At 47.2% G+C, this 57671-nt stretch carries 50 protein-coding genes (1 of these 50 only partly in view); 26 read left to right on the forward strand and 24 right to left on the reverse strand.

Features of this window, described 5'->3' with window-relative positions:
- Positions 1-47: 47 nt before the first annotated feature.
- The 5 genes from GZ78_RS24410 to leuC form a co-directional block, all read right to left on the reverse strand.
- Positions 48-401 carry a DUF305 domain-containing protein gene (locus tag GZ78_RS24410; RefSeq protein WP_051786513.1) on the reverse strand — a complete coding sequence of 118 codons (354 nt, stop codon included), beginning with the start codon at positions 399-401 and terminating at the stop codon, positions 48-50.
- A gap of 295 nt (positions 402-696) precedes the next feature.
- Positions 697-1818, reverse strand: a complete 1122-nt coding sequence (asd, locus tag GZ78_RS24415) for an aspartate-semialdehyde dehydrogenase (protein WP_034842511.1) — start codon at positions 1816-1818, stop codon at positions 697-699.
- Between the two features lie 14 nt (positions 1819-1832).
- Positions 1833-2924 carry a 3-isopropylmalate dehydrogenase gene (gene leuB, locus GZ78_RS24420; RefSeq protein WP_034842513.1) on the reverse strand — a complete coding sequence of 364 codons (1092 nt, stop codon included), beginning with the start codon at positions 2922-2924 and terminating at the stop codon, positions 1833-1835.
- Between the two features lie 81 nt (positions 2925-3005).
- Positions 3006-3653 carry a 3-isopropylmalate dehydratase small subunit gene (gene leuD / locus GZ78_RS24425; protein WP_034842265.1) on the reverse strand — a complete coding sequence of 216 codons (648 nt, stop codon included), beginning with the start codon at positions 3651-3653 and terminating at the stop codon, positions 3006-3008.
- A gap of 6 nt (positions 3654-3659) precedes the next feature.
- Entirely contained in the window at positions 3660-5108 is a 1449-nt protein-coding gene (gene leuC / locus GZ78_RS24430) for a 3-isopropylmalate dehydratase large subunit (RefSeq protein WP_034842515.1), read from the reverse strand.
- Positions 5109-5300: 192 nt separating this feature from the next.
- Between leuC and GZ78_RS24435 the strand changes: the two genes are divergently transcribed.
- The 7 genes from GZ78_RS24435 to GZ78_RS24465 all read left to right on the forward strand — a co-directional run bounded on the left by GZ78_RS24435 (position 5301) and on the right by GZ78_RS24465 (position 14016).
- Entirely contained in the window at positions 5301-6173 is an 873-nt protein-coding gene (locus GZ78_RS24435; protein ID WP_034842268.1) for a LysR family transcriptional regulator, read from the forward strand.
- Positions 6174-6385: 212 nt separating this feature from the next.
- Positions 6386-7294: a hypothetical protein gene (locus tag GZ78_RS24440; RefSeq protein ID WP_152558927.1), complete on the forward strand. Its 909-nt coding sequence runs from the start codon at positions 6386-6388 to the stop codon at positions 7292-7294.
- Between the two features lie 230 nt (positions 7295-7524).
- A complete protein-coding gene (gene acuI / locus GZ78_RS24445; protein ID WP_034842274.1) occupies positions 7525-8502 on the forward strand; it encodes an acrylyl-CoA reductase (NADPH) in 978 nt (325 codons plus the stop codon).
- A 267-nt stretch (positions 8503-8769) separates the two neighbouring features.
- Positions 8770-9738 (forward strand): hypothetical protein, encoded by a 969-nt coding sequence (locus GZ78_RS24450; RefSeq protein WP_236631681.1) that lies wholly within the window; start codon positions 8770-8772, stop codon positions 9736-9738.
- A gap of 59 nt (positions 9739-9797) precedes the next feature.
- On the forward strand, positions 9798-11240 hold the full coding sequence (locus GZ78_RS24455; protein WP_034842277.1) for a TrkH family potassium uptake protein: 1443 nt from the start codon (positions 9798-9800) through the stop codon (positions 11238-11240).
- A gap of 318 nt (positions 11241-11558) precedes the next feature.
- A complete protein-coding gene (locus tag GZ78_RS24460) occupies positions 11559-13364 on the forward strand; it encodes an AMP-dependent synthetase/ligase (RefSeq protein WP_034842278.1) in 1806 nt (601 codons plus the stop codon).
- A gap of 142 nt (positions 13365-13506) precedes the next feature.
- Positions 13507-14016 carry a phosphoribosyltransferase gene (locus GZ78_RS24465; protein WP_034842280.1) on the forward strand — a complete coding sequence of 170 codons (510 nt, stop codon included), beginning with the start codon at positions 13507-13509 and terminating at the stop codon, positions 14014-14016.
- Between the two features lie 44 nt (positions 14017-14060).
- Here GZ78_RS24465 and GZ78_RS27870 read toward each other — a convergent pair whose 3' ends face one another.
- Positions 14061-14696, reverse strand: a complete 636-nt coding sequence (locus GZ78_RS27870) for a TetR/AcrR family transcriptional regulator (protein WP_051786514.1) — start codon at positions 14694-14696, stop codon at positions 14061-14063.
- A gap of 246 nt (positions 14697-14942) precedes the next feature.
- Here GZ78_RS27870 and GZ78_RS24475 point away from each other — a divergent pair, with 246 nt between their 5' ends.
- Together GZ78_RS24475 and GZ78_RS24480 are read left to right on the forward strand one after the other, a co-directional pair.
- Positions 14943-16235, forward strand: a complete 1293-nt coding sequence (locus GZ78_RS24475) for an aromatic ring-hydroxylating oxygenase subunit alpha (protein WP_236631682.1) — start codon at positions 14943-14945, stop codon at positions 16233-16235.
- Entirely contained in the window at positions 16228-16773 is a 546-nt protein-coding gene (locus GZ78_RS24480) for an aromatic-ring-hydroxylating dioxygenase subunit beta (RefSeq protein ID WP_034842282.1), read from the forward strand. The genes GZ78_RS24475 and GZ78_RS24480 overlap by 8 nt, the downstream gene beginning before the upstream one ends.
- A gap of 145 nt (positions 16774-16918) precedes the next feature.
- Here GZ78_RS24480 and GZ78_RS24485 read toward each other — a convergent pair whose 3' ends face one another.
- Positions 16919-17521: a TetR/AcrR family transcriptional regulator gene (locus GZ78_RS24485; RefSeq protein ID WP_236631683.1), complete on the reverse strand. Its 603-nt coding sequence runs from the start codon at positions 17519-17521 to the stop codon at positions 16919-16921.
- Positions 17522-18018: 497 nt separating this feature from the next.
- Entirely contained in the window at positions 18019-18897 is an 879-nt protein-coding gene (locus GZ78_RS24490; protein ID WP_034842285.1) for an SDR family NAD(P)-dependent oxidoreductase, read from the reverse strand.
- A gap of 453 nt (positions 18898-19350) precedes the next feature.
- Between GZ78_RS24490 and GZ78_RS24495 the strand changes: the two genes are divergently transcribed.
- The 4 genes from GZ78_RS24495 (at position 19351) to GZ78_RS24510 (ending at position 23768) form a co-directional block, all read left to right on the forward strand.
- Complete coding sequence (locus GZ78_RS24495; protein WP_081870025.1) at positions 19351-20658, forward strand: cytochrome P450; 1308 nt, start codon at positions 19351-19353, stop codon at positions 20656-20658.
- Between the two features lie 145 nt (positions 20659-20803).
- Complete coding sequence (locus tag GZ78_RS24500) at positions 20804-21841, forward strand: Rieske 2Fe-2S domain-containing protein (RefSeq protein WP_051786515.1); 1038 nt, start codon at positions 20804-20806, stop codon at positions 21839-21841.
- A gap of 112 nt (positions 21842-21953) precedes the next feature.
- On the forward strand, positions 21954-22739 hold the full coding sequence (locus GZ78_RS24505) for an acetoacetate decarboxylase family protein (RefSeq protein ID WP_034842287.1): 786 nt from the start codon (positions 21954-21956) through the stop codon (positions 22737-22739).
- A 123-nt stretch (positions 22740-22862) separates the two neighbouring features.
- A complete protein-coding gene (locus GZ78_RS24510; protein ID WP_152558929.1) occupies positions 22863-23768 on the forward strand; it encodes a hypothetical protein in 906 nt (301 codons plus the stop codon).
- A gap of 20 nt (positions 23769-23788) precedes the next feature.
- On the opposite strand, the gene aroC is transcribed toward GZ78_RS24510, so the two are convergent.
- Positions 23789-24883, reverse strand: a complete 1095-nt coding sequence (gene aroC / locus GZ78_RS24515; RefSeq protein ID WP_034842292.1) for a chorismate synthase — start codon at positions 24881-24883, stop codon at positions 23789-23791.
- Positions 24884-24991: 108 nt separating this feature from the next.
- Positions 24992-25990, reverse strand: coding sequence for a 50S ribosomal protein L3 N(5)-glutamine methyltransferase (gene prmB / locus GZ78_RS24520; RefSeq protein ID WP_330217633.1), 999 nt, complete (start codon positions 25988-25990; stop codon positions 24992-24994).
- Positions 25991-26244: 254 nt separating this feature from the next.
- On the opposite strand from prmB, the gene GZ78_RS24530 reads away from it, so the two are divergent.
- Positions 26245-26829: a Smr/MutS family protein gene (locus tag GZ78_RS24530; protein WP_051786516.1), complete on the forward strand. Its 585-nt coding sequence runs from the start codon at positions 26245-26247 to the stop codon at positions 26827-26829.
- 49 nt (positions 26830-26878) lie between these two features.
- Here the strand turns inward: GZ78_RS24530 and GZ78_RS24535 are convergent, their stop codons facing one another.
- Positions 26879-27271 carry a hypothetical protein gene (locus tag GZ78_RS24535; protein WP_034842298.1) on the reverse strand — a complete coding sequence of 131 codons (393 nt, stop codon included), beginning with the start codon at positions 27269-27271 and terminating at the stop codon, positions 26879-26881.
- A 198-nt stretch (positions 27272-27469) separates the two neighbouring features.
- Positions 27470-28393: a patatin-like phospholipase family protein gene (locus GZ78_RS24540; RefSeq protein WP_034842300.1), complete on the reverse strand. Its 924-nt coding sequence runs from the start codon at positions 28391-28393 to the stop codon at positions 27470-27472.
- Between the two features lie 101 nt (positions 28394-28494).
- On the opposite strand from GZ78_RS24540, the gene GZ78_RS24545 reads away from it, so the two are divergent.
- Together GZ78_RS24545 and GZ78_RS24550 are read left to right on the forward strand one after the other, a co-directional pair.
- Positions 28495-29277 carry a hypothetical protein gene (locus tag GZ78_RS24545; RefSeq protein ID WP_034842302.1) on the forward strand — a complete coding sequence of 261 codons (783 nt, stop codon included), beginning with the start codon at positions 28495-28497 and terminating at the stop codon, positions 29275-29277.
- Positions 29278-29571 (forward strand): hypothetical protein, encoded by a 294-nt coding sequence (locus GZ78_RS24550; protein ID WP_034842303.1) that lies wholly within the window; start codon positions 29278-29280, stop codon positions 29569-29571. It begins immediately after the preceding gene.
- A gap of 224 nt (positions 29572-29795) precedes the next feature.
- On the opposite strand, the gene GZ78_RS24555 is transcribed toward GZ78_RS24550, so the two are convergent.
- Positions 29796-30974, reverse strand: a complete 1179-nt coding sequence (locus tag GZ78_RS24555) for an ADP-ribosylglycohydrolase family protein (protein ID WP_201772794.1) — start codon at positions 30972-30974, stop codon at positions 29796-29798.
- Positions 30975-30984: 10 nt separating this feature from the next.
- The gene (locus tag GZ78_RS24560) at positions 30985-31716 is read right to left on the reverse strand and encodes an ADP-ribosyltransferase domain-containing protein (RefSeq protein WP_034842305.1); all 732 of its coding nucleotides are present in this window, start codon (positions 31714-31716) and stop codon (positions 30985-30987) included.
- A 391-nt stretch (positions 31717-32107) separates the two neighbouring features.
- Between GZ78_RS24560 and codB the strand changes: the two genes are divergently transcribed.
- Positions 32108-33361: a cytosine permease gene (gene codB, locus GZ78_RS24565; RefSeq protein ID WP_034842307.1), complete on the forward strand. Its 1254-nt coding sequence runs from the start codon at positions 32108-32110 to the stop codon at positions 33359-33361.
- Positions 33351-34634: a cytosine deaminase gene (codA, locus tag GZ78_RS24570; protein ID WP_034842309.1), complete on the forward strand. Its 1284-nt coding sequence runs from the start codon at positions 33351-33353 to the stop codon at positions 34632-34634. Before codB ends, codA begins: the two co-directional genes overlap by 11 nt.
- Positions 34635-34759: 125 nt before the next feature.
- Here codA and GZ78_RS24575 read toward each other — a convergent pair whose 3' ends face one another.
- The 3 genes from GZ78_RS24575 to GZ78_RS30515 form a co-directional block, all read right to left on the reverse strand.
- A complete protein-coding gene (locus tag GZ78_RS24575) occupies positions 34760-36274 on the reverse strand; it encodes an IS1182 family transposase (protein ID WP_034832952.1) in 1515 nt (504 codons plus the stop codon).
- 280 nt (positions 36275-36554) lie between these two features.
- The gene (locus tag GZ78_RS24580) at positions 36555-37958 is read right to left on the reverse strand and encodes an alkaline phosphatase (RefSeq protein ID WP_034842311.1); all 1404 of its coding nucleotides are present in this window, start codon (positions 37956-37958) and stop codon (positions 36555-36557) included.
- A 168-nt stretch (positions 37959-38126) separates the two neighbouring features.
- Positions 38127-38303 (reverse strand): hypothetical protein, encoded by a 177-nt coding sequence (locus GZ78_RS30515; protein ID WP_236631684.1) that lies wholly within the window; start codon positions 38301-38303, stop codon positions 38127-38129.
- Between the two features lie 128 nt (positions 38304-38431).
- On the opposite strand from GZ78_RS30515, the gene GZ78_RS24585 reads away from it, so the two are divergent.
- Positions 38432-39244: an ion transporter gene (locus tag GZ78_RS24585; RefSeq protein ID WP_034842313.1), complete on the forward strand. Its 813-nt coding sequence runs from the start codon at positions 38432-38434 to the stop codon at positions 39242-39244.
- A 71-nt stretch (positions 39245-39315) separates the two neighbouring features.
- Here the strand turns inward: GZ78_RS24585 and GZ78_RS24590 are convergent, their stop codons facing one another.
- Complete coding sequence (locus GZ78_RS24590; RefSeq protein WP_034842315.1) at positions 39316-40515, reverse strand: protein kinase domain-containing protein; 1200 nt, start codon at positions 40513-40515, stop codon at positions 39316-39318.
- A 458-nt stretch (positions 40516-40973) separates the two neighbouring features.
- On the opposite strand from GZ78_RS24590, the gene GZ78_RS24595 reads away from it, so the two are divergent.
- Positions 40974-42251 carry an AAA family ATPase gene (locus tag GZ78_RS24595; protein WP_161787486.1) on the forward strand — a complete coding sequence of 426 codons (1278 nt, stop codon included), beginning with the start codon at positions 40974-40976 and terminating at the stop codon, positions 42249-42251.
- Positions 42238-42684 carry a hypothetical protein gene (locus tag GZ78_RS24600; protein WP_034842319.1) on the forward strand — a complete coding sequence of 149 codons (447 nt, stop codon included), beginning with the start codon at positions 42238-42240 and terminating at the stop codon, positions 42682-42684. Before GZ78_RS24595 ends, GZ78_RS24600 begins: the two co-directional genes overlap by 14 nt.
- A 69-nt stretch (positions 42685-42753) precedes the next feature.
- On the opposite strand, the gene sthA is transcribed toward GZ78_RS24600, so the two are convergent.
- The 4 genes from sthA to GZ78_RS24620 form a co-directional block, all read right to left on the reverse strand.
- Positions 42754-44148, reverse strand: a complete 1395-nt coding sequence (gene sthA / locus GZ78_RS24605; RefSeq protein WP_034842322.1) for a Si-specific NAD(P)(+) transhydrogenase — start codon at positions 44146-44148, stop codon at positions 42754-42756.
- A 243-nt stretch (positions 44149-44391) separates the two neighbouring features.
- Entirely contained in the window at positions 44392-44637 is a 246-nt protein-coding gene (gene nqrM / locus GZ78_RS24610; RefSeq protein WP_034842324.1) for a (Na+)-NQR maturation NqrM, read from the reverse strand.
- 131 nt (positions 44638-44768) lie between these two features.
- On the reverse strand, positions 44769-45863 hold the full coding sequence (locus GZ78_RS24615; RefSeq protein WP_236631685.1) for an FAD:protein FMN transferase: 1095 nt from the start codon (positions 45861-45863) through the stop codon (positions 44769-44771).
- A gap of 287 nt (positions 45864-46150) precedes the next feature.
- Positions 46151-46798 carry a helix-turn-helix domain-containing protein gene (locus tag GZ78_RS24620; protein WP_236631686.1) on the reverse strand — a complete coding sequence of 216 codons (648 nt, stop codon included), beginning with the start codon at positions 46796-46798 and terminating at the stop codon, positions 46151-46153.
- A 123-nt stretch (positions 46799-46921) separates the two neighbouring features.
- On the opposite strand from GZ78_RS24620, the gene GZ78_RS24625 reads away from it, so the two are divergent.
- The 3 genes from GZ78_RS24625 (at position 46922) to GZ78_RS24635 (ending at position 49587) form a co-directional block, all read left to right on the forward strand.
- Entirely contained in the window at positions 46922-47218 is a 297-nt protein-coding gene (locus GZ78_RS24625; protein WP_034842328.1) for an ArsR/SmtB family transcription factor, read from the forward strand.
- 89 nt (positions 47219-47307) lie between these two features.
- Positions 47308-47832, forward strand: a complete 525-nt coding sequence (locus tag GZ78_RS24630) for a rhodanese-like domain-containing protein (RefSeq protein ID WP_034842331.1) — start codon at positions 47308-47310, stop codon at positions 47830-47832.
- A gap of 372 nt (positions 47833-48204) precedes the next feature.
- Positions 48205-49587, forward strand: a complete 1383-nt coding sequence (locus GZ78_RS24635; RefSeq protein WP_034842333.1) for an alanine/glycine:cation symporter family protein — start codon at positions 48205-48207, stop codon at positions 49585-49587.
- 818 nt (positions 49588-50405) lie between these two features.
- Here GZ78_RS24635 and GZ78_RS24640 read toward each other — a convergent pair.
- Positions 50406-50876, reverse strand: a complete 471-nt coding sequence (locus GZ78_RS24640) for a hypothetical protein (RefSeq protein WP_034842335.1) — start codon at positions 50874-50876, stop codon at positions 50406-50408.
- Positions 50877-51122: 246 nt separating this feature from the next.
- A complete protein-coding gene (locus GZ78_RS24645) occupies positions 51123-53114 on the reverse strand; it encodes a hypothetical protein (protein ID WP_034842336.1) in 1992 nt (663 codons plus the stop codon).
- Positions 53115-53740: 626 nt separating this feature from the next.
- On the opposite strand from GZ78_RS24645, the gene GZ78_RS24650 reads away from it, so the two are divergent.
- Positions 53741-55120: an L-serine ammonia-lyase gene (locus GZ78_RS24650; protein ID WP_034842338.1), complete on the forward strand. Its 1380-nt coding sequence runs from the start codon at positions 53741-53743 to the stop codon at positions 55118-55120.
- A gap of 177 nt (positions 55121-55297) precedes the next feature.
- Positions 55298-57671, forward strand: the 5' portion of a protein-coding gene (gene gcvP / locus GZ78_RS24655; RefSeq protein ID WP_034842341.1) for an aminomethyl-transferring glycine dehydrogenase. The gene runs 557 nt beyond the window's last position; the window shows 2374 of its 2931 coding nt (coding positions 1-2374); it begins with the start codon at positions 55298-55300; the stop codon falls past the right edge of the window.

The raw sequence follows: 57671 nt of genomic DNA on the forward strand, positions 1-57671 counted from the left end.
CAAAGGCTGGGTGTGAATCATTTCACATTAGAAACGTTACTTTTCACCTATTGTTTCCCAGGCTGAAGTTGCTCCAGCAGCTGTTTCATAATCTCAATTTCATTTCTCTGATCTGTAATGATCCCCTGAGCCAGATTCTTGACTTCCTTGTTATGAGTTGTCTTCAGAATAATTTCAGCCATATCAATGGCTCCTTGATGATGAGGAATCATCATTCTTAAAAAATCGATATCGTTATTTCCGGTGTACTGCACACTTTCCATCGCCTTGTGCATTTTAATCATGGCCTGAGTATTCTCGGCTTTAAACTCGTTCGAGTTCTGTGCAGTATGATCAATGCCATCGTGGGAAAAGAGTGCAATCGGGAAGAGCAGACATGTGAATACAACTAATTTTCTCAAAACAAGTCACCGAAAGTCAGAACAAATAATGTTAGAAACAGCATTCATTCAACATCACTGAACTCTGCCTCACCCAAAACCACTATCCAAACCACTATCCAGACCTGATGATCTATTTATAGACTAAGAAAACAGGGTATTTTATTTATTTTTGAAGGAATCAAATGAAGCTTCGCGGGGATTCATTGCGAACATTGCGAAGAAGAGATACCTGAGCGTTACCTCTGGCAGGGCTTGAATTTATCCGTAAATGACAGAATAAAGGCCAGCCAGAAATCTCCGGCTGGCCAGTGGATCAGAGCAAGATAGCCAGCATTCGACGCAGAGGCTCAGCAGCCCCCCACAATAACTGGTCACCCACTGTAAAGGCAGACAAATACTCAGACCCCATATTCAATTTACGAATTCGACCTACAGGAATATCCAGGCTGCCTGTCACCGCTGCCGGTGTCAGTTTTTCCATAGTGACTTCGCGGTCATTCGGAATCAGAGACACCCAATCATTAGCACTGGCTACAATGCTTTCCACGTCTGACATGGGAACATCTTTGTTCAGCTTAATGGTCAACGCCTGACTGTGACAACGCATGGCTCCAATACGAACACAAACACCATCAACAGGGACCAGAGCCTGACCATCCAGCCCCAAAATCTTGTTGGTTTCTGCCTGAGCTTTCCACTCTTCACGACTCTGGCCATTTTCCAACTGACGATCAATGTAGGGAATCAGGCTGCCAGCCAATGGAACTCCAAACTCACTTTGAGGCAGATCAGAACTGCGGAGCAAGTCAGAAGTCTTGCGATCAATACCCAGAATGGCACTGGCAGGATCAGCCAACTCTTCAGCTACGTTGTCACGAATCGCACCCATTTGAGCAATCAGCTCACGCATGTTACGTGCACCTGCCCCACTGGCTGCCTGGTATGTCATGGCACTGACCCAATCCACCAGTCCTTCGCGAAACAGTCCACCGATAGCCATCAGCATGAGACTGACCGTACAGTTACCACCAATAAAGTTCTTAACACCCGAATCAATGGCCTGATCAATCACCGGGCGATTCACTGGATCCAGAACAATAACACTGTCGTTCTTCATTCTCAGTGAAGATGCTGCATCAACCCAATAGCCATTCCAGCCACTCTCACGCAGAGGCTCAATCACTTTATGGGTATAATCACCTCCCTGACAGGAAATGATGATATCCATAGCCGCCAAAGCTTCAATAGAGTAAGCATCCTGCAGAGCTGCAACAGGCTTGCCCGGATCGCTACTGACGATTGGGCCTGGCTTACCATGCTGAGAGGTGGTGAAGAAGACCGGATCAATATTTGCAAAGTCGTTCTCTTCACGCATACGATCCATCAAAACAGAGCCGACCATTCCCCGCCAACCAACAAAACCGACCTTTTTCATCATCCCTTCCTCACTCAACTAGAGAGAACCTGCAAACATTTTACAACCGCGTCACCCATTTCAGTGGTGCCTACCTGTGTGCAACCTTCTGAAGCAATATCACCCGTACGCAGTCCCTGATCCAGCACGTCGCTGACCGCTTTTTCAATTGCATCAGCCGCTTCTATTTCACCCAGGGAGTAACGGAGCAACATAGCCAGAGACAGAATCTGGGCCAGAGGGTTGGCTTTACCCTGCCCGGCAATATCCGGAGCAGAACCATGAACAGGCTCATACATACCCTGATTGGCTTCATTCAGGGAAGCAGACGGCAGCATACCAATAGAACCCGTCAGCATAGCGGCACAGTCACTCAGAATGTCACCAAACATATTACCGGTCACCATCACATCAAACTGCTTGGGTGCACGAACCAGCTGCATGGCTGCATTATCAACGTACATATGGCTCAGTTCGACATCGGAGTAGTCAGCAGCGCCCATTTCTGTCACCAGCTCACGCCAGAGTGCGGTCACTTCCAAAACATTCGACTTATCAACGGAGGTCAGTCGTCCACCCCGTTTCTGAGCAGCCTCAAAGGCCACCTTGGCAATACGTTTGATTTCAGACTCACGGTAAACGTATGAGTTGTAACCTTCACGCTCTCCATTTTCCAGTGTTCGAACGCCACGAGGCTCTCCGAAGTAAATCCCGCCTGTCAGTTCACGAACAATCAGAATATCCAGACCCGCCACCAGCTCATGCTTCAAGCTGGACGCTTCAGCCAGCTGGGGAAACAGCATGGCAGGACGAAGGTTAGCGAACAGCCCCATTTCAGAACGAAGTTTCAATAAACCCCGCTCAGGACGATTCATCATGGGCTGGTCATCCCACTTGGGGCCACCTACCGCACCAAAAAGAATACCGTCAGATTTTTTCGCCACAGCCAGGACTTCATCCGTCAAAGGCACACCGTGTGCATCCAGAGAAGCACCACCGACCAGACCTTCACTGACTTCAATATCCAGGTCAAATTGTGACTTGACTACATCCAGGACCTTCAGAGCTTCCACTACAATCTCAGGACCAATACCGTCGCCTGGCAGACATAAAATCTGTTTACTCACTTCCCTATACCTCTGATTGAAAACATACTTTCTTTTAAGCTCGTTCCCATGCTCTGCATGGGAATGCATACTGCGGCTGGTTCAGTGGATAGCGCCAAACAGCCATGGCTGACTTTGCTGATGACGCCCTTCAAAGGCTTTAATGGCATCCGCATCCTGCAATGTCAGACCTATGTCGTCCAAACCATTCAACAAACAGTGACGCCTGAATTCATCGATGGAGAAACCTAGCTCAGTACCGTCTGGTTTAATCACTTTTTCTCGTTCCAGATCAACTTTCAGCTGATAGCCTTCCTGAGCTTCAATCTCATTAAACAACGCATCAACCGCCTCTTCGGAAAGCGTGATAGGCAAAATGCCATTCTTGAAACAGTTGTTGTAAAAAATATCGGCAAAGCTTGGCGCAATCACGCAACGAAAACCAAAATCGTCCAGCGCCCATGGGGCGTGCTCACGGCTGGATCCACAGCCAAAATTCCGGCGAGCCAGAAGAACGGAAGCGCCCTGATAACGATCCTGATTTAATACAAATTCGGGGTTCACTGGACGGTTTGAGCAGTCCTGACCTGGCTGACCTTCATCCAGGTAACGCAGCTCATCAAACAGATTAGGCCCAAAGCCACTGCGCTTGATGGACTTCAGAAACTGTTTAGGGATGATCATGTCAGTATCAACATTGGCACGGTCAAGAGGCGCTGCCAAACCCGTATGGATAGTAAATGCCTTCATGGTGTATTAAGCCCCCTGTCCCATCAATTCTTTATTCATCAAGAGCCGTACATCAACAAAATGACCTGTTACCGCAGCCGCAGCCGCCATAGCAGGACTCACCAAATGAGTTCGCCCACCAAAGCCCTGACGACCTTCAAAGTTGCGGTTTGAAGTCGAAGCACAATGTTCACCGGCTCCCAACTTGTCCGCATTCATGGCCAGACACATAGAACAGCCTGGCTCGCGCCATTGCAATCCCGCTGCTTCAAATACTTCATGAAGCCCTTCAGCTTCAGCCTGTTCTTTTACCAGACCAGAGCCGGGTACAACCAACGCTTCCTTGACGGTTTTAGCCACTGTACGACCTTTTACGACAGCCGCCGCTTCTCTCAGATCTTCAATACGAGAATTGGTACAGGAACCAATAAAGACACGGTCAACAGGAATATCGGTAATCGGCATGCCTGCCGTCAGTCCCATATATTCCAGAGCTCTCTCATAACCTTCCTGTTTGGTTTCATCGATTGCGTCAGCAGGCGATGGTACTTTGGCATCAACCGGCAATACCATTTCCGGAGACGTTCCCCAGGTCACCTGCGGCTTAATCTCTTCACCGTTTAATACGACAACCTCATCAAAGGTTGCATCGGCGTCGGAGTGCAGATCGGACCAGGCTTCAACCGCTTTACCCCAAAGATCACCTTTGGGTGCAAAAGGACGACCTTTCACATAATCAATGGTGGTCTGATCCACTGCGACCATGCCAGCACGGGCACCCGCTTCAATAGCCATATTACAAACGGTCATCCGGCCTTCCATTGTCATTGCTTTGAAGACATCGCCTCCAAACTCAATGGCAAACCCTGTTCCGCCTGCCGTTCCAATTTTTCCGATGATCGCCAGAACCACATCTTTTGGGGTAACCCCAATACCCAGTTCACCATCGACACGCACCAGCATATTCTTCATTTTCTTGGCTACCAGACACTGGGTCGCCATAACATGCTCGACTTCTGAGGTTCCGATACCGTGCGCCAACGCACCAAAAGCACCGTGGGTTGAAGTATGAGAGTCTCCACACACTACCGTCATTCCTGGCAGTGTGGCGCCCTGCTCAGGGCCAACCACATGAACAATACCCTGACGGGTATCCATCATATCGAACTGGACAATATCGAAGGCGTTACAGTTTTCATCCAGTGTTTTGACCTGAATTTTAGAAATAGGGTCTGCTATACCCTCGATGCCCGTTTTTCGTTCATTCACCGTAGTAGGCACATTGTGGTCGGGTGTGGCCAGATTGGCATCAATGCGCCACGGTTTCCGGCCAGCAAGACGCAGGCCTTCAAACGCCTGAGGTGAGGTGACTTCGTGAAGTAACTGACGATCGATGTAGATCAAAGCTGACCCATCGTCTCTTTGACGCACAAGGTGGTTGTCCCACAACTTGTCATAAAGCGTCTTACCTGCCATTTGCTGAACCCTCATTACCGCACTTTCATTTTACGGGTATCCTAGAACGAAGGAACAGATTACTCAAATTCATCTTTTTCATGCTATTAATAACTATTAGGAATATTATGAATATACAGTGCTCTGTTAACTCTCTATTTATTACTGTCTGCTTAACACTGCCTACTCACCACTGAAAACGGCTGACTAAAAATGGACATACCCACACTCACCGCTTTTTTGTCGGTTGCCGAATGCAACTCTTTCTCACTGGCCGCAGAAAAACTGCATCTGACTCAGCCTGCCATCAGTAAGAGAATTGCGGTTCTGGAGGGTCAGCTCGACACACAACTGTTTGATCGCACAGGCCGACAGATCAACCTGAACGAAGCAGGTCGTATTCTGCTGCCTAAAGCCCGTCAAATGCTGGAGTTGATGAAAGACACCCGGCAGGAAATCAGCAATCTGAAAACCCAGGTAAAAGGCACTCTGGCCATGGCAACCAGTCATCACATTGGTTTGCGAAGGCTCCCGAATATTCTGAGGGAGTATTCACGGAGCTATCCGGAGGTCAAGCTCGACATTCACTTTGTGGATTCTGAAGTTGCCTACGAAATGTTGAGCCGGGGTGAAATTGAGCTGGGTATTATTACGCTTTCCCCGGAAAATCCTGACCGATTTTTCTCCCGATTAATCTGGAACGATCCTCTCATTTTCATGGCAGCTAAAGATCACCCTTTGTCCCGCCTGAAAAAAGTCAGCACACAACATTTGAGTGAGCATCAGGCAATTCTCCCGGGCTCAAATACCTTTACCTACCGACTGGTGCGTAAGTTGTTTGAAAAAGAGGGTCTTTCTCTGCAAACAGCCATGTCTTCCAATTACCTTGAAACCATCAGAATGCTGACATCCATTGGACTGGCGTGGACCATATTGCCTGCCTCTATGCTGGATGATGATCTTGTGGCTCTGAAAACCCATTGCCACACACCTTCACGAAAGCTGGGGTATATCACTCATAGAGAGCGCACCCTGTCGAATGCAGCCAACGCTTTTCTGGATTTTCTGAATCAGGAGATTGACTGACAAGACAACCATCAGCCAATAAAACTTGCTGAACCGCCTTTGAAAACACATTTTCAAGGCTACACTTGCCTGATTATAGACGGCAACCTTCAAACAATAACATGCATAAAGCTTCATATTTTTTATCAGAGACTTTTTTTAGCACTAAGACATTACTGAGCATCCTGCAGTCGCTGCTCATATGCCTGCTAAGTAGCTCTGCCAGTGCTGTCATGATGTTTCGCATCGCAGTCAACGAGGCTCACCTGGGCGTAGTTTATCGTCAAAGCACTCCAAGCTTTAGTGTCCAGCAATTTTGGTTGCAACCTACAGATATTCAGAAAGTAACTCTGCTACATTTTTATCATTTGGGTGCACCAGTACCCGGACTGATCGTTTGGGCTAATCTCGCGCCCTACCAAGAAAAATATCGTGGACACTTAATCGATGTAAATCTGGGTCGAATCAGACAACAAAGGCCGGAGAGTCGTGGCACCAATGCTTTTGAATACCGTCAATGGTTAACGTCCACCATTTTTGACTCACAATCCCTAAACAGAATCATGCGCTACCCAGCAGAGGTCATGACAGCACCTTCCTTCCCTCCTGACCTGATCGAGCTTTTCACCACTATGGATGTCGACTATCTACCTCGGTTTGGCAGACAAAGAAAGCTTCATGACCTGAGCATTTATGAGCACCCGATTGAAATCCACTTTCTGAATCAGTACGAAACCAGAGACGGTAACGATATTCTTCATCACCTTAATTGGTATTCTCAAGTCTATTTTTCAGCGTCGACTCGCCCTGGAGCCTACTTACTGAATGGCCAGACTATTTACCGAAATGGTCAGGTTGAGTTGATTAAATACCAGTTTCAACATGGGCAAGTTATCACCTATCGAAGAGCCACCCTTCGTAGAGAACTCGAACAGACAAGCACCGTCAGTGTGAAGAAAAACACAACGATTAAATCTCCCTCTCACACCGGGCAGAGAGCTCAGAAAGGTCAGCAGAACTATGACAGCGGTCTGGGCACTCTGACTTCAACGGGTAGCCTGACAAATGCTGGCACATCACTCTCTTCTTACCTCTATCTCCAACCAGCAGGATTAGAAAAGCTGATTTTGAACTTTCGATAGTACGATCACTCAAGCCATTGATATTTAGGATTTGTCCCAAAATAACTTCCCGATTTTCACCCGCTCTCCGTTCGCCCTGAGCCTGTCGAGGGGTTATGGCATTGGGCTTCGACAAGCTCAGCCCGAACGGATTTTGAGCAGATTTGAATAAGGAAGTTATTTTGGGACTACTCCTTAGTACTCGAAACCCTATAATGCCCTTATCTTTCATTGAGCTGATGGAGTGCTGTATGTTCAAGGCGCTGTTGCTAGAACAGGAAGGCAAAGCCACCGTATCTTCTGTCCAGGAACTGGACGACAGTCATTTACCCGAAGGAGAAGTGACTGTCGCCGTCGAATACTCCTCCCTGAATTACAAAGACGGTCTGGCCATCACCGGCAAGGGCAAAATTGTTCGCAACTTTCCGATGGTTCCGGGCATCGACTTTGCCGGAACAGTCATTGATTCTGCCAGCCCTGATTTTTCACAAGGCGACAAAGTCATTCTCACGGGCTGGGGCGTCGGTGAAAGCCACTGGGGAGGCATGGCGCAAAAAGCCAGAGTCAAAGCCCGTCAGCTAGTAAAAATGCCAGAGGGACTCGATAGCCGAAACGCCATGATGATCGGCACTGCAGGCTTGACTGCCATGTTATGCGTTATGGCTCTGGAACAATCAGGCGTGACACCAGAACAAGGTGAAATTCTGGTCACGGGCGCCAGCGGGGGTGTCGGTACTGTGTCTGTAGCTCTGCTGGCCAAGCTGGGGTACGACGTTGTTACTGTGTCTGGCCGTCCGGAAAACTCAGCCATGCTGGTAAATCTGGGAGCCAAACTGATTTTGCCCAGAAATCGCTTTGAAGAGCCTGCCCGCCCATTGGATAAACAACTGTGGGCTGGTGCTGTTGATACGGTAGGCAGCAAGCTTCTGGCCAAAGTTCTATCTGAAATGAATTATGGCGGCACGGTTGCTGCTTGCGGACTGGCTGGAGGGTTTGATCTTCCAACAACAGTCATGCCTTTCATTTTGAGAGGCGTTAATCTTCAGGGTGTTGATTCTGTGATGTGCCCCACTGACAAGCGCATTGAGGCTTGGGAAAGGCTGGTCAAACTGCTACCTGAAAGCTTTTACGAGCTGGCTTGCCGGAAAGTAACTCTGGAAGGTGTGGCTGAATACGCCAAAGCCATCACAGAAGGACAGGTAACTGGCCGTATTATCGTAAGAGTATAATGATACCTGCTCTATTGGGGCTCGCTCTTTACAGCTCATAACTCATAGCTGCCCTCAGCTGAGCCCCGCTTTCTGATTTTGAACTAGACTGTAAATCCTTCTAACATTCAAGGCTGTAGTTGTATGATTCAGACAGGTTCCGGAATTTTTGCAACGCGCAAAATTTTTTCTTCTTATAGTCCGGAACCATTGTTCGTCACCTGCCCCCTAAAACGTCATTTATCCTGGAAAGTCATTTCAAAAGCGCTGGTTTTTCTGATTCTAATATTGTTGACCTCTCTGAGTCAGGCATCTCTCCCCTATTACCTTCTAAGAGCAACAATGTCGCCTGATCATTTGCAAACTCACATCGAGCTCAAAAACTTTCTTTCCAGCCGTTATATTTATCTCCATGAAGGAATCTGTGGCAGAAGCAAAAACCATCTTCTTGCCAGTTCTGAATCCGGGCAAATGGCTTGCATTAAACGCTACCCGAAATTAAAACAAGAGATCCGGGGAGAACTCTACAGCTACCACTTCAGTCAATGGCTGGGTCACTATAATGTTCCAGCCATCGTGTTGACCCGACTCTCTTATACTGACGAGTTCTGGTCCCCCTGGAAGTCAAAATTAATTGAACTGGGATGGCATGACGGTGACTATCTGGTAGTCAGCCACTACTACCAGCAACTCTCGGATGTCACGCTGCCTGACATATTAAGAACAAACAAAACTCTGAACCTCACGACCAAAGGTCATTATACGAAGACAGAGATTACACAATGGTCCAACCTTATCGTTCAGGATTACTTAAGTGGTGACACCGACCGGTTAGTGAATACTCTTGTGAACCTCGAGCATAACAAGCACATGTATTCCTACCCTATTCATAATCTGGGCCAGACTAAAGACTTGGGTCTGATTGCTTATGACCATGATTACGCGTTCGGAGTTGGGTATGACTTTGCACTCAGCAAACGTTACCAAACACTGAACCAAAAGTATCAGCGCTATCAGGTTCATTTTTTGAACCGGTTATGTCTCTTCTCCAGTGCCACTCAGCAAAAACTAGAGACTCTCTCCAGCTATGAAGATCCAGCTCAAATACTCGAAGACTATATCCAACGGGTTGACCTGGATTCCTTTTTGCTGGTTAAACCCTTAACGAAGGAGCACCGGACACTCTTTAAACATCGTATCCGTCATGCATTGAAACACCTCCATGAGTGCCAAGCGACTCCAAGTATTAACCCTTAATTACTTCGAACCCTTTAAGTGCAATAGTTCGAGGTTTTACTGATTGAACTGAAGCCACCATGAATGTTCGCCCCGTGCTATTCGTCATAGGACTGTTCCTGATGGTCCTCTCAGTGCTGATGTTATTACCAGCTCTGTACGATTTCATTACCGATGCAGACGGCGTTTATTCATTTGCTTTATCTGCTTTGATTACGCTGCTGGTTGGCGCTCCTCTGTACTACTTCTGCCGCCTACCTGTATTCAGCCTGAAGCCCAGACAAATCTTTCTGCTGACCAACTCCTCCTGGTTTACCCTGAGCGCCTTTGCCGCACTGCCTTTGTATCTCGAGTTGGATATCAGTTATACCGATGCTTTTTTTGAGACCATGTCAGGTATTACCACAACCGGTTCTACGGTACTGAGTGGACTGGACCATATGAATACCGGGGTGCTGTTATGGCGCTCTTTGCTGCAATGGTTGGGCGGCATTGGCTTTATTGTTCTCGCCGTAGCGGTACTGCCTTTTTTGAAGGTAGGTGGAATGCGGTTATTCCAAAGCGAATCTTCAGACTGGTCAGACAAAGCTATGCCCCGTTCAGGCAGTATTGCCAAGCGCATTGTCTTTATCTATCTCGGCCTGACCGTTTTTTGCGCGTACCTGTATTTCCTGGGAGGGATGAATGGCTTTGAGGCCATTAACCATGCCATGACCACCCTTTCAACCGGGGGCTACTCAACGTCCGATAGTTCCATGGCTCACTTTCAGAACCCATTCATTCATTGGGTGGCTATCGTATTCATGATTTTCGGCTCTCTCCCCTTTGTTTTGTTTGTGAAGTTTCTCAGAGGTGACCCCCAATCATTACTCAGAGACAATCAGGTTCAGGCTTATTTGAACTTTCTGTTGATTCTTTGGGGTCTTTTTACACTATGGCTGTTTATGAACAGCGACTACACACTGTTTAAGTCACTGACACTGGTCGCTTTTAATACAGTTTCAGTCATTACAACCACCGGGTATGCATTAACGGACTACACCTTATGGGGCGGTTTTGCTGCCACTCTGTTTCTCTGTCTGACAGTAATAGGCGGCTGCTCTGGCTCCACTGCCGGTGGCATAAAGATTTTCCGTTTTCAGATTGGAGCCCGACTGCTGGGGATACAACTCAAACAACTGGCGCACCCCAGAGCCTGCTTCGTACAAAGCTACAATGGCCAACAAATAACCAGTGACATTCTCAGATCTTTGATTGCGTTTTGTTTTTTCTTTGCCCTGCTGACCACCACTCTGACTCTGCTACTGAGTCTTTTAGGTCTGGATCTGGTGACCAGCCTGAGCGGCGCCGCTACTGCAGTCGCCAATGTAGGACCCGGTCTTGGAGACGTCATTGGGCCTGCAGGAAACTTTGCCACATTACCTGATACCGCCAAATGGCTTCTGAGCGTTGGCATGCTGATGGGAAGGCTTGAAGTTATTACCGTGCTGGTATTATTCACACCTGCTTTCTGGAAGGACTGAATCAGCCTTAGAAATGATAGGCTGCCCGAGCAGCCTATCTGTCCGTATTTACCTGCAAAAACTCAGGAAAACATCCCTTCTCATACAAATTGTTACAAAAATAGCCGAACTAACCCTCCGTAACTGATGTAAATCAAATAGTATTTATTCACACTCATGTAGTATTCTTCGCCGCCAACGATAGCATTGAAAGCAGGCTTCAATCTGTTTGATGCTTGATCAGATCAGCCATAAGCAGAAAGTGTCGTTTTTTAATGTTTTTTTTCGAAATAAAAACATTAAAACCAGATACTTCCAGAAGATGTATATTGCTTGCCAATGAATGATAATCCTCCATCGCACCTTATTAGCCTGATTCGTCAGCGCACTCAAAAAAACGGCAGTCAAACGGCCATCCGTTTTTCCAGCCACCACCAATGGCAAGCCATGAACTGGCAGCAGCTGGGAGAGAAAATCGACCAGGTTTCCCGTGCACTACTGGCAGACGAGCTCCCGATTCAAAGTAATATCGGGGTCTGGTCACAAAATCTTCCTGAATGGACGATGGCTGACCTGGGCACCCTTCAAACCCGATGTGTAACTGTGCCCATATACCCCACCAGCACAGCAGAACAGGCTCGCTACATCATCGAAGATGCTGCGATTTCGACACTGTTTGTCGGTGAGCAGGAACAGTTTGATGGGGCATTGGAACTGCTTCAGAAATGCGACTGCCTGACACGCATCATCGTGTTTGATGCCCAGACCGACCTTAAGGGCTGCACTCAGGCTCAAACATTCAATGAGTTTCTGCTCTCAGCGCCTTCAGACAGCGAAGAACTGAAACGTCGACTGGATCAGCAATCTCTGGATGACCTGTACACCCTGATATATACCTCAGGAACGACAGGGCAACCCAAAGGCGTCATGCTGGATTACACCAGTATCGGTGCCTCTTTTGAGTCTCACGACCACCTGATCCACATTGATCACACCGACATATCCATTGCCTTTTTGCCACTCAGTCATATTTTTGAAAGGGCCTGGAGTTATTACGTTCTAACCCGGGGAGCAGTAAACTGCTACCTGAAAGACCCCACCAATATTGCAGACGTACTGCCCACTTTAAAGCCTACTGTTGTCTGTGCGGTACCCCGTTTTTACGAGAAAATCTATGCCGGTGTAAACACCATGATTCAGAAAGGATCACCGGTGAAACGGGCCATTTTTAAATTAGCGATGAAAATTGGCCATAGCACCATGGAGCTGAAGCGTCAGGGCAAACCTGTTCCCGGCTATATGGAAAGCCTGAACCAGTTGGCAGATAAACTGGTATTCAGCAAGATCAAAGAAAAACTGGGCGGTCGGATTCGCTTTATGCCATGCGGCGGCGCCCGCCTGGACGACGAGATCAATCGTTTTTTCCATACTCTTGGGATCAATATCAAAGTCGGTTATGGCATGACAGAAACCACGGCTACTGTTACCTGCTTTCGTGATACCGGTTTTCAATTTGGAAGTTGTGGAACACCTCTTCCCGGCATTCAGGTCAAAATCGGTCAGGATGGTGAAATTCTGGTAAAAGGCCAGACAGTAATGCGAGGCTACTACAAAAAACCTGAAGACACCGCCAAAACCTTTGATGCCGATGGCTGGCTTAAAACGGGTGACGCCGGTTTAATTGATGAAACAGGTCAGTTACGTATTACCGAGCGCATCAAGGAACTGATGAAAACGTCCAATGGCAAATATATTGCACCTCAATACATTGAAGGCACTTTGGGCAAAGATCGGTTTATCGAACAAGTCGCGATCGTAGCTGATGCCAAAAATTATGTTTCTGCCCTGATCGTTCCGGCCTTTGAGGCTCTGGAAGAATATGCCAGGAGCATTAACCTGAAATACGAAAACAAAATGGAGCTGATCCGAAACTCGGATGTCCAGGCCATGTTCCAGGACAGACTGGATCACATTCAGGGAGAACTGGCCCGATTCGAACAGGTTAAGAAATTCACACTGCTGCCCCGTGAATTTTCCATCGAAAGGGGGGAAATCACACCCACTCTGAAGCTACGCAGAAAAATCATAATGGAACGTTTCCGCAAGGAAATTGAAGCCATGTATAAACCTGCCACTTCACACTGACCATTTAAAACAGGTCATTCGTCAACGGATGGCCTGATTCTCAACAGCTGCAGCGGAAAACCCCACTTGCCTCAACAGCACCAGGTCGCCTATTCTTCGCTGCTTCAGTTTTTAGACCCTCCAGCTAAAGGTTTAAGCGCTCATGGAGCAATATAATTTCACCTATAACGACATCCATAACACCGTTCGAGCTGCTGCCGAGAAAATCAAAGCATCCGGATTCGAGCCTGACTACCTTCTGGCCATTGGTGGTGGCGGTCTGATTCCAGCCCGCATCCTGCGCACCTACATCAACAAACCTATCCTGACGGTTTCCCTTACCCGTTACAGCGATGAGATTGGCACTGCTCCATCCGAGACGCCGATCAAACTGCAGTGGCTGGAGCCTGACACCAATCTGGATGGCAAAAAAGTTCTGGTTATTGATGAGGTCGATGATGAGAGAACCACTCTGGAATTCACCCTGGGCCATCTGTTCGAAAAACATCCTGATACCGAATTCTCAGCCTTTGTCGTACACAATAAGCTGAAAGAAAAGAAAGGCGCCCTGCCAGAAAAACTGAGCCACTTCTTTACCGGTGAAGACATTCACGATTACTGGATTAATTACGCCTGGGATGCCGTAGATATCGATCAGTTTGGTAAAAAATAAACCACCGATTTATGGACTGGAGCCGGACAAATGACAGCCCGGCTCTACTGCTTTTCTGTAAAAAGTCCACCTGCCACAGCACTCAACAGTTTCCTCTGAATCACAAGACTGTCTTCACTCAATGCAGGTTTCCCCGTCAATTTTTCCAACGTTTGGGCTGACGAAAAATAGCCGGTACTGATATTAAACAACGTGACAATAATGAGAACCACCTCCAGCTCCGAAGCATCCTTTTTCATACCCAGATGATGGAACACTGCCCTGCCCTGATCAATCAGCTCCCGCAACCAGTCCTCCAACCATGGCTGCCCGGAATGACTGCCATGACGACCTGTCATACACTGCTGTAGCAAGGAAGCGATATGGGGTGATTGAGACAGCAGATCGAACATAACTACCGGTAATGATTCCTGCGATATCTGACGCTGACCAGATAACAGATGACCCAAAGTATCTGATAATGGTTTCAACGCCCGCTCAAGTACCTTCTGATATAAATCTTCTTTCCCTGAAAAGTGCCTGTACAGTCCGGGCTCACGAATACCAACAGCCCCAGCCACCTCCCTCAGACTGGTGGCTTCATAGCCTTTTTCTGCAAACAGCCGCTCCGACTCATCAAGAATTTTTTGAGCCGTACGTTCGCCTTTCGTTAGCTTTTTTTCTTCTACACATGCATTCATAGACTATGAAGTTATCAATGATTAACTTTTCTTTCCAGCCCCTCTTGAACAGAAAAGTTAATTAGTGATAACTTTTCTGTTCAAGATCAAAACTATTTCACTAAGGATTAGTCTCGAAATAAATTCCGGACTATTCCTAAGCAGTCAATGCAGCTCCCCCTGAAACATGCCGATGCCTCAGGGTCTGATAAAGCTGCATTTTCATAGTAAAAAAAACAACAAGACCTCCACGAGGAGTGCGACATCATGTCGATACCGATGGACTTCAGTCAGTGGGTCAGCGATGACGGCTCACACATCCACCGCCGTATATTCACAGATCCGGCACTCTACGAGCTGGAAAAGCAGCATATCTTTGCCAAAACATGGGTCTACATGGGCCATGAGAGCCAGATAGAAAAATCAGGGGACTTTATAACCAGTTATATAGCCGAAACGCCTGTCATAGTTTCCAGAGCCGGCGATCAGAGTATTCACGTCTCCATTAACAGCTGCAGCCATCGTGGTGTTCCTGTATGCAGAGCTGACCAGGGAAACACCCGCCGCTTTGTCTGTCCTTATCATAACTGGACCTTTAACAATAAAGGCGACCTTGTCTCGATACCCCAGGAGCGTAAAGTCTGCAACAAACCCGACAAAAGTCAGTTAGGCCTTAAAAAAGTGCCCAGAGTAGAAAGTTACAAAGGTCTCATTTTTGCCTGCATGGATGAACAGGTAGAATCCCTCACAGACTATCTGGGTGACATGACCTGGTACCTGGATTGTCTGTTTGATCGGTTTGAGGGGGGTGTAGAAATTCTGGGCTCACCCCATAAATGGCTGATTAACTGCAACTGGAAACTGCCTGTTGAAAATCACCTGGGTGACGTCGGCCATGGCCCCTATCTCCATGGCTCCCTGTTACAGGGAACTCCCGCCGTGACAGAGCTTGAACAGTTTGGCCATAACGTGGTTCCTAAACCCGGACACGGCCTGTCGGTCCGACTCATGCCAGATGGAACCCCCGCTGAGCAATGCATGTTGGGCATGGATGGTCTCGCCGGAATGGACCCCGAGGTCAATGCTTACCTGCAGGAAAGCCACAAAAAAGTCAGTGCCCGTCTGGGAGAAGTTCGCTCACGCCTTAAACCACTTTGCTACAGCGTGTACCCTAACCTGTCATTCTTATGGCCCAATATGACGCTGAGAACCAGTCACCCAAGAGGCCCGGGACAAACTGAATTCTGGTCCTGGTTTGTCATCGAGAAAGACGCTCCCGCTCATATAAAAGAAAAATTACGCATGAATTACACCATGATGTTTGGACCCGGCGGACTGCTTGAAGGTGAAGATTCTGAAGCCTGGTCAGAGCAATATAAGGGGAGCAATATCGACTTCACCGACGACAGGACTTTTTATTACGGCCTGGGTCAGGGCGAAGCCGGCCCACATCCGGAAATGCCTGGTAGTGTGGGTAGCTGTTTCGACGAACATTATGCTCGCGAATTCTATTTGCAGTGGCGCCAGCGTCTGGAACAAGGAGTCAATCATCATGCCTGAGATCAATCTTGAGCTGATCAGCCGGGTAGAACAGTTCTATTTTCGTGAAGCCCGAATTTTAGACAATCGCCAATTCAATCAGTGGCTGACACTGCTGACGGAAGATATTCGCTATACCATACCCTCCAGGCATGTTCCCCAACCCGATCTGCAGAAAAAAGAAACAGAAGCATTCCTGTCCGTAGAGCAGGAGTTAAGTCAGGGCCTCGAGACCCCTTACCGAGATGAAGACTTTTTAATACTTTCGATCCGGGCTATGAGAGCATTCAAAAGCAACTCGTGGACAGATTCGCCTCCTGCCAGAACACGACGATTTGTCTCTAATATAGAGGTACTCGCCAGTGAGCAGCCAGGATGTTTTGAAGTTTTCAGTAACCTCATGGTCTCTTACAGCCGCCATCAACAAGATAACTTTTTCTATACGGCGCAGCGAAAAGACCTCATTAAACCAGAAGAAGAAAGCTTCAAGATTGCTAAAAGGGAGGTTATTCTTGACTGGAATGTAATAACAGCGCCTTCATTAAGTATCTTCTTTTAATCAGGCGATAAGCTCCAGTAGAGAATATTAAACACTACTGGAGCGGTTCAAATAATAAAAACAGACAAATCAGAAAACCAAACACTTGTCTATCAACAACAATCCAGGACAAAATCAACAAGGGTATTAATGACAAGCCATTTAACTATTTCAACATACTGTCTAACATGAATTTCAGTAGACGGTCGTAATTGGCTGCGATGTCGTAAGACTCATCGTTTAACCAGTTAACCATCATCGCATTGATCATCCCAACCGTTATCTCAGCACAAAAACCGGTATCCAGACCTGGTTTCAGGTCATCAAGATTATTTTCATAGAGTGTACGAAAACAATCATTCATAAAATTCAACTGGTTTGCACTTTGTGTTCGGTTGTTGGAAAGATTAATGATCATATAATCAATCATTTCTCTTTCCAGACGATCTGCCTGAGCTATATTGCTTTGCATTTCATTAAAAATATACTTCAGACAAGCTTCCAGCCCATTGCAGTTTGCCAACGCACCCTCTACATTCAGGCGGGTTCTCAGCAACAGATCAGACTGACAGATTTGTATTAACAGGTCATGTCTGGAAGGGTAATAGTTATAAAAGGTTTTCTTGGCAATATCTGCCCTTTCACAGATATCCTCTATCGTTGTGCCCTCAATGCCGTGAAGCCTGATTAACTCAACTGTTTCCTGACAGATTTTTTCCCTGACGGCTTGTTTTTTTCGTTCACGACGGCCAATGGGTTGTGCAGTCAATGATTAAACCTCTTTATGTCTGCCTGCTTCCTGCCGGAAAGCTATCAAACTCAGCTTCCAGTGCGACCTGAAAACAACGATTCAATAGCCTGCTAACCGGGCTAGTGATGCTAGATTGTACCGATCTGTCTGTTAATTTCCATGTCCAATCTGTTTAGTCCCAAAGAACCATCGGAATAACATCAGACACCATTCGACCCTGAAAAAATCTTTTAGGGTCAACAGTCATAATTTCAGCATCATTTTCAGCATCATTTTCTGCAAGACTTAACAATTGAAGGGAATGACGCGACAGACTCAGCATCGAGAAAACCTTCCATCCTTCTGAAGGATGGAAGAAAATTCGTCAGCATTCATAACTGTCATTAATTTATCCGTCATCGTGCATAAAAAAACCAGTCCCGGCTTATCTATTAAGCTGTTTAACAATGGCTGCCAACAAGAGCAGCCAGGGTCTTACAAGATCAGACTAATACTATTATTAACCTGATTCTCTGTTAAAGGACGTCAGGTGGCGTTGGATTTTCAGCATTAAGAATCCAATCTGCCCGCTGTCTGAACGCCGCTTTTGACTTTTCACTGGTCGGAGCAATCCAGAACTTATCTTCTTTCAGCTCCTGCAAGGCGAACTCTGCGACTTCTTCCGGCTCGGTTGTTTCCAGAGTTCTCCCATATTCCGCCATCATGGTTTTCATATCATCAACGGAAGTAATCCCTGAGTTGGGCTTGTCTGGATCCATTGGCAGATCTTCAGGGCGATTGCGTTCTGAATTAAAGATACCGCTGTTAACTACATGAGGCCCCGGAAACAAGGCACTGACCTTCACAGGCGACTGAGACATCAGACACTGGAAGTACAGATTCTCGGTAATGGCCTGGACTGCTGCTTTGGTAGCGGTATAGATAGGCGTATTTGGCATCATAAGGAATGCACCATTGCCCGACCCCGTCACAACAAAATGAGCTTCCTCATTCTGTTCAACCAGCTTCGGCATGAATGCATTGATGGTATGGATAACACCCCAGGTATTCACTCTGAAGCCCCACTCCCAGTCATTAACATCATAATCCCACATCATACCGCCTTCACCGGTTCCGACACCGGCATTGGCAAATACCAGATGTATAGCGCCGTACTCTTCCAGAGTTGCATCAGCAAGCGCTTTCATGGAATCACCGTCAGTGACATCGGCTTTCTGACCATAACACTCATACCCGGAAGCTTTCAGGTCAGTAATCACATTATCCAGTGCAGTGGTTTCAATGTCAGACACCACCACCTTTGCACCTTCTTTCGCCAGCAATGTAGCCAATGCACGCCCTACACCACTGGCACCACCGGTCACTACCGCGACTTTGCCTTTGAAGTCTTTCATTTTTCTTATTCTCCGCAGCTCTACCTAAGCGCCTCTCAAGACAGACATTAAGTATCTCGCCTGTTGCTTTCGCATAGTCTGGCGAGTGGATTTTTTCACCCTTCAAGGCGCAACACCGGGCGCGTAACCAGAGCTACGTAACCAGAGCTACGTAACCAGAGTTGGAACGCAGAAGGATGAAAAAAGCCTCCGTCCAGATATTCGAAAACAACGGGTCAGGTACTTAACCATCATCGAAAGACTATGGATTCCAGAAGCATCTGCTGTCTTCAAAACAAGGTGACAGAAGACTAACTAGATACTTGATTAAAAAATTACACCATTGTATAACTTTTCACAATGGTTACATCGAACCATCTGCAAAGCATGGTTTTTCACCTGGTAGAAACACTGAAAACCAGAGCTCGAATGCCCACAGCGACATAAAAACAAGAATAATGCGGAGAATAGAGTATGGAACTGGTAGAAGATGCGGTTGAAACAGTCAGTGTAGACATCCGCAAAGTATCAACGGACACACCTGTAGAGGCGCTGCCTCCTATTGAGGAAGTCTTCAACCCTCATTCTAAAGAATATTGTGAAAACCCAATTCCCCAGTGCATGGAGCTGAAAAAAAGAGGTCGTCTGGTCTGGTACTCCCCATGGCAGGCCTGGATCATGACCCAGATTACAGACATCATGGAATGCTGGCGCACCGAGTACTTATCCTCTGACTTCTATGACTGGGAGTTTGCACCGGCTCGTCCACCTGAAGCCCAATGGACCAACTTTGAGCGTGCGATGATCGGCCACAGTCTGGTAGCCGACAAGGATCATCACCGACTGATCAGAAAAGTCTCTTCTCCAGCCTTCTCCAGAAATGTGGTGGACGCGATTCAAAAAAGAATCGAGCCGGATGTCGTTAAATTGTTTGATGATTTGGGAGAACCCGAAACCTTTGACTACATGGAGAAAATCTCCAACCACATTCCGTTTATTTCTATCACCCGCATGGTGGGTATCCCTGAAAAATACTGGGACGACTTCAAACCGGTTGTCACCACTTTTACTGAGGCCTGGAACGCCACTATTTCTGAAGAGCGCCGCGCAAAAGCCCGCGAAGACAGTAACCGAGCCATAGACATTATCAAACAGGTGATCGCTGAACGTCGGGAATCCCCCCAACAAGACGATTTTCTGAGTGCCCTGATTCAGGTCGAAAAAGAAAACCCTGACTTTCAGGAATGGGACATTATCACCCTGATTCTGGCGTTGATCGGAGCCGGCGCAGACACCACTCTGGTCGCACAGCAATGGAGTGTTTATGCACTGCTGAAACATAAAGATCAGGCTGTCGAAGCCCTGGAATCACCCGAATCGTTCGCCAAGGCATTTACAGAAATTATGCGCTGGGCACAAAACTCAAAAATGGGATTTGCTCGTTACGCGCAGGATGACATGGACGTTTTGGGGCAACAGGTTCGTAAGGGACAGATGGTGCTGATGATGCCACACCTGAAAGACTATGACTCTCAATACTTCGATGAACCAGAGACGTTCAATATCCACCGTAAGTTTGATCCTGACGTACTCTTTGGCTATGGGCCTCGCTTCTGCATTGGCGCAGCACTGGCTCGAAGACAGCTATACCTGACCATGTCGGAGCTGTTTAAACGATTCCCGGATGCAGAACTGGCCTTTGAGCCCGAAAAGGACGAGACCGACCATAACTCGGTCGCTTTTAAAGAACTGGTGATCAAAACCAATATCAAGAAAGCCTGATTAAACCCCTGAGTTGTGAAAGTCCTCAGTGAAAAATAAGAATAAACAGCCTTGAGCGGATGTAAAGCCTTGAGCGACTGAAATAATTTTTCATCGCACCTGAAAAAAAACGATGAAGAATTTTTCATAATAGAAAGGATATGCAATGAGTAAGCGATACAACAAACCCATTCCCTATGGATGGTATTGTGTTGAACTGTCCAAAGATCTGAACCCTGGCGATGTAAAGCCCCTGAAATACTTTGGCGAAGACCTGGTATTGTTCAGAACCGAATCTGGAGAGGCTAAAGTTCTGGATGCCCATTGCCCACATCTGGGTGCGCATCTCGGCCATGGTGGCATCGTCAAGGGAGAATCCGTCAGCTGCCCCTTTCATGCCTGGGAATTCGACGGGACCGGCATGCTTCAGGAAATCCCATACTCAAAGCGTATCCCACCGAAAGTAAAGGATAAGCCCTGCATTCGCAGCTACCCCGTAGAAGAACGTAACGAGATGATCTGGGCCTGGTATCACCCTGAACAGGTAGAGCCGCTGTTTGAGCTGGAAGTCATGGAAGAGTTTGGTCACCCGGATTGGACTGATATTGACGTCTACGAATGGACCATCAACTCCATTGTCCAGGAAACCGGTGAGAACGCTGCCGATCTGGCCCACTTTGTTACGGTTCATGACTCTCCATTTTTACCGGATGGGAAAGTGACCTACGAAGGACACAAGCGCATCACCATTATGGACAATGAGACCCATGTGATGGATGAAAACGGTGTTGTCGATCGCTCCGGCGACAAACTGGAACCCGCCAACCTTTACTCATTCAATAATGGCCCAGGTCAGACCGGTCAACGATTTACCCGCATGTTTGAGATTGTCATGATGGGCACGATTACCCCCATTGATGACCAGAGCATTCATATGAGGTTTGTCTTCTCATTACCTAAAGCGCAGACCGATACGAATGTGTTATATGCCCATGGTGTCCGCGATGAAATCGTTCATCAGGTAAACCAGGATATTCCTATCTGGGAGCACAAAATCTATAAGGAACAGCCCATTCTCTGTGAAGGTGATGGCCCTATTGGTCAGTATCGGAAATGGTTCGAACAGTTCTACGCCCAGTCTGAAACCTCTGAAATCCAGAAAACAGAATACGCTGAAAAAGAGCGTCTGATCATCAGCCAATAAGTTCCATAACAAACAGCCATGAGCGGGAAATGCGGCTCACCCCGAAACATGAAAGTAGCTACAAGGTCTAATAGAGCTGAATTTTCATTGTAAAAAGAAGAGAAGGAAACCTATGAGTGCAGAACAGCAAGGTCCTCTGACCCCTCCGGGTGAAATAGCTAACTGGCCTTTACTGAAAATTAAATACGACACGGATCCAGCTTGTATTGAAAAGCTGTTACCCCCCGGTATTTCTCCCGGTAAAAATCCGACTGTCAATATCACCATCTACAACTTTCCGGTTCTGAATGAACCAGAATACGGTTATGTCATCAGCGTAGACGCTGACTACAAGGGAACAGAAGGTGAGTTTACCCTGGCTATTGGAATCGATCAGGAAGCCGCCGTATTTGGCAGTCAAGAGCGCTGGGGACAGCCCAAGTTCCCTGCAACCACCCAATATTTCCGACTGATTGATCAAGTCACTGCCAAGCTGACCCACCAAGGCTACACCTTCCTGGAATTTTCTGGAAAAGTGACAGGTACCGGTGAAATACCCCCGGAACATGAGACCAATGAGTGGTGGTTGAAATACTCTCGCTCTGTTGATGTGATGAGCACCGAGTTTGACTACCCACCCAATGTCGTCCATGTGTACAGCAAATACGGCACGGCTCATATCGAAGAGCTGGAGTGTGAACTCAAACTCAATGAGAGCCCCTGGGATCCCATTGCAACCCTTCTGCCAGTGAAGAGCCAACCCAAAGCGCACCTTTGGAGCCCTATTTTTCTGGATCGTAAAATCACACTGGCGGGAGAGCTGGATGCCAAAGCCTTTTTCCCCTATGCCGACACCATAGGTGGTTCAAGGTGGCCAGGTGAAAGTGGTGGCCCTAAAAAAACACTGTATAAAGAATAATTGCTTGTCAGCCTGCCAACCCATGGCAGGCTGGTTTATCCTTCCATGATATAAGCCTGAACGCCCACTCACTCCATATACTGCTATTTTTGGTGGTCTGTCATAACAACAAGGCTTCTGAAAATGCAGTACTTATCGAGACTTCTATGGATAGTCACCCTTTTCGTTTGGCTGGCTACACCGCTGGGCTCCTTTGCGGATCAATGTCCTGTCTGTGAACGTGGTACATTTTCCGCGCCCGGCGAGTGCTCAAACCATAGATGTATTCTTGGCAGTAATGATCCTGAAGAGGCTGAATCCCGCGAACGTATCCGGCTACGGGTTATGAGGGATTACAGAAGAAGATGGGGTCAGTGGTTTGAAGGCGTCGTAAACCAGATGAGCAACGCCCTACTCACTATCCCCATACGCAGTTGGAAATCAGAACTGGAAAAGCTGAGAATTAAATTCCTTCCCGAACAAACCTGGACAGATGCCGGTATTGATATCAGCCGTATAATCTCTGAACTGGGGCTCCAACAAGTAAATCCTGACATATACCCTGTCCCACACCCCCCGCAAACTGAGAACGCCCAAGTGACAGTGCCTGAATGGATCAGCAGCATGCAAGCCTGGTCAACGAATGGAAATCCGGACGCATGCCCAAACCTCGAAAGCACTGACAAAACAATGCGACAGAGTGGTTACACAATCAGTAGGATCAATCTAAATCCGGGGCAGGATGTCATTAAGTTTGTCAACGAGCTCTTGAAAGTCTGCAACCTGAAAATGCTCTTAACGTACCGCTTTGGTGTTGATGGAGAAAATATGGAACTGAACTATCTGATTGAAGTGGACAGTCAGGGTCAGATCTTTTCATTTGCGGATATCGATGACCTGGAAGACGTACAGCACTTTAACACTTCAGAAGATTTTGTAGCCGAGAGTATTGCTGACTTTGATGCTGATACAGGAGATTCGGTTATCATCCACGTCTACTTTCTTAATGAAAGAAGACAAAGAGACAACAGAGCCCCCGAGCCCGAATAACGGGTCGGGGACACGAAAGTTTATGCCTGACCGGGAATAACAGGAGCAGGACTGACCACGTCAGCATTCTGGCCACGATGGCGCAGCAGATGATCCATTAAAGTAATAGCCATCATAGCTTCAGCAATAGGTACTGCCCGAATACCGACACAGGGATCGTGACGACCTTTGGTGACGACGTCCACGGGTTCACCTTCAGAGTTAATGCTCTTGCCAGGTGTGGTCATGCTGGAAGTCGGTTTCAGGGCAATGTGAGCCACAATATCCTGACCTGAGCTGATACCGCCCAGTACACCGCCGGCAGAGTTTGAAAGAAAACCTTCCGGTGTTAACTCGTCACGATGCTCCGTCCCTTTCTGGGCAACCGATTCAAACCCGTCACCTATCTCAATACCTTTGACCGCATTGATACTCATCAGAGAATGAGCCAGATCAGCATCCAGTCGATCAAATACAGGCTCACCCAAACCTGGCATCACCCCCGTCGCCATAACTGTGACCTTGGCACCGGTGGAATTCCCATCACGACGCAAGTCGTCAATCAGCTGTTCCATAGCAGGTACTTTATCGGCATCAGGACAGAAGAAAGGGTTATTACGAACTTCATCCCAATCTATTTTGTCGATCGCTATTGTACCCAGCTGAGAAAGATAACCTTTGACTTCAATACCCTGACTTTCCAGATATTTACGGGCAATGGCACCCGCAGCTACCCGCATAGCGGTTTCACGAGCAGAAGAACGACCACCACCACGGTAGTCTCGAAAACCGTATTTGTGAGTGTAGGTATAGTCAGCATGGCCCGGGCGGAAACTATCCATGATATTGGAATAATCCTTGGAGCGTTGATCTACATTTTCAATCAACAATCCAATCGGTGTCCCTGTCGTTTTGCCTTCAAATACACCGGACAGAATCTTGACCTGATCCGGCTCACGACGTTGTGTCGTATATTTAGATGTACCTGGCTTGCGCAGATCCAGATCTTTCTGAAGATCGGCTTCGGTGAGAGGAATACCCGGAGGGCATCCATCCACTATACACCCCAGGGCAATACCATGGGACTCACCAAAGGTAGTGACCTTGAACGATTGACCTATGCTGTTTCCTGCCATTTTGACTTCCCCTTTCTCTGACGGTCATCCGTCGTTGTTCCCGTCAGGAACTCAAATCTTTACTGTGAAACCTATTAACGATGAAAAGGTTTCTGTCATTCATGGCTGTCAGGAGCCCGGCAGAGATAAGCAGCTCTGCCTATTCCCTCTGGCTCCCAGCCTGCTTTTAAACAGAGGCTGATACTGACGGCAGTTCTCGGCATCCAGCACCAGGATACCATGCCCACCCGCTTCAAACTCCGGCCAGATAAATGGCACGTCCGGATATTCATCTCTCAGCGCCCAGTGGCTGTTACCCACTTCCAGAACCAGCAGTCCCTGTTCATCCAGAAAGTCTGCGGCGCGGGCCAGAATAATACGAGCCATATCCAGACCGTCTTCTCCGGCTGCCAGCCCGAGCTCTGGCTCGTGTCCAAATTCATCCGGGAAATCAGCCATATCTTCAGCATCCACATAAGGTGGGTTGCTGATCAGCAGCTGATACTTGGGTTTTTCCGGTATCTGATCAATTGCTTCAAACAAATCAGAACGCAGGGTCTGAACCCGACCCCACAACTCCTGACTGTCGATATTAATACCCGCGACTTCCAAGGCATCTTCTGAAATATCCAGCAGGTCAACACTGGCTTGAGGGAACTCATGAGCCGTAGCAATACCGATGCACCCTGAGCCCGCGCAGAGATCCATGACTCGCTCTACCCGGACATCCCCTAACCAGGGTTGAAACTGTTGCTGTATCAGCTCTGCAATAGGTGAACGGGGTACCAGAACCCGTTCATCCACATAATAAGGCTGACCGCAGAACCAGGCCTGATTAACCAGATAAGCCAACGGCTTGCGCTCTGTGATTCGGCGCTCAATCAATTCTGCCACTTTCTCCTGTTCACTCAGGGAAAGTCGGCAATTCATATAGGATTCCGGCAACTCCCAGGGCAACTGTAAGACCTGGAATACGAGATGAAACGCTTCGTCCAGCGCATTATCACTGCCATGTCCAAAAAACAGCCCGGCTTCATTAAATCGGGATGCAGCCCAACGAATGAAATCCCGGATACTGACCAGGCCATCGTAGGGTTTGCCGGAAGGCATCTCACTGATTTCAGTCACACTTTCTCCTCAGGGAGCACATTCGGAATCTCCCCTGCAAAACCGCCATAAGGTAGCATAATCAGTCACTGGCAAAGAAACACTTTTTCGTCCACTTTTTCGTCCACTTTTTTACCTATAGAGGGCTCGAACGGCCTGACACTGGTATTGTCAGGCCAGAATAAAGGGTAGAATATCCGATTTTCAGGCGACTGATACCTGCTGAACTTGCACTCAAAAGAGTCAGCCCAACAGATTCCGGTAGCCTGCATGACATGTTTAGAGATGAGCCCAGTGGAATGACCGAAGACGACAAAGACGATCAGAAAGGCCTGTTTAAAGAGGCCATGATGGACGTGCGGCCATTGAAAAAAACCAGCCGCTCCGCTGAGCTCAAAAAACCGGTTGCCAATGTTCCGGACAGTACTCTCAAAGCCCGCCGACGGGCAGCTCAGATGGAAGACAAGCCCGGCGGTGCCGCTCTTTCTGAATCCTGGGTAGAGCCTATTGATCCGGAACAAAAGCTGGATTACAGCCGACCCGGCATTCAACACACCCGTATGCGACAATTACGTCAGGGGTTGCTGCCCATTCAGTATCAGCTTGATTTACATGGTTACAAGATTGATGAAGCCAGGGATTTGCTGTCAGAGTTTTTAATATTTTGCCGTAATGAAGGCATGTCCTGCGTAAGAATCATTCATGGTAAGTCTCATCGCAGCACCAATCGTCAGAACACCCTGAAAAGTCATGTGAATCATTGGCTTCGTCAGCTGCCGGAAGTACTGGCCTTTTGTTCTGCACCGCCCTCAGAAGGGGGAACGGGTTCCGTCCTGGTTCTGCTCAAAAGAAGAACCTGACAACCTTTGCGTATTTATTGTCTCAATACCCGCCCTCAATAGCCTGCAATCAGGATCGACGATGCTCCAGTCGATCCAGCTGCTGTTCTGAAACCACAGTAGACAGTTCTTCCATCATGGCGTCCATCTCCAGCTGTAAAGAGGTTCTTGAGAGGGCAAAGATCCCCTGAACTTTCTCACTGTAACGATTCAGAATAGGGTTCAGTTTTGGCTGTTGTCGAACCGAAGGTTTCAGCACACTTTCGATCTGCAGAACAAAACCTTCCTTCTGAGTAAACTGTCTGGCAGTCTGCACTTTATCTCTGACCACCATGCCGACAGTCAATACTCCCAAAAGGCATCCGATCATCAGGGTAGCCAGAAGAATCAAGAGAGACCTGGCTTTATTACTTTTTATGAAAATACCTCTGTCAGACACTTCCGACTCATAACTGTTTGACATGAAGCTCTCCTCTACAGGGCTATCATCATTTCAGGAGTAATAGCCTGAAGACCCAAGCCGTTTCCAGAATAGTAGCGGTACCTGGCCCTGCCGGAATGATCAGGTTATACGCCATAAAATAAAACACAAAAGCTGTAACCGTTAAACAGACACGATAGACAAAGGCTTTTCCGTTTTTAATCCGGCTTTGAACTTTTTTCAGGAAGAAGGCTCAGCTTCCAGAAGAAGAGAAGGTTCCCCCTGGTGACGGGATTCCCATTGATCCAGAGCCTCAATAGCCAGCTGGCGGCCAATGGCAGCAATTTCGCTAAAACGGTGAAATTCGTAGAACTGGCAGATATTGCGAGGGACATTCACCAGAACATCCGGCTGGTACCCGGCCATCTTATATCGGGACAATGACTCCTGCATCACCTCCATGGACTGGTTGGAGATCTCCATCAAACTCATGGAAGCACTGAGTTCATCCTGAGATTTTTTGCTCTCACTGACGCCCATCAGCTTGTCGATCAGGCCATCAAAAATCGATCTACTTTCCTTCTCTTCAGGTTCAACCACCTGTTTTTTCTGGAAAGGAGCTCCCAGAAGATCCACTGCGACCACCATATCTGCCAGAGCCGACCCTGCAGGTGCCATTGGCAGAGGGTTAAGCACTCCACCATCGACCAGTACCTGTCCATGCATTTCTACCGGACTAAATAAGGAAGGAATGGCGCTGGAAGCTCGAATAGCCGTCACCAGATCCCCTCGCTGAAACCAGACTTCCTTTCGGGTGGTTAAACTGGTCGCCACTGCCGTATAGGGCACCGGCAAATCTTCTATACGACAATCACCAATAATCTCTCTCATCCTTTCAAACAGTCGATCTCCCTTGATCACCCCCGGACGCCCCAGAGAAATATCCAGCAGACGGATAATCTCGAATGAGTCGATGGTTTCTGCCCATTGGCAGTATTCATCCAGCTTTCCCGTAGCCCACAAACCACCCACCAGCGACCCCATGGAAGCGCCGGCTATAGCAGTAATTTCATACCCTCTGGCTTCCAGTTCCCGGATCACTCCAACATGGGCATAACCCCGGGCACCACCACTGCCCAATACCAGAGCCACTCTTTTTGTCATTGCTCTCGCCGTCCTGTGAGTTCTTGACGTTAAAGGCGACAGCATGCACCCAGTTGGACGTCAGGTCTATACTGCCCAGACGCTTTTCATGGGTAGCCATTATGGCTGCCAGGTACATTTGGATTCTTAGCCTGCTATCACTGTTCTTTTCTTCTGCCGTTTCCGGAAGCAAATTGCTCAAGAAAAGGCCTGAGGTAGGCATTGCTATCGTTGCAGAGCATCAACAATTGCACACACTGTTTTTTACCCATCAACACCTTCTCAAAGTGGGTCAGTGTTTCAAACATCCTGCTTCTGAGTCTGACTGGCGTAAAGAATACGCGCTCAGTTGCAGTGAAACTGTTTCAAAGATTGCAAAAGCCTGGACCTTCCTGATCAGCCAACTGGAACTTTTGGTCACTCACAACAAGAGACCGCTGCTATCGGTCACATTGGTAGATAGTCTCTTCAAACAACTGACCGGTTATGACCGCAAAGATCCGCAATTCCACCCCATAGCGACAACCGGTAACTTATTACCGGTAAAAGATGTGGCTGTGATCCAGGATCATAAAAAGCTCTATCAATGGCTGACAGAAATTGCACCTAACCTTTCTCCTGAACCTTACGCCTTCGTCTGCCTAGAGAGAGAAATCGTCTCGATAATGCCTGCCTCTGAGATTGAAAAGAGTGTGGATGACGTAGCTGCCAGACAACGATCACTGCATATCATGATGAGAAAGCTCAAAATAACCTTGAAAATCTCCGCTGCAGACGATGGAATGGTCAGCCCAGAGGAGGATCTGTTCAATAAACATCTGGCAGTAAAGCTGGCAGAACGGCTTGAAGAAAACCCTTTGCTCAATACCTGCCAATACCGGGATGAATACCCTGATTTCTTATAGATGGATAAAGATCTCAATCAATTACTTCAAACAGAACCCACCCACCGATCACCTTTGAATATCGGTATCATACACAAGTCATTTGCCACTATGGGCATTTCCCGAAACCATTACCTGGGTCTAAGACCAGCCGCTAACCCTTTGCACGAGAGTGAAAGGGAGCGAATCCTGCTCGCCTTTCTAAAAAATCATAACCAGGCTTTTGCCAAAGCCCGAAATCAGGAAGAGTTGATCAAAAAAGTCTCCGCATTCTCCTGGGAGTTGATAAACCTCCACCTACTGCCCGACTGCTGACCAGCTACATTTTTCTCGCTTATGGCATTTCTCCCCCCGTTTTTCAGAGTGACAGAGCCATTCAAACGACAAGAAAACAGTGGCTGAAATGGATCCGGGAAGGAATGACGTTATCCGGAACGTCTGCCGACACATCTCCCAGCAAAACACTGAGAGATTGGGCAGACAAGGTGAGGAAGGCTGCTCTAAAGAGCAGAGCAGCCCAAAAAGATGAGTTATAACCATCAGCTCAGATCAGCAATCACCAACTCTTTCAGCTCTTGTGCTTTCAAGAAGAAAACATGGGGATAACCAACCTTCTTGATCCACTTAATGGGCATTTGTCTTTCTCCGTAAAAAGCTCCTGCCAGCTGACCGTACACGGCACCTGTAGTATCCGCATCTTCACCGAGATTGACAGCTAGCAAAGCTCCTTCCTCAAAGCTGTTGCTGTTGTAAAACGCCCAAAGAGTCGCCTCAAGTGTGTGCATCACATAACCACTGGCCCTCAGTTCATCGGCACTTTTATGCTTGTACTCTGCTTTTGTTACGAGATTAGTAATCGATTGGCACAGCGGGTTCTGATTCCAGTAGCCCGCTTCCGGACTGTAGATTCCATCCAATAGTTCAGACTTGGACACACCATGGAGAGCTCCCCAGATCAAACCACTAAAGTAGCGACAGGCGTCGACCGCCTCTTCGGCTCCATGAGTGGTTTTGGAACTGAGTGCTGCATATTTCACGGCATCATCAAAGCTGTTGTAATAGCGGATGGGGACAGGAGCTAACCGCATCAGTGAGCCATTACCTGCCGACATGGGATGGGTATCACCCGCCTCAGGGTTGCCCGTTCTCTGGTATTTAATTAACGCGTCTTTAACGGTATTGCCAATATCAAAGCACTTACCATTAACGCTGAAGACTCCGTCCTGCCACCAGCGGGTATAAAGGTACATCTGATCACCCTGATCAAAAGCGCTTTTTCGAACCATACTGTGCGCCAGGCAATACATCATGCTGGTGTCATCCGTCCATTCACCGGCTTTCAGATTGAACGGCCCACCGCCAACAATGTCATTGATCGGTTCAAAAGTACCTGGCGCCCTGAATTCCAGAGTTGTCCCCAGTGCGTCACCGAGCGCGCAGCCCAGCAGAGCACCTCTGAAGCGATTAATATCATCATCCGAATCGATATCTATGCGGTCATAGTATTCTTTGCACTCTTCGTCCGTCGGAAAAGGAACGGCCTGTCGATAAGCAAAGTATTTCATCAACCACTGGGTTTTCTCTGGCTCCCTGGAACCTGAGATTTTGTTGCTGAGAAAAGGAAAGCTTAAGCCTTCCTGAGCTCTTTGGTCTCTCTTTATCATCTCCAGAATATCAGGAGGTATTGGTTTACCATCATCATCCAGCACGACGCTCATCTATATACCTCTATATTTCTTCTAACGATATAAAGTACTTCTCGCCAGTTCTTCTTTTTGAAATTACTTTAAATTTTGTGCCCGGCCTAAAGAGGACCTCGCTTTCAGTGCTGATAACTGATACATCCTCTATCTTAACTCCAGACTTCGACATAATCTTGATTTGAGTGTTCCCAGAAAAAGCTTTTTCTGGATCATGGGAAGAGCTTTTGAAAGCAAGATCCTGATGAACACCTCCCTCAGGAAAGAGCTTGTCGATAAGTTCATCAGAAAATTTATCGCCTCGAAAAATCATGCCTTCAAACTTCAAATCAGAGTTTTTACTCATCTTCTCCAGAGCCGAGTCAGCCTCTTGAACTACTTTTGACCACTTGACTTTATCATCTGGAGAAAACCCTCTTAAGCCACTGTTGATAGGCCTGTATAATTCTGTTGTGTAGACATGTAAAGACAAATATTCATCTCTGGTCAGCTCTGAAACATCAGGATTTAGATGATAATCAATCAGAGCATTATTCTTAAACTCCTCTCCCTCTTTACCATTCAGACTGTTTGAAAGATTGACTTCTGTGTCGATCAACTCATCCACTGATAAAGGAACTACTACGGGGACACCAGGTAATGACTCTTCAAATTCAACCTCACTCTCAATTACATCAGGCTGACTTTGATCCTTCATGCCTCTTGGAGGTGGTGATGGCCTGTAAACAATACCATCATCAAACGGCAGGTCTTTGATCATCCCTGAGCGACCGGCAACAGCTCTCACCCCCGCCCCTATTATTAAATGATTATTGAATGCGCAGCAGGCTCAAGGCTTTATACGACAGATAGCATGGTATGGTTTTTCAGAAGTAGCATACCCCCTTTTTGGACCAGTGAAACGACTGGGAATCCTGAACCTGATGAGTGCTAAACTCTCTTCAAACCAACTGTTCAAAAAAACATCAGAGAGATCAAAAGACAATCAACCAATATATGCCCTTATTTCTTTACCTTACCTTTAAGGAGATACACTTAAATCCTCTGTCTTTCGATGAATTTGAAAGAATGTTCTGGCAGAGTGCACGCCCGACTTGATAGCTTTGTAGCTTTGTAGCTAAGCAGATGTGTTCCTTTTTTATGGAGGCTCAATGTCGGAACTTTCTCAGGACTTCGCTCACTCACCGGTACCGGAATCGTCAAGAAAAGGCTTTTGGCCCATTCTTGTCGTTATGGTGGGTTTTACTTTTTTCTCGGCCAGTATGTGGTCGGGTGGAGCGCTTGGCCAGGGCCTCAACTTCTCACAGTTTTTGACTGCCGTGATGATAGGCAACCTGTTGCTGGGGCTTTACACTGCCGGACTGGCCTACATTGGCAGTAAATCTGGCCTTTCAACGCACCTTCTGACTCAATATGCCTTTGGCCGTTACGGCGCAAAACTGACTTCACTGGTACTGTCTTTTACCCAGGTTGGCTGGTTTGGTGTCGGTGTCGCCATGTTTGCCCTTCCTGTCAACAAAGCGACTGGTATAGACGTCAACACTCTGGTTCTGGCTTCCGGTATCCTGATGACACTGACTGCCTTTTTTGGTTTCAAAGCACTGACTATTCTGAGTTTTGTTGCCGTACCGGCCATTCTGGTTCTGGGTGGTTTCTCTATCTCCGATGCAGTGACTGAAGTGGGTGGACTGTCTGCACTGTTTGGCATCGAACCCAAAGAGTCCATGGGCTATGCAGCGGCCATCAGTATCTGTGTAGGCTCATTCATCAGTGGCGGCACACTAACGGCTGACTTCACCCGGTTCGCTAAATCGCCAAAAGTGGCTGTCTCTGCAACACTCATTGCCTTCTTCCTGGGTAACACACTGATGTTTACCTTCGGCGCGATTGGCTCAATGGTTTATGGTCAGGCCGATATCTCTGAAGTGATGTTTATTCAGGGTCTGATTCTTCCCGCCGTCATTTGTCTGGGTCTGAATATCTGGACCACTAACGACAATGCGCTCTATGTCTCAGGACTCGGCTTTGCCAGCATCACGGGGATGAGCAAGAATTTAATGGTCGTGATTAACGGTACACTGGGCACTCTGTTTGCCATCTGGCTGAACAACAACTTTGTTGGCTGGCTGAGTCTGCTCAACACGGCATTGCCACCGATTGGTGCCATACTGCTGGCCGACTACCTCTTTGTCAGAAGAGGCCAATACCGGGAATACAAACAAAATACTTTCATTGGAGTAAACACTTCGGCCATGATTTCCTGGCTGCTGGGTGTTCTGGCGGCTTCTTACCTGCCAGGCATTGCCCCACTGAACGGCATTCTTGCGGCATCCATCTGCCATGTCTTCTTTGAAAAAACCGGGCTCTTTCAGCAAAAACAGACAGAGGTGAACCATGCGTCTTGAGAATGTTCGCCTGCATCAGCAGGAAGGTCTTTTCGACATCCTTTTTGATCAGGGTATGATCCAGAGCATCACGGCCGCAGGTACACAACGCCAGCCTGACATTGAAACCTGTGATGCCGGGGGTAAGCTGGCACTTCCTCCGTTTATAGATCCACATGTGCATCTGGATACCTGCCTGACCGCAGGCGAACCGGTCTGGAATCGCACAGGCACACTGTTTGAAGGCATTCAGAACTGGTCAGAGCGCAAGAAAACCCTGAGCCATGATGACGTTAAGCAACGTGCCAGTAAGGCTCTGTCCTGGTATATCGGTCAGGGGGTTCAGCATGTTCGCAGCCATGTCGATACTACGGACCCCAGCCTGACAGCCGTCCACGCTTTGCTTGAACTTAAAGAAGAAGTTAAAGACCTGATTGATATCCAGTTAGTTGCTTTCCCTCAGGAAGGCGTCCCTTCTTTTCCAAAAGGAGCTGAACTGCTGGAAGAGGCTATGAAGCTGGGTTGCGACGCAGTGGGGGGAATACCCCATTTCGAATACACCCGCGAGTATGCCCTGGACTCACTCAACACCATCTTTGATCTGGCCGAAAAGTACGACAGCCTGATCGATATTCATTGCGACGAGATAGACGACGAGCAATCAAGATTCGTCGAGACTGTTGCCTGCCTGGCTCTGGAACGTAATATGGGCCAGCGAGTGACAGCCAGTCATACCACTGCCATGCATTCCTACAACAATGCCTATGTTGTAAAACTGATGCGTCTTTTGAAACGTTCAGGCATCCATTTTATTGCCAACCCGGTTACCAACCTGAACCTTCAGGGCCGAATGGATACCTATCCGAAGCGCCGTGGTATTACCCGTATTCCAGAATTACTTGAAGCCGGTGTTAATGCTTGCTTCGGTCAGGATGACATTGTCGACCAATGGTTCCCGATGCAAGGCTGCAATATGCTGCAAGTTTTGTTTACAGGATTAGTAGGGTGCCAGATGACAGGTCTGAATCAGATCAACCAGGGCATTGACCTGATCACCACAAACAGTGCTACATGTCTGAATATCCAGGATCAATACGGCATTGAAGCAGGCAAACCTGCTAACCTGATTCTTCTGGATGCAGAAAGCGTTTTTGATGCCATTCGTCGTCAATCAGTGGTGACTCACTCTTACCGCAATGGCCAATTAATAGCTGAAACCAAACCTGCTGAGACTAATATTAAGGGCAATCACGCTCTATCGGGTGATATCGATTATTCGTTCAGCCCTAACTAGGAGGCTGACCGAGAATAGGTCAACGAGAGCGGCAATGAGCTTTTATAATTCAAACATGGGCAAAAAATAACCGCCTTTATGCAGGATTTTTCCCATTTTGGCAGATTTACACCTTTTCCTGGCCTTTATGCCGCTTTTTTAACCTTTTCCAAATCTTCAAGGCGGACTGATCCCGTTGAGACCGCCTTCACAAATTTTTTGAAATTATGAGCTGTGCATACCAATGAGAACTCGGCCTCAACTTTCTCCTTCCCTCGCAGGTTGAAGCCCCTGAATCCAGAGTTCTTTATCTGACCAAACGGCGGCTCTGCTATCACCTTGCGACGCTCATAGATGCTTTTCGCCTCGGTTGTCTCCATTTTTTTAGTCATGGCCTGACGTGCAACTTCAAATTTGTCTGTACGAATGACACGCCCCGCACTTTTCTTCGAACCGCTACATCTGAAGCGATAAGGGCACTTCTTGCATACATCCTTATTTGCTCTGTAACTCTTTCTCTTGGCTTTACTGGCAGGGTCGGTAACCATCTGTTCGCCCGCCGGACAGATAAACACATCTGATTCTATCTCGTATGTAAAATCTGCTTTGACAAATTTTCGATCGCTGTCTTCAAGGTCATCCGTAGCCGGCTTTTCTTCTCTGTCGGTAGCGATATAACTGTCTATTCCGTGCTCATCCACAGCATGCAGGTTTGGCCCTGAAAAGTAACCATTATCCATGCTCCACATACCTACAACTGCATCATCAATGGCTTCTGTCAGCGCCTGAAGCGCAGGTTCAACTTCCTGCACATCGTTGGCGTGCTGACTGATATGCTGGCCAACAATGATCTGGTGATCGGCATCAACATTAATCTGAGCGTTGTAGCTGTAATCACAGTAACCTTTCTTGGTCATCATCCGGGCATCATGATCTGCAAAACTAATCTGCTTTTTGTCGTCTATTGGTTCGTCCGGGTTCAGGGCTTTCTCTCGTTCTTCGAGGGCTTTTTTGGCTACCCTGATTTTCTTTAACCGCTCTTCTTTGAACTGGAGGTCTTCAGGGATGCTGTAACCACTGGCTTCTTTGTAGGTGTCATTTTCCTCCTGGTCGCATTGACTGGCTTTCTCGATCAGGTCATCAATTTCTGCACTGAGTTCTGCTTCTTTGAGCTTGAGTCGCCCGTAACTCATGGCCTTGTGCTTTGAGCTGTTGGCTTTGAACTTTGAACCGTCCAGACTGATATGCCCGAGCGATGCCAGTTCCAGCTCCATTGCCAGCTTGACGGATTGTTTGAAGCAGTCATGGAAGAAGGACAGGTTATCTTTACGAAAGTCACCCAGGACTCTGAAGTTCGGGCAATTCATTTGCGAGATGTACATAAACGCCAGATCTTGCCGACAGCGACGTTCAATCTCACGGGAGCTGAAAACGCCATGGCTATAGGCGTAGATCAGGATGGCGACAATGAGCTTCGGGGGATAAGCGTGCTGGCCAAGGTGGTGGTATTTTTTTTCGACTTCAGATGTATCAATGCTCTGAAAGATGCCTTCGTAGACAAAACAGTCATGATCTTTGGAAAGCAGATCGAAAATATTGGTTGGAAACAGTAGGTGCTGATCGAACTCAACAGGGCTATCTTTGAATTTTGGTGGTGACATCAGGCATCATCAAGGTTGATTTAAGGCTTATCATAGCGTCCGAGCATAAAATTCAGTAGAACGAGTCAGCTTTTTCACTGAATTTGTGCGAATAGTTGACCTATTTAAGCAAATCCAGTGGAAAAGATGGCCGTTCTTTCTGGATTTTAGGCCGGACTGTCTATTCTCGGTCAGCCTCCTAGGGAAGGGTGTTGATATTGGGCTTCGACAGGCTCAGCCCGAACGGGTTTAGAAAAGCCTCTCACAGTATCTATGAGAGGCTGGATCTTCCCTGTTTTTTTTACTTCAGATTCAAATAACTGACCATGACATTAAATATTTCTGGCTGGGTCAGCATGGTTGGCACTTTTCCTACCCCCTCTTTATTGGCAAACAGGGGAACATTGACCCCGGTGTGCTCTTCCGCAAACAAACCATTAGTGGCGTAGTTGACTGCCATGATAACGCCTTCTGGCGTTTCCACTCTTGCCACATAGCCTGGCGAATAAGCGGGCAGGTCAAAGGCTTTAAACAGGCTGGTATCGGGCATCAACTGAGCCGCCTGCCCATGATCTGCAGTAACGAGCACCAGAGTATTTTCGTGTTTCTCAGCAAACTCAAGCGCCACATCCAGAGCCTCTGTCAGCTGCTGCAACTCACCGATCTGGCCGCAGGCTCTTCTCTGGTGAGAAGCTTTATCAATGGAGGCAGACTCCACCATCAGGAAAAAGCCTTTGTCATTCTTTTCAGAAAGCCGGTTCAGCGCAACAGAGGTCATCTCTCTCAGTTCAGGTGTATCACCAAAAGCAGCATTGGACTCACACTTAACGGTATCTGGCATTTCAACAGAGCCCAGATATTTGTGAAGGTAATTCAGCATACTGGGGTCAGGCTGTTCAGCTTCACGTTCACCTTCATACGCCATTCTTTCAGGCAGATTCCCTTCAGCAAACAAGCCAAGAAGCTTCTTGTCGGCAGGTGCACTTTTCATATCAGAAGCATTGTCAGCAATATAAAACCCGCTTTCCTTAGCCTGTTCCAATACGGTCTTTGAACTGCCTTCTGCCTGTTTTGAGAAGTGCTGCATGCCACCACCCAGTAACACATCGACATTAGAGGCTGCCAACTGCTCTGAGATTGAGCCCGGGCCCCCTTTGGCTTTCACATCCTGAGAACAGTCGACTGGCTTACGCTTGTAGATCAGGGCGTCCACCATCATCTCCGGGTTTTCACATTCACGCTGACTGATCTTAGCCACAAACGATGAAGGCGTAGCGTCAGTAATATTGGCTGTTGTCACAATACCCGCTTTCAAACCCGCCTGTTTGGCAAGATCAACGATGGAGACCAGATCCTGGTCGTATTTCGCAGACGTTCCAATACGACCACGACTGGTTATTTCGCCCGTAGCCATAGATGTAGCACTGTTTGCCGAATCAGCTACATAGAGTGGCCTGGAGGGATCTTTATCATCCACTGTGAGCACTTGAACGCTGCTTCTGAGCGCCATTTCATCAAGATTGATTTTCCCTCGGGAGCCCGCCAGATAATTTCGGGCAATAGTGATCTGATGATCATCCATGCCATCACCGACAATCAGGATCACGTTACGAGGAGCAGTGGGTTCAGAGTCTACAGCCAGTACCGCTGAAGAGCTGACCATTGCCAGAGAGAGGCATAGAGGTTTAAGTATTGTTGACTTCATGATTATTCTGCTACTTTGTTCTTCTTATTAGAGGCTGGTTGAAAAGTAGAGGTCGAAGGAAAATCCGGTCCAACTTCTGGATTTTCAAGTGATCTATTACTTGTCTAACAGCTTCTTTGGCAGACAGTCAGAAACAATGGCGCTGTTACTGCATCAGAGCGACCGTCATCATACCGTCATCAAAACCAGTTCTAATAAAGGGATATTACCCAACTGGTCAAGATCAGTACACGGAGGATAACACTCACCCTTCATCGCCTGATAGTCCAAATGCAGCATAAGACGATGGAGCTCTTTTTCCAATCCCCTGACACTCATGGGCAAAGGAAGGTGCGAACAAGTCATTCACCCCTTGGGGGTAGAACAATTTTCACGGTAGAATGCTTTGCCTTAAAACCAGAACATAGCCCAGAGCATGACTCCATTCGCTCTGAAGGCTGACAATCCGCCCTATTTATGACCACAGTCGAATCATGAAAAACAGCGATTTACAGGCTCGCTTTAACGCCATACGTTCCAATAAGATTTTTGAACTCTTTGTCGTCAGTATTATTATCTTTTCTGCCCTGGTAATAGGAGCAAAAACCTACAACCTGCCCCCCTACCTTCAAAGCACTATCAATGTTCTGGATGTAGGCATCACCCTGTTCTTCCTGATAGAGATCTTTGTCCGCTTCTTTGGTGAAGAGAACAAGAAAAACTTCTTCAAGTCTGGCTGGAACCTCTTTGACACACTGATTGTTATCATCAGCCTGATTCCAGTCAGCGATACTGAAATGGCTCTGGTAGGCCGACTGATCAGAATCTTCCGTGTTCTCAGGATGATTTCTATCATCCCTGAACTTAGATTATTGCTGAACTCATTGCTAAAAGCTCTGCCACAACTGGGCTATGTGATGCTGCTGATGTTCATTATCTTTTATATCTATGCAGCCGTTGGCAGTACTTTTTTCCTGAACATTAACCCTGAACTGTGGGGCAATATTTCCATCAGCATGCTCACTCTGTTCAGAGTGATGACCTTCGAGGACTGGACCGATGTCATGTATGAGACCATGGCCGTCTACCCTTTAAGTTGGGCTTACTATCTGAGTTTTATTTTCTTCACCACTTTTGCCTTCCTGAACATGATTATTGGTATCGTGGTGAATGTTCTTGAAGAAGAGCGCCAGAAAGAGCGAAGGGAAGAGGAAGCTTTAGAAAATGCCGGGCAACCTACTCTGGAAGATATCCAGCAGGAGCTGGTAGAAATCAAACAACTCCTGAAAAAACAGTCTGGCCAGTAAACACTCTGCCAGGCTTTTCAGCTTGGCACCCTCATGAGATCCGGCGTTCACTATTACCACGATGCGGGATTTCAATATGACTGCTGCAACTGCCGCAGTTGTTGCCGAGCCTCTATCAGTGACATCCGTTGTTCTGGCTCATAGCAGGTCAAACCTATGATCAAACTTTTCACGGCAAGCAGCCCACGCCCCATGGATCTATCCAGAAAATCTTCTTTTTCGATAACATCCATTCTACTGAATTCAACCAACCGTTCTGCGAGAACAGACCGATCGGTTGACTCACTTCTTTGACCATCACGCGTGTAATCACAAGGATTCACTCCCGTACTCAAGGTCATTATCAGTACCCCCAACCCCCAGAGATCAATAGGCTTCCCTGAAGCAGGATGGTCTTTTTTCTGTTTTTCCAATAACAGTTCAGGTGGCATATAAAGGTACGTTCCGTAATACCCTGACAAGCCCTGTTGCTCAGTGAGTTTCTTCAAACCCCCAAAATCAACCAGCTTTATGGTCTGCCCCGATGAATCCAGCATAATATTTTGTGGCTTCAAATCGCGGTGAACCCTATCCATTTTGTGCAGATACATCAACGCTTCGACGATCTCCAAACTGACTCGGATGGCACAGACGGGCCCCATCTCAAAACCAGGAACAGGTTTAACTTTTGACAGGACATCATAAAGGTTACCGCCTTCCAGATACTCTGAAATAACGGCCACAAGACGAACACAGCCAATGTCTGAATCAGGCACCTGATCAATATTTCTGACAGCCCCATAATATCCTGTTTTCATATCCTGAATGACAACCGCATGCACCTTCATAAGGTTGGGGTGATCAAGCCCCAACCCCAAAGCCTCACCTGAGCTTTTGGACAATGCTTGTCTCTGGTTCATTATCAGTTTCACAGCAAACGGATTTTTCGAAGGGTCTTGATACAAGCTCACAGAACCAAAATGCCCTTTATCAATGGGTTTATCCGGTTCCAGTTTGAAGAGAAGTGATAAGGCTTTATCAACAGAAAAGGCTCGACAACGAGCATCCCAACCAGCAACAGGCTTGAGTTCAGCAGGTTGCTTCAGGACAACTGTCTTTCTCCCAGCAACAGATACGCCTGGGGTTGGAGCTTTGACTGCTGATTCTGGAAGGCTTTTCCTCTTTAAATCTGCAGGTGTTGCTTTAGAAGGCGATTTTGATGCTGAAACTTTTTCGGTCGGAGCAGGCTGAACGTGATTACCTGCCTTCGGAAAACGAATTGCCAGATTCATTGCCCCTATCCTATGTATTCCTCCACAGGTATTTGGACAATAGAAGGTGAGAAATATTCAGAACAGAATGGACAGCAGGACTAACTGTTTATGGCTAGGAGGCTGACCGAGAATAGCGTCCGAGCATAAAATTCAGTAGAACGAGTCAGCTTTTTCACTGAATTTGTGCGAATAGTTGACCTATTTAAGCAAATTCAGTGGAAAAGATGGCCGTTCTTTCTGGATTTTAGGCCGGGCTGTCTATTCTCGGTCAGCCTCCTAGTAGAGCTGCTTACCAAAAGCGCAAGAACTTAATGTCGCCCAAATACAGCATTTAACATAAAAATATGACTGTTTTTTGCGGATTAACCAATTAACTGATACCATATCAAATATACTATTTTATACTGAAAGTAAAAATGCTTATAGATTTTTATGTACAAAACTTTGCTTCATTCAACTCCAAACAAGAGTTAAGCATGATTGCATCCACCTCTACTAAAGAGGGTTACAATCTTGAAAACATCAAGAGTGTAGATGCATTTGGCATTAAAAGTGTACTTAAAAGTGCTGCTCTATTTGGAGCAAATGCATCGGGAAAATCTAACTTAGCGAATGCATTAGCTTCTTTTAAATCAATAATTCTTGGTTCCCTTGAGTCCATAAGCGAAAAAACCATTGATTCCGCAGTGCCTTTTCTTCTCAAAGAGAATGCATTCGATCAGCCAACAGAATTTGAAGTCACTTTTCTATCAAATGAAAACATGTACCGCTACGGCATTTCTATCAAGGAAGGAGAAATCGTAGAAGAGTGGCTGTACTGGACAAAGAATGTAAGAGAAACCTTATTGTTTCACAGAGAGAAGCAAACAGTTTCTTTTAATCAAAGGTCTTTTCCTGAAGCAAAATTTTTTGTAAAAAGAGAAGGCGAGTTATGGAATATAGAAAAAACAAAACCATTTATTCCCTTTATTTCAGTTTTATCTCAATTTGATGGTGAAAAATCAGTCACTGTTACAGAGTGGTTTAGTAAATTAAATGTTATTTCCGGCTTAACTAACTCTCAATTTAAACTATTTACAACAGAGTTATTCGAAGAAGACTTAAGATTCAAGGACTGGGCACTGAAAGTCCTAGACTCACTTCAAATTAATGGCATAGAAGTAAGTGAAGTTGAGAACAAAACTGCTTTTCCAAACGGAAAAAACAAACTAAAAGATACTGACCTAAACAATGCACTGAATGCTACCCAAGGTTTCTTGGGAAAAAACAAAATCAAAGAAAAAAGAATTGAAATCATAAAAAAAGACAGTAAAACAGGACGTCTTTTTACCTTCCCCTTATCTCTTGAATCAGAAGGAACAAAAAAATTAATACACCTTCTCGGGCCTCTTTACGAAGCAATAAAAAAAGAAGAAATTTTGATCATTGATGAGTTTGACAACAAATTCCATACTCTTCTATGCAAGTATTTCATAAAGCTCTATAACAGGAGCAATAGTGGCAATAGTCAATTAATATTGACATGTCATGATACAAATCTTCTAGATAAAGATTTATTCAGGAGAGATCAGATTTGGTTCGTAGAAAAGAACGATAACCACGAAAGCGAGATATACTCTCTAGTTGAATACAAAGAACACTACACAAGAAAAGATAGTAGTTATAGTAAAGATTATTTAGCTGGAAAGTATGGTGCTATTCCTCTATTTTCATCCCTTAGTGATCTTGGAGAAATTCTTAATGGTCAGGGATAGAGGTAGAAAATCTCAACGCTCTAGAAGAGAAAACACAAGAGATGAGAGAAAGATAGTTCAGATACGAGAACTATTGACCTTTAGCTTTAAATATTTAGATCAAACTCAACCATCTAGAAAATGTGAATCAATAGAGCTTTGGGAGGAAAAAAAGCTACTTAAAGCCCTGTTTTCAAGAGTCATTGACCTCTCAAAATTAACGCGAGAAGAGGCAGTTCAACAACAGCAAATTAAGATCTATGGAGACTTTCCTCCAGACAACAAAACATCTTTTTTTCACCCAAAACATGTTGATCAAAATGTTCCTTGGGCTGCAATTGAAGGCATTGGAGGAAAACCAAGAATTGCTGGCTTTATCTCAGAGAGCACTTTCTATGTTATCTTTCTAGACAGCGAGCATCAATTTTGGCATTCAGACAAGAAAAATACCTAACATAAATCCACAGACTGTGCTGAGAGCGCTATCTGTGGATTTAATACCAAGCATGTCTTTTCAATTCCTTTAAAACAGACGGTTCAAACCATCCAGAGCAGCCACACGGTAAGCTTCTGCCATCGTAGGATAGTTAAAGGTGGTATTCAGGAAATAGCGGATATTATTGGCTTCCCCCTTCTGGGACATAACCGCCTGTCCGATATGCACAATCTCAGAGGCCTGGTCACCAAAACAGTGAATCCCCAGCACTTCTCCCGTGTCGCGATGGAACAGGATTTTCAGCATGCCTACCGTTTCGCCGGTAATCTGGGCTCGAGCCAGCCTGGAGAAAAATGCCTTACCCACTTCATAGGGAACCGCTGCAGCCGTGAGTTCTTCTTCGGTTTTACCCAGCGAACTGATTTCCGGAATGGTATAAATCCCAGTGGGCACTTCGTTTACAAAACGCCACTGACCGGTATTTTCCATGTTACCTGATGCGGACCGGCCCTGATCGTAGGCCGCACTGGCCAGACTCGGCCAGCCAATGACATCACCCGCCGCATAAATATGGTCGATCTCAGTCTGATAGTTTTCATTAACAGATAACTGACCACGGCTGTTGGGTTTCAGACCAATCAGCTCCATGCCCATATCCTGGGTATTACCGGTACGACCATTCGCCCACAGGAGAATATCAGCTTTCAACTTCTTGCCCGATTTCAGATGCATGACTACACCATCATCCAGCATTTCAACTTTCTGATATTCTTCATTATGTCGAAGAATAACGTTCATTTTTCGCAACTGGTAACCCAGTGCATCGGAAATTTCTTTATCCAGAAAAGAGAGCAGTCGATCACGGGTATCGACCAGATCCACCAGCACACCCAGACCAGAGAAAATAGAGGCATACTCCGAACCTATAACCCCTGCTCCATAAATGATCATCCTGCGTGGAGTCGTGGTCAGCTGAAGAATGGAATCACTGTCGTAAACCCGGGGATGACGGAAATTAACATCAGCAGGTTGATAAGGACGAGAGCCAGTGGCTATCAGGACATTATCCCCATGGAGCTTTTCAACATGGCCATTTTCCTGTTGAACCTCAACAGTGTGCTCATCAAGAAAAGAAGCATGGCCAAAATAGAGATCAATCCGGTTACGGGCATAATACATGGTGCGAGACTGCACTTGTTTCTGAATAACACGCTCAGCGGTTTTCAAAACCTTGGGAAAACTGAACCAGCGAGGCTCACCAATCTCACGGAACATGGGATTGGTATTGAAGTCCATGATTTGCTTGACTGAGTGTCGCAGAGCCTTGGAAGGTATAGTCCCCAGATGGGTACAGTTTCCCCCTACAAAAGCATTTTGCTCAACCACTGCTACTTTTTTGCCCAGCTTGACAGCATTCATTGCTGCCCCTTCGCCAGCTGGACCGGAACCCAGCACAACCAGGTCGTATTGACTTACGCCCATCCTTTAACCCCTCAAAGCGGTCCAGGGAGCATTGCAAACAGGTCATGAACTGCGTACGCAGAGATCCATGATACTGCAACGCTTCCTTATCTTTCTTAATCTTCTTAACGTTCAGTACAGAGACGATCGGTCTTCTGTACTCAGAAACTCCGGTTTTGCCGGATGTTATTATAAGTCAGGCACCTGCCCTTTAGAGAATCAAGGCGTGGCGAGAAGCTCTGCAAGCCGGGGCTGAAGCCGATATCAAGCTTTGTTAACAGCCTTGTCCGCTGTTGCATCGTAAAACAGATGATCCATGTTCTTGTGCTGAGCTTCGGAGAAAGGATCGTTTTTATCCCCTCCTCCACAGATCATACACCCGTCTTTGAGACCCAGAGTGCTCAAGCCTCCGCAGGAACCCTTGATGGGCTTATTGGCAACAATGACGCCAATGGCCATCAAGGCAATCAGTCCCAGAAAGGTTCCAAATGTAATCAGCATCAATGTCATGATATTGCCCTCCTGACTAAATGCCTGTAGCGAAATATGAAATTGCTGAAAGCCTGAGAAGACTGCATTTTCATAGTAATAAGTACGTTGTCGTTTTCAAAGGTGAGGCCCTTCATGGCCCTCACCGTCACTCAATGTTCTTTTGGCAGATAAGGTTTGAAAGCGTCACTGTTAACGGTTCCGAACCCCTTATCTGTATGATAGGTGAAATGGGCTGCGATTCCTTCTCTGTTAGCCAGCTTCAGACCTTCTTTGTCACCCAGCACCATAAACAGAGTGGCCAATGCATCGGCTTCTGCCACATTATCATGAATCACTGCCACTTCCGCCAGACGTCCAATTTCTGGATGCCCGGTTTTGGGATTAATCGTATGGGAGTATTTCTGGCCATCCACTTCAAAGTAATTCAAGTAATCACCCGACGTGGCCATAGCCTTGTTCTGCAGTGCGACGATCAGTGCAGGCTGGCTGCCTGTCATGGCTGGACCGCGAATACCCAGTTTCCAGGCAGAGCCATCCGGCTTTGGGTCACCTACTTTAACTTCGCCACCGATTTCAACCAGGTAGCTCTTGATGCCTTCTGACTCCAGCAAAAATGCTACTTTGTCGACGCCAAAACCCTTGGCAATGGAACTGAGATCGACAAATACGTCTTTGGTGCGAGTCAGCTGATCGTTTCTGGTATCTGCAATAATCGCCTGATAGCCCACTTTGGCACGAGCTTCAGCGATCTCTTTATCCGAAGGGAGTTCAGCAGGATGATTTTTCATCATCCACTCAATAAATTCAGGGGCTTTCTTGTCGCTGGCTTCAGAAGGTTCTGCCGTGTGGTCGGCAGGCTGCTTGTCTGCATCAGAAGGACCAAAGCCCCAAAGATTAACCAGCGGGCCAACGGTTACATCGTAAGCGCCATCGGATAAACGAGAAATCACCAGACTTCTTTCAACCAGGTCCACCAGCTCATCAGAGGCTTTGAAGGGTTTTCCGATTTCAGACCGGTTAAACTGCATCAGTTCGGAATCATTACGATAGGTCGACATACTGTCGTTAACTGCTTCCAGTAACGCATCAACCTGCTGTTTTACATCGTCGACAGAATGGGAAAAAGGGGGAGAAGCGTAGGTAATACTGTAAGTGGTGCCCATGGTTTCGCCCTGAATATGTTTCAGGGTCGGGCGCATGCTCAATGCATAAAAGCCTGCAGCCAGTAAGATTAAGCCGATCACCAGGGACCGCTTGTAGGATTTGGACAACAACCTGCTCTCTCCCGCAGAAGCTGGAAATACCTGTCTGGCATTTCCAGGGTTCGTTCAAGGGCGCAGAGTGTATCACCGAGAGAGGTAGATCGTCATCCGTACAGAACACGAGTTCGATGTTTCCTTACCGGTTAAAGCTCCACCTTTTCAGGTGGGAGTGCCGGATCAACAGCGTCCTTTTCATCCAGCACCTGAGTCGCGAAGGAATGGAAGTATTTCAAACCGGTTAATGGGAAGTTCAGCCGAAAAAAGGTCAATCAGGCTGTAATCCAGAGAATGACGGCGTCCTCTTCACTAAGTGAAACCAGAGCATGCCCCATCTCGGCATCATAGTAAGCGCTGTCTCCCTCCTCCAGCGCCACCGGCTGGTAGAATTCGGTATAAAGCATGACCTGACCACTGAGTACCAACAAAAACTCCTCTCCCTCATGCCTTACCCAATCCTGATAATCCTCAAAAGAACGGGCAAAAACAGTGGTCCTGTAAGGCACCATTTTCTTACCCGATAACTCTGCTGCCAGTAATTCATGCTCATAGGTGGTGGTAGGATGAAGTCGCCCCTGTCCCTTGCGAGTAATATCCCGACGTCCGCTGGCGGCTTTTTTTTCCTCGGGCTGGGTAAATAACTGGGGAATATCAATACCCAAACCATTGACCAGTTTGGTCACTGCGGTAAAGGTCGGAGAAATCTGTTCGTTCTCTATCTTTGAGAGAGTAGATCGAGCCAGGCCGGTTCTCTGGCTGGCTTCTTCCAGTGTCAGATTCTGGCTCAGTCGGATTTCACGAACCCTCTGGCCCAACTGCAAAGGCTCAACGGCCGCTTCCCTGTGACTTCGGGTGATAACGACCGATTGCTTTTCCTTCTTTAAAAAGTGTGCCTGCTCTGACATTTCCTGCTCTGACATTTATAGTTATCTCGACATCCTGATAGCCTCGATACTATATAAGCTCCCCGGAAAAAGAAAGCGATGACTCTTACCGTCATTTCGGCTTGACCCACTACATTAGATAATTCTAATATAGCCACCATGAAAGATTTTGAAACGATGCAATCCAGTGCTGAAGAAGCGGCAAGATTGTTGAAAGTACTGGCAAATCCTAACCGTCTTATGACGGTCTGCATGCTGTTGGAAGCCGAGCTTTCAGTTGGCCAGCTTAACCAGGAACTGCCTCTTTCTCAGTCTGCGCTGTCGCAACATCTGGCTGTTTTGCGAGAAGAAGGACTGGTGGCCACCCGAAAAGAGGCACAAGTCGTTTACTATCGACTGGCAAAACCCGAAGTCAAAAAAATTCTTGCGGTGCTTTATGAGCTGTATTGCCAGTAACTGAATGCAAAGACTCTGCAGAGAGTCTTTTTTTAGCCTTATTATATTAGATATATCTAATTTAGATTTTTCTTATAAGAGAATTTCCCATGTCTGTAAACTGGATTTCACCAGAACAGTTCTCTGAGCTGAAACAAACCCTTAAAAACGACATTCTCTGCCTCGATATCCGCAGTGAACAAGAGCATCAGCAGTCTCATATTCCTGGTAGCTGTTTAGTGGCTCAACACAACATTGTTCGTTTACCTGTGGAGTCACTGCTTATTTATTGCCAGAGCGGTATACGAACTGAAAGACTCCAACAGGATCTTCAGAAACTGGAGAGTCAACAGATTTACCTGCTGGAAGGAGGCCTTGACGCTTGGAAGGCAAAGGGCATGGAAACCCTTGGCAGCCAAAGTTCCGGTTTAAGCCTGCCAAGACAAGTACACTTGATTGCCGGATTATTGATTCTTGTTTTCAGCCTGCTCACTTTGACCATCAGTCCTTTATTCACAACAGGACAGATAATTGTCGGAAGTGGTCTGACTCTGGCGGGCCTGACAGGGTTCTGCGGTATGGCCAGACTCCTCTCTTTCGCGCCCTGGAACCGCGCTAAAAAGCCAGTCTCATGACGTCATTCCATTCTGCAATTATTGCTCTGCTCTGTTGTGTAGTCATCAGGAGAATAAACCTGTCCAACTGATCAATAATCTACAGATTTGTTATAAACCTTTGAAGGCGGCATTTTTACGGGAGAAAAATCTTATTTCAATAAAAAAATGCTGCTGTTTTTCTTGCCAGAAGTTTCCAATGATGCACATCCAGCGTTGTATTTACGCTTTTATTTCATTAAGTTAACCGTACCGTCAGGATAAGAAACCCTGAAACCACCCATCCTGACTGCTGACCATCTGACTGTATATACCCCCTATGAAGGGGCGTATAAAAAAAAGCTTTAAGCGACTTAAAAAAAACAACTAATTGGCGTGGAGTAAAGTTTCAAAATGGAAACATTAACCGAAATTATCGGTGCCATTAATGGCGTCGTGTGGGGGCCCACGATGCTGGTCCTCATTCTGGGGGTAGGGCTCTTCCTGATGCTGGGTCTGCGGTTAATGCCCCTCCTTAAACTGGGTACGGGCTTCAAGCTACTCTGGCAAGGCCGCAATACAAAACCCAATGAACAAAACTCAGGTGAGATCTCTCCTTTCCAGGCGCTGATGACAGCCCTTTCAGCCACCATCGGCACAGGTAACATTGCCGGCGTAGCTACAGCCGTATTTATGGGCGGACCTGGAGCCCTGTTCTGGATGTGGTGTACTGCCATGGTCGGTATGGCAACCAAATTCTCTGAAGCCGTACTGGCCGTAAAATTCCGCGAAGTAGACGAAAATGGCAACCATTATGGTGGCCCTATGTACTACATAAAGAATGGTCTGGGCTCACGCTGGGCATGGCTGGGGACCGCATTCGCTATTTTCGGTGCCATTGCTGGCTTTGGTATTGGTAACACAGTTCAATCCAACTCTGTGGCTGACGTACTGCACAGTAACTTCGGTTTGCCTCCCCTGGCGACCGGTCTGGTTCTGATGACTCTGGTCGGCGCTGTGCTTATTGGCGGCATCCGTCGTATTGGAGCGGTAGCCAGCACCCTGGTTCCTCTGATGGCTATTGCTTATCTGTTTGCCGGGCTGGTCGTTCTGGGCATCAATGCTGACAAGATCCCTGAAGCCCTGAGTCTGGTATTCACCCACGCCTTTACGCCTACTGCAGCTGCCGGTGGCTTTGCTGGTGCAGCGGTCTGGGCAGCTATCCGGTTTGGTGTCGCTCGTGGCGTATTCTCTAACGAGGCGGGCCTGGGCTCAGCACCTATCGCTCATGCGGCGGCCAGAACCAATGACCCTGTTCGTCAGGGTATGATTGCTATGCTGGGCACTTTTCTGGATACCATTATCGTCTGCTCCATCACAGGTCTGGTGATCATTACTACCGGGGTCTGGACGTCAGGCGCGACCGGTGCAGCTCTGACTTCTGCTGCCTTTGCGGAAGCCCTTCCCGGTGTAGGTAATTACATTGTGGCGGTTTCTCTGGCCATTTTTGCTTTCACGACTATTCTGGGCTGGAGTTTCTACGGCGAGCGCTGTGTCGTTTTTCTGATGGGACCAAGAGCAGTGAAAGCTTACCGCTTGTTATGGATCCTTGCCGTTCCGGTCGGTGCGACTGTGAGCCTGGACTTCATCTGGCTGGTAGCAGATACCCTGAACGCCATGATGGCTCTTCCAAACCTGATTGCTCTGGTACTGCTCAGCCCGGTTGTCTTTAAACTGGTGCGTGAATACTTCAGCAGACAAGCCGAAGCGGAGCAGACAAAAACAGTTTCTGACTAAACACTGACTCGCGCAAAACTGGCCAGAGATAAACGACTGGCCAGTCCTTTTAAAGGTGTAAACAGCTCAGTCGTCTGTTTGCACCTTTTCTCCCCAAACCCTCATTATTTGTCCTCTTCAATCCTTTCCCAATTCCGAACAAAATCCTATAGCGCCAAAAAGCTCATTCTCAGGATGTCGAATTCTCAATTAAAACATAAACTCCGTTCACCCTGAGCCTGTCGAAGGGTAATGACTCTGGGCTTCGACAGGCTCAGCCCGCACGGGGCCTGGTCAAACAAGACATTATTTCCAGCCTAATCCTTATTTATCGAATCATCCGTAAAAAAGCTCTACTCACCTGCCCTGTCACTGCTACTTTTTTAGCACCGCCATTCGTTTCAGCTACCGGTCAGGAGTCGCATTTACGGCCAGTGAAGGTGTAAAAAACCATCGAATGCCTGACAAGGAATATCAGGAGAACTTTTCTGATATCAAGCCGCCATTATCGTCTTATCAGGCCAACTGATTGAAACACCAAAACACGTAGTCATTCCCGCCAACCGTATCTAATCATACTTTCTGACTCATTGATCATGCACCCTTGGCAACTGCTCCTTCATTGCCCTACCTCCTGCATTCATGCAGACTGCGTTGCAACTCTAGTCACATAGCTGGCTATGCTCCCGCCGTTACGCCTTGCAGGACACCTGCCCAATAAGCCGGAAATATTCGATTCCATAGGGCTGGGTACATAGCTGGCTATAGCGAGGAATTCCAATACTGGAATTGTGTTCAGCTTGCCAGCGCAATAGCGTAGTTAGGCTATGCGATGGGTATTAATAACTGGGCGGAGCATATACTCTGTCCGGATGAAATCGGGACCTGCAGGAATCAGTCCCACTCTGCTGTTCTTTCTTTGAGAGGTTCTGCATATCTTCATGGGTAAGAAAGTCATATTCGCAACAAGCCTCATAGACACCCAGTGATGCGCCATAAAGCCCCCCCACAATAGAAGCAGAAAGAGAGGGAGCATAGGCAATTTTCTCGCCTACGTAAGTCAGGTTCTCAGGTGACAAGAAACGGATAGCCCTGGCAGCCAGTGATTTCTCCGGAGGTTTCGAGGCCGCTTCAGGAAAAGCTTTATGAAGACCGCCAATCAATAATCGACTCAGCTTATCACCCAGCCTGTTTCCCATAGTCGTTACAGAGCGCCCGAATGCATGAGCTTTACTTACAGAAGCCATTGCAGCAATAAAAAGCGTTTCTAAAACGGTCTTTCTGGAAACAGTTGGCAGCAGGAATTTCATAAATTCTCCTCCTGAATTTCCCCTTTTAATTAAACAGGCACCCTGCTTAACATCCCTATCAAAGAATTTTCATCCGGCTCTGAAATTATTATGAATCAGTTAATTACTGTTATCTCTGACCAACCTGTCAGGGATAATGACTCACGAGTCATTCAATTCGTTCTATACGGGCGGTCGATTGCACTTATTGTATTAATCCAGCATTGCTTGAATCCAGCGTCACTTAGCCCAGAGACACCGCTAAACCTACACTCTCCCTTTCATTAATTCTGCCCCCGCTGCCGCCGACTTTTCAGAATTTTCTACTATTTCCTGGCTTTTCTTTAACTCATCAGAAGACAGCGACAATACACCAATTCGCTCACAGTTTTTCAAATGCTGCTTACGCCGCTGTACTTCATCTGGAAAATCCTTTAACGATGGCAGCGCTGTTATAACCAGCAGCTCAATCGTAGTTGCAAAAGTCCTGCTTCCTGGGTCGGTAAAGGAAAAACTGGCATTTTTGATGCCTTCCCAACTTAATGAAGCACCTGAAAAGAGACAGTCTTTTAGCTTACTCCCCTCAAAACTCATAGTTTGCCAGCCAAGATGAGAAAAATCACAGCGCTCAAACTCAACATTTTTAAAACTGTCATAGCCTTTCAGCAACTGTCCCTGACTGATATTGAGCGTCACTCCACTACTGAAGTTGATGCCTTTCAAGCAAGCTCCCTGTTTAAGGTCAACACCCATAAGACTCTGGAGTCTTCCCTGTTTAAGGTTCGGATTTATCTGGTTCAACATGTCATGCTGTGATTGATCGACCCCCTCCATTAAAGATTGCCGGCAGGCTGCTGCAAGATCGGAACCATTTTTTCTTCTTAATACAGAATTGTGATGCAGTTTAAACTCTCTTTCTGTAGTAACAGAGCTGGAATCTATATCCTCTTCTTTAGCATCCAGAAAATCGAACTTTCCAACGATATCAGTCATCGCCATACAAAGCGCAAAATAAGAAGGGTCTGCAGTGACCGCTTTAAAATTATGAAGCTCTTCACTAGACGGTGATGAAGACGAAAGCAGTTTTTCACTGCTTTCCAGCCCCTTTTTCAGAGCGTTAACCATCACCTCTCTTTCATGAAACGAGAATAATTCCGGCATTTCCAAAGTAGCCGGAGGATAACCATGAGCCAGCAGGAGATATTGAAGCAATAATGTGAAGGTCCTTCCATTGACACTGGCAAAAGGATGAACAAGTTCCAACTTGGCAATACTGCAAGACACCGCCCTGAAAAAGTCCTCTTCTACCAAATCACTATTCATAGCCAAATTAAGGCGGTGCAAAATATCTGAGATACAATCCTTTATGAACTCTCCACATAATGTTTGGGATTTTATATGGGCAGCAACATTCTTTCTGACAGATTCAGAGACCTTATTCAAAGCCTTTTCTCTTCTTTCTAATACTTTTTTACTATCACCTTTGGAGCTTGAGCCCAACAAATCATCGTAAAATGCTTTAAGAGGTCCTGGGTACTTCATGAGCAGTACACGAAAACAGCTATGAAACACCACTGGATTATCCTGATGTTTGATGAGTACCTCTATTTCTTGAGCAGTGATCGGAATATAGATATTTCCTTTCTCCCCATGGAGCCTCAACTGAAACTTGGCTTTTTTCATAGCATCCTGCTCGCCATACCAGTTACACTGCCCCTTGTGGATCACCTCAGCCTCTTTAAGACCTGCAGGATCAAAAAGCTGAATCTCATTATGTTTTTCATGACACAAAGGGACCAGATAAAACGCGCCTTGCTCAGAAATATAATGACCCGCATTAGCTCGTTCAAGATGAGCAGCAACGATGCTGTGCAATGTCAATAAAAATTCATGCGTGATAACAGGAGGTTCTCCTGCCTTCAGTGATTTCAATGAGTTGACAATGAATGTCCAGCCAGCCATCAGGTTTTTCAAACAACCAGGTTCACGTTTTTCATAAGCCTCTACACCTTTCTCCCGGGACAACAAGCAACCATCCACTAGCAACCTTGGTAGTTCTGTGGTCGGAAATTTTTTCAGCCGCTCAAGGCCGGTCTTCGGATTTGATGTAACTCTATTAATTGGCGCTACCTTACGATGAGACACCAACGTAGCTTCCCGCTTATAAGGCTTACTTGTGTCTGAACAATCGCTATTTCCAGTAAAGTCTGACGACTCTGCATGAAAAGCAGGAGCGCCAGAATAGATACCACTGATCATCGTTTAAGCTCCTTTTCATAGAGGATTAATTGAACCTGCATATATTACTGAGTGCTATAAAGACTATTTACACTCTTAATTCATAGAGAAGTTAACACGGAGATAGTTCATTCTTTGTTAGATACTCTGACAAAGAATGACAGGCAGGGTGCCAGAGCGCTGATACCCCTGAGTGGCCAATCAAGGCATTGTTTAAGACGGATCGCAGGCAAAATTCAAACCCAATCTCACCCCATTATTGTGAAAGGTGTTATAGAAGATGTTGTAGTGGAGATGGATGGTGGAGATGGATGGAGAACATATCAAAAATGGACAATTGCATTAAAATGGAGAAGTTCTGGCTCAAACAAATTCCAGATAAGAACCTGCCTGAATAAGAATGCCCTTCCCTAACCCATTTGTTTCCTATTGGAAACAAATGGGTTGATGTGAAACCTGCAGATTTGTTACTCTTCGAATACCCTGAATGCAGGTTGAACTTTACTCAAATCTTTTAATTCAGGAGGCTTATCCAGGAAAAACATCGGTTCCTGTCCGCCCAGGGATGAATCTCAAGACAGCAGTACCGATAAAAGCCTAAGGCATATGCGGTTTTTATGAGATAAGAATACAGACGGAGCCATATCATGGGACTGAGCATTTTCAACCTCTTTAAAATTGGAATCGGACCTTCGTCTTCTCACACGGTGGGCCCCATGGTGGCCGCCAATCGCTTTCTGGATGAACTCCAAACGAACACACAGTTTGATCAGGTTCAGCGGGTGAAAGCCGACCTTTATGGGTCATTGGCTATGACCGGAGAAGGGCATGCCACCGATGTTGCAGTGCTGCTGGGACTGATGGGAGAACAGCCTGACAGCGTTGATCCTGACAAAGTCACAGACTATATAAGACATATAAAATCCCACCAGCGGCTAAAACTGGGAGGGGTCAGAAACATCCCCTTTCATTGCGAATCCGACCTTCTTTTTCATTTTGGTAACTCTCTGCCCAACCATCCCAACGGCATGTCATTGACTGCTCTGGATGCTCAGGGCCAGACACTCTATAAAAACCAATACTACTCGGTCGGTGGTGGTTTTGTGCTAAACGAGCAGGAAGCCTCTTCCAGTCAGTCCACCAGCCATCAGTCTGCCCCTATTCCCTACCCGTTTGAAAATGCCCAGGATTTACTGGATCAGGGGAATCAAAACAGTCTCTCCATTGCTGAACTGGTGCTGGAAAACGAAAAGCACCTCAATTACAGCCAGGATATTCCCGGAGACCTGATGGCTATCTGGCAGGTTATGGATCAGTGCATCCAACGAGGCTGCCAGCAGACCGGCACATTGCCTGGCGGGCTTGATGTACAGCGTCGGGCCTGTGACATGCACACACGCCTGATTAATAAACCGAAAGAGCAGCGAGATGATCTGGAAAGCATGGACTGGGTCAGCCTTTTTGCCCTGGCTGTGAATGAAGAAAACGCCGCTGGAGGCCGGGTTGTAACAGCCCCGACTAACGGTGCAGCAGGCGTTATTCCAGCGGTTCTGGCCTATTACGATCGTTTTATTCCTGGCAGTTCGGATCAGGGTATCCAGGCTTTTCTGGCCACCGCAGCGGCGATTGGCATGCTTTATAAAAAAAATGCTTCCATTTCAGCCGCAGAAGTCGGCTGTCAGGGCGAAATAGGCGTAGCCTGCTCAATGGCAGCAGGTGCACTCTGTGCTGTTCTGGGTGGCAGTAACGAACAAATTGAAAATGCCGCAGAAATTGGCATGGAGCATAACCTCGGACTGACCTGCGATCCGGTCGGAGGGCTGGTTCAGGTGCCGTGCATAGAACGAAATACCATGGGAGCCGTCAAAGCCATCAATGCGGCAAGACTGGCTCTACAGGGAACAGGCCAGCACAGGGTATCACTGGACAGCGTGATAGAGACCATGCATCAGACGGGCCTGGACATGCAGGACAAGTATAAAGAAACCGCCACCGGCGGACTGGCAGTTAATGTAGTCATGTGCTGAGCCCATGACTACATTAACTGCCAATAAAATCAAAAATAACCAGCACTCACCCCCCGGGCACTTCCGTATACACGGACTATCCATGGGAGCATGAGCCGAAACGTACGGTTCAAAGCTGTTTTTAGACCATCATATGGCTGTCTCATCCACCGATAGCCGGCAGAGAAAGGTAGAAACATGGCTGTTGATAAACAGGCACTCAGCGCTCTGGAACAGGGCAACGCATTTACCGGTCGTCACATTGGCCCGGATCATGCCCAGCAGCAGGCGATGCTGTCCGAACTGAAACTGGAATCATTGTCTGAGCTCATTGAACAGACGGTTCCAAAATCCATTCGTTCACTCGCTGTTTCAGGCGAAAGCACTCTGAATATCGAAGCAGGTAAGACAGAAGTTCAGGCTCTGGAATACCTTCGTGCTCTGGCCGACCAGAATCAGGTGAACAAATCTTATCTGGGTATGGGCTATTACAACACCCACGTTCCCAACGTCATTCTCAGAAACGTACTGGAAAATCCGGGCTGGTACACAGCATACACGCCCTATCAGCCAGAAATCTCTCAGGGCCGCCTTGAAGCCCTGCTGAACTTCCAGCAGATGGTTATGGATCTGACGGGCATGGAAGTAGCTAATGCCTCTCTGCTGGATGAAGCCACCGCTGCTGCAGAAGCCATGGCACTCTTTTACAGAACCGGGGGCCGTCGCTCAAACCATAGTAAGCATCAGGTATTCTTTGTTGCTGACGATGTGCACCCACAAACCATCGACGTTATCAAGACCCGTGCTGAGCACATGGGTATCCAGGTAGAAGTAGGCAACCCCAATACCGACCTGGAAAAGCACGATATCTTCGGTGTCCAGCTGCAATACCCTGGCACCTACGGCCAGATCACTGATATTGCCAGCATCGTCAGCAAAGCCAAAGAACAAAAAGCCATGGTGTCCGTCGCAACAGACCTGATGGCTCTGATGCTATTGAAATCACCGGGTGAACTGGGTGCTGATATTGCCCTGGGCAGCAGCCAGCGTTTTGGTGTTCCCATGGGCTTTGGCGGGCCACACGCAGCGTTTTTTGCTGCCAGTGAAAAGTTGAAGCGTTCTATCCCCGGACGCATTATTGGTGTTTCCATCGACAGTCGAGGCAACCAGGCCTACCGCATGGCGATGCAGACCCGTGAACAACACATCCGTCGTGAAAAAGCGACGTCCAACATTTGCACTGCCCAGGCACTGCTGGCCAACATGGCTGCTTTTTATGCGGTTTATCATGGACCACAGGGTCTGAAGACGATTGCCGAACGCATTCATCGCCTGACCACCATTCTGCAGAAAGGTCTGACGACTCTGGGCGTTCAGTGCAACAACACCTACTTTGACACACTGACCCTGAAAGTGGGCAGCCAGCAGGAAGCTATTTATAACCGCGCCATTGAAGCCGGCTGTAACCTGCGTCGCATCAGCTTCGATCAGCTGGGTATCAGCATTGACGAAACCACCACTGCTGAAGATATCACACAGCTGTTCAATGTTATTCTGGGACAGGGTCAAGATCTGGATATCCAGACCATAGACAGTCAGATCACGGTTTCCGGCATTAAAGAAAATCATCGTCGTACAGATGCCGTACTGACTCACCCGACCTTCAATAGCTATCATTCTGAAACCGATATGCTGCGTTATCTGAAGCGTCTGGAAAATAAAGATTACTCTCTGACCCACGGCATGATTCCGTTGGGCTCCTGCACCATGAAACTGAACGCCACGGCGGAGATGCTGCCGGTTTCCTGGCCTGAATTCGCCAACATTCACCCATTTGCTCCAAGAGATCAGGTCAAGGGTTACATGACCATGATCAATGAACTGGAAGCAGCACTGGAAGAGATCACTGGCTATGACAAGATCTCCATGCAACCCAACTCAGGTGCCCAGGGTGAGTACGCAGGCCTGCTGGCCATCCGCAACTACCAGGAAGCCAATGACCAGGCCCATAGAAACATCTGTCTGATTCCCTCTTCTGCTCATGGTACCAATCCTGCTTCTGCGGCCATGGTCGGTATGAAAGTGGTCGTCGTTGACTGTGATGAAAACGGTAACGTAGATGTTGAAGATCTGTTGGCCAAAGCAGAAAAACACAGTGAGAACCTGTCTTGCCTGATGGTCACCTACCCTTCCACCCACGGTGTTTATGAAGAAGAGATAGGCAATATCTGCGATATAGTTCATCAGCACGGTGGCCAGGTCTATATGGATGGTGCCAACATGAACGCTCTGGTTGGTATTGCCAAGCCCGGTAAGTTCGGCTCCGACGTCTCTCACCTGAACCTTCATAAAACCTTTGCCATCCCTCACGGTGGCGGTGGTCCAGGCATGGGTCCTATCGGAGTAAGAAGTCATCTGGCGCCTTATTTGCCTAATCACAGTGTCAGCCCCATTGAAGGCAACCACGAAGGCATGGGCGCAGTGTCTGCTGCTCCTTTTGGCAGCTCTTCTATTCTGCCGATCAGCTATTTGTACATTGCCATGCTGGGACAGCAGGGCCTGCAAGAGTCCA

The organism is Endozoicomonas numazuensis, assembly GCF_000722635.1.
Classification (GTDB): domain Bacteria; phylum Pseudomonadota; class Gammaproteobacteria; order Pseudomonadales; family Endozoicomonadaceae; genus Endozoicomonas_A; species Endozoicomonas_A numazuensis.

What these genes read in the sequence shown, in the direction of transcription:
- asd (WP_034842511.1), bottom strand. Translation starts at nt 1,818, where the DNA reads ATGAAAAAGGTCGGTTTTGTTGGTTGGCGGGGAATGGTCGGCTCTGTT.
- leuD (WP_034842265.1), bottom strand. Translation starts at nt 3,653, where the DNA reads ATGAAGGCATTTACTATCCATACGGGTTTGGCAGCGCCTCTTGACCGT.
- leuC (WP_034842515.1), bottom strand. Translation starts at nt 5,108, where the DNA reads ATGGCAGGTAAGACGCTTTATGACAAGTTGTGGGACAACCACCTTGTG.
- GZ78_RS24435 (WP_034842268.1), top strand. Translation starts at nt 5,301, where the DNA reads ATGGACATACCCACACTCACCGCTTTTTTGTCGGTTGCCGAATGCAAC.
- GZ78_RS24440 (WP_152558927.1), top strand. Translation starts at nt 6,386, where the DNA reads ATGATGTTTCGCATCGCAGTCAACGAGGCTCACCTGGGCGTAGTTTAT.
- acuI (WP_034842274.1), top strand. Translation starts at nt 7,525, where the DNA reads ATGTTCAAGGCGCTGTTGCTAGAACAGGAAGGCAAAGCCACCGTATCT.
- GZ78_RS24455 (WP_034842277.1), top strand. Translation starts at nt 9,798, where the DNA reads ATGAATGTTCGCCCCGTGCTATTCGTCATAGGACTGTTCCTGATGGTC.
- GZ78_RS24460 (WP_034842278.1), top strand. Translation starts at nt 11,559, where the DNA reads ATGAATGATAATCCTCCATCGCACCTTATTAGCCTGATTCGTCAGCGC.
- GZ78_RS24465 (WP_034842280.1), top strand. Translation starts at nt 13,507, where the DNA reads ATGGAGCAATATAATTTCACCTATAACGACATCCATAACACCGTTCGA.
- GZ78_RS27870 (WP_051786514.1), bottom strand. Translation starts at nt 14,696, where the DNA reads ATGAATGCATGTGTAGAAGAAAAAAAGCTAACGAAAGGCGAACGTACG.
- GZ78_RS24475 (WP_236631682.1), top strand. Translation starts at nt 14,943, where the DNA reads ATGTCGATACCGATGGACTTCAGTCAGTGGGTCAGCGATGACGGCTCA.
- GZ78_RS24480 (WP_034842282.1), top strand. Translation starts at nt 16,228, where the DNA reads ATGCCTGAGATCAATCTTGAGCTGATCAGCCGGGTAGAACAGTTCTAT.
- GZ78_RS24490 (WP_034842285.1), bottom strand. Translation starts at nt 18,897, where the DNA reads ATGAAAGACTTCAAAGGCAAAGTCGCGGTAGTGACCGGTGGTGCCAGT.
- GZ78_RS24495 (WP_081870025.1), top strand. Translation starts at nt 19,351, where the DNA reads ATGGAACTGGTAGAAGATGCGGTTGAAACAGTCAGTGTAGACATCCGC.
- GZ78_RS24500 (WP_051786515.1), top strand. Translation starts at nt 20,804, where the DNA reads ATGAGTAAGCGATACAACAAACCCATTCCCTATGGATGGTATTGTGTT.
- GZ78_RS24505 (WP_034842287.1), top strand. Translation starts at nt 21,954, where the DNA reads ATGAGTGCAGAACAGCAAGGTCCTCTGACCCCTCCGGGTGAAATAGCT.
- GZ78_RS24510 (WP_152558929.1), top strand. Translation starts at nt 22,863, where the DNA reads ATGCAGTACTTATCGAGACTTCTATGGATAGTCACCCTTTTCGTTTGG.
- aroC (WP_034842292.1), bottom strand. Translation starts at nt 24,883, where the DNA reads ATGGCAGGAAACAGCATAGGTCAATCGTTCAAGGTCACTACCTTTGGT.
- GZ78_RS24530 (WP_051786516.1), top strand. Translation starts at nt 26,245, where the DNA reads ATGTTTAGAGATGAGCCCAGTGGAATGACCGAAGACGACAAAGACGAT.
- GZ78_RS24535 (WP_034842298.1), bottom strand. Translation starts at nt 27,271, where the DNA reads ATGTCAAACAGTTATGAGTCGGAAGTGTCTGACAGAGGTATTTTCATA.
- GZ78_RS24540 (WP_034842300.1), bottom strand. Translation starts at nt 28,393, where the DNA reads ATGACAAAAAGAGTGGCTCTGGTATTGGGCAGTGGTGGTGCCCGGGGT.
- GZ78_RS24545 (WP_034842302.1), top strand. Translation starts at nt 28,495, where the DNA reads ATGGCTGCCAGGTACATTTGGATTCTTAGCCTGCTATCACTGTTCTTT.
- GZ78_RS24550 (WP_034842303.1), top strand. Translation starts at nt 29,278, where the DNA reads ATGGATAAAGATCTCAATCAATTACTTCAAACAGAACCCACCCACCGA.
- GZ78_RS24555 (WP_201772794.1), bottom strand. Translation starts at nt 30,974, where the DNA reads ATGAGCGTCGTGCTGGATGATGATGGTAAACCAATACCTCCTGATATT.
- GZ78_RS24560 (WP_034842305.1), bottom strand. Translation starts at nt 31,716, where the DNA reads ATGATCAAAGACCTGCCGTTTGATGATGGTATTGTTTACAGGCCATCA.
- codB (WP_034842307.1), top strand. Translation starts at nt 32,108, where the DNA reads ATGTCGGAACTTTCTCAGGACTTCGCTCACTCACCGGTACCGGAATCG.
- codA (WP_034842309.1), top strand. Translation starts at nt 33,351, where the DNA reads ATGCGTCTTGAGAATGTTCGCCTGCATCAGCAGGAAGGTCTTTTCGAC.
- GZ78_RS24575 (WP_034832952.1), bottom strand. Translation starts at nt 36,274, where the DNA reads ATGTCACCACCAAAATTCAAAGATAGCCCTGTTGAGTTCGATCAGCAC.
- GZ78_RS24580 (WP_034842311.1), bottom strand. Translation starts at nt 37,958, where the DNA reads ATGAAGTCAACAATACTTAAACCTCTATGCCTCTCTCTGGCAATGGTC.
- GZ78_RS30515 (WP_236631684.1), bottom strand. Translation starts at nt 38,303, where the DNA reads ATGACTTGTTCGCACCTTCCTTTGCCCATGAGTGTCAGGGGATTGGAA.
- GZ78_RS24585 (WP_034842313.1), top strand. Translation starts at nt 38,432, where the DNA reads ATGAAAAACAGCGATTTACAGGCTCGCTTTAACGCCATACGTTCCAAT.
- GZ78_RS24590 (WP_034842315.1), bottom strand. Translation starts at nt 40,515, where the DNA reads ATGAATCTGGCAATTCGTTTTCCGAAGGCAGGTAATCACGTTCAGCCT.
- GZ78_RS24595 (WP_161787486.1), top strand. Translation starts at nt 40,974, where the DNA reads ATGATTGCATCCACCTCTACTAAAGAGGGTTACAATCTTGAAAACATC.
- GZ78_RS24600 (WP_034842319.1), top strand. Translation starts at nt 42,238, where the DNA reads ATGGTCAGGGATAGAGGTAGAAAATCTCAACGCTCTAGAAGAGAAAAC.
- sthA (WP_034842322.1), bottom strand. Translation starts at nt 44,148, where the DNA reads ATGGGCGTAAGTCAATACGACCTGGTTGTGCTGGGTTCCGGTCCAGCT.
- nqrM (WP_034842324.1), bottom strand. Translation starts at nt 44,637, where the DNA reads ATGACATTGATGCTGATTACATTTGGAACCTTTCTGGGACTGATTGCC.
- GZ78_RS24620 (WP_236631686.1), bottom strand. Translation starts at nt 46,798, where the DNA reads ATGTCAGAGCAGGAAATGTCAGAGCAGGCACACTTTTTAAAGAAGGAA.
- GZ78_RS24625 (WP_034842328.1), top strand. Translation starts at nt 46,922, where the DNA reads ATGAAAGATTTTGAAACGATGCAATCCAGTGCTGAAGAAGCGGCAAGA.
- GZ78_RS24630 (WP_034842331.1), top strand. Translation starts at nt 47,308, where the DNA reads ATGTCTGTAAACTGGATTTCACCAGAACAGTTCTCTGAGCTGAAACAA.
- GZ78_RS24635 (WP_034842333.1), top strand. Translation starts at nt 48,205, where the DNA reads ATGGAAACATTAACCGAAATTATCGGTGCCATTAATGGCGTCGTGTGG.
- GZ78_RS24640 (WP_034842335.1), bottom strand. Translation starts at nt 50,876, where the DNA reads ATGAAATTCCTGCTGCCAACTGTTTCCAGAAAGACCGTTTTAGAAACG.
- GZ78_RS24645 (WP_034842336.1), bottom strand. Translation starts at nt 53,114, where the DNA reads ATGATCAGTGGTATCTATTCTGGCGCTCCTGCTTTTCATGCAGAGTCG.
- GZ78_RS24650 (WP_034842338.1), top strand. Translation starts at nt 53,741, where the DNA reads ATGGGACTGAGCATTTTCAACCTCTTTAAAATTGGAATCGGACCTTCG.